Annotated in this window: 61 protein-coding genes, 1 other RNA gene and 3 pseudogenes (2 of these 65 cut by a window edge); 26 read left to right on the forward strand and 39 right to left on the reverse strand. The window is 62.7% G+C overall.

Features of this window, described 5'->3' with window-relative positions; translation table 11 throughout:
- The 6 genes and pseudogenes from ruvB to AC0L3D_RS12450 form a co-directional block, all read right to left on the reverse strand.
- Positions 1-131, reverse strand: partial view of a Holliday junction branch migration DNA helicase RuvB gene (ruvB, locus tag AC0L3D_RS12425; protein WP_027152903.1) — the 5' portion only. 907 nt of this gene lie to the left of the window's left edge; 131 of the gene's 1,038 nt are visible here — the first part of the coding sequence; it begins with the start codon at positions 129-131; its stop codon lies beyond the left edge, outside the window.
- Between the two features lie 58 nt (positions 132-189).
- Positions 190-594 carry a PIN domain-containing protein gene (locus AC0L3D_RS12430; RefSeq protein ID WP_473628545.1) on the reverse strand — a complete coding sequence of 135 codons (405 nt, stop codon included), beginning with the start codon at positions 592-594 and terminating at the stop codon, positions 190-192.
- Entirely contained in the window at positions 591-875 is a 285-nt protein-coding gene (locus AC0L3D_RS12435) for an AbrB/MazE/SpoVT family DNA-binding domain-containing protein (protein ID WP_473628547.1), read from the reverse strand. The genes AC0L3D_RS12430 and AC0L3D_RS12435 overlap by 4 nt, the downstream gene beginning before the upstream one ends.
- Before the next feature lie 69 nt (positions 876-944).
- Complete coding sequence (gene ruvA / locus AC0L3D_RS12440; protein ID WP_473628548.1) at positions 945-1,565, reverse strand: Holliday junction branch migration protein RuvA; 621 nt, start codon at positions 1,563-1,565, stop codon at positions 945-947.
- Between the two features lie 10 nt (positions 1,566-1,575).
- On the reverse strand, positions 1,576-2,085 hold the full coding sequence (gene ruvC, locus AC0L3D_RS12445) for a crossover junction endodeoxyribonuclease RuvC (protein ID WP_287319837.1): 510 nt from the start codon (positions 2,083-2,085) through the stop codon (positions 1,576-1,578).
- Between the two features lie 116 nt (positions 2,086-2,201).
- Positions 2,202-2,402, reverse strand: a pseudogene (locus AC0L3D_RS12450) (LysR substrate-binding domain-containing protein); the annotation flags it as partial.
- Positions 2,403-2,707: 305 nt separating this feature from the next.
- On the opposite strand from AC0L3D_RS12450, the gene AC0L3D_RS12455 reads away from it, so the two are divergent.
- Complete coding sequence (locus tag AC0L3D_RS12455) at positions 2,708-2,995, forward strand: hypothetical protein (RefSeq protein ID WP_473512272.1); 288 nt, start codon at positions 2,708-2,710, stop codon at positions 2,993-2,995.
- Between the two features lie 82 nt (positions 2,996-3,077).
- Here the strand turns inward: AC0L3D_RS12455 and AC0L3D_RS12460 are convergent, their stop codons facing one another.
- The 6 genes from AC0L3D_RS12460 to AC0L3D_RS12485 form a co-directional block, all read right to left on the reverse strand.
- A complete protein-coding gene (locus tag AC0L3D_RS12460; protein ID WP_473644502.1) occupies positions 3,078-3,245 on the reverse strand; it encodes a hypothetical protein in 168 nt (55 codons plus the stop codon).
- Positions 3,242-3,592, reverse strand: a complete 351-nt coding sequence (locus tag AC0L3D_RS12465) for a DUF2200 domain-containing protein (RefSeq protein ID WP_473628552.1) — start codon at positions 3,590-3,592, stop codon at positions 3,242-3,244. The genes AC0L3D_RS12460 and AC0L3D_RS12465 overlap by 4 nt, the downstream gene beginning before the upstream one ends.
- A 412-nt stretch (positions 3,593-4,004) precedes the next feature.
- Complete coding sequence (gene rcdA, locus AC0L3D_RS12470) at positions 4,005-4,535, reverse strand: protease adaptor protein RcdA (protein WP_091593429.1); 531 nt, start codon at positions 4,533-4,535, stop codon at positions 4,005-4,007.
- Between the two features lie 400 nt (positions 4,536-4,935).
- Positions 4,936-5,340, reverse strand: coding sequence for a hypothetical protein (locus tag AC0L3D_RS12475; protein WP_473628553.1), 405 nt, complete (start codon positions 5,338-5,340; stop codon positions 4,936-4,938).
- 308 nt (positions 5,341-5,648) lie between these two features.
- Complete coding sequence (locus AC0L3D_RS12480; protein WP_473628554.1) at positions 5,649-6,419, reverse strand: sulfite exporter TauE/SafE family protein; 771 nt, start codon at positions 6,417-6,419, stop codon at positions 5,649-5,651.
- Between the two features lie 111 nt (positions 6,420-6,530).
- Positions 6,531-6,989: an Lrp/AsnC family transcriptional regulator gene (locus AC0L3D_RS12485; RefSeq protein WP_128245948.1), complete on the reverse strand. Its 459-nt coding sequence runs from the start codon at positions 6,987-6,989 to the stop codon at positions 6,531-6,533.
- Between the two features lie 134 nt (positions 6,990-7,123).
- Between AC0L3D_RS12485 and AC0L3D_RS12490 the strand changes: the two genes are divergently transcribed.
- The 9 genes from AC0L3D_RS12490 to AC0L3D_RS12530 all read left to right on the forward strand — a co-directional run bounded on the left by AC0L3D_RS12490 (position 7,124) and on the right by AC0L3D_RS12530 (position 15,221).
- Positions 7,124-8,053 carry a DMT family transporter gene (locus AC0L3D_RS12490; protein WP_473644504.1) on the forward strand — a complete coding sequence of 310 codons (930 nt, stop codon included), beginning with the start codon at positions 7,124-7,126 and terminating at the stop codon, positions 8,051-8,053.
- Between the two features lie 133 nt (positions 8,054-8,186).
- On the forward strand, positions 8,187-8,834 hold the full coding sequence (locus AC0L3D_RS12495) for a thiamine phosphate synthase (RefSeq protein ID WP_473644506.1): 648 nt from the start codon (positions 8,187-8,189) through the stop codon (positions 8,832-8,834).
- A 1-nt stretch (position 8,835) separates the two neighbouring features.
- A complete protein-coding gene (locus tag AC0L3D_RS12500; RefSeq protein ID WP_023800000.1) occupies positions 8,836-9,867 on the forward strand; it encodes a tetratricopeptide repeat protein in 1,032 nt (343 codons plus the stop codon).
- 202 nt (positions 9,868-10,069) lie between these two features.
- Positions 10,070-10,636 (forward strand): elongation factor P, encoded by a 567-nt coding sequence (efp, locus tag AC0L3D_RS12505; protein WP_023800001.1) that lies wholly within the window; start codon positions 10,070-10,072, stop codon positions 10,634-10,636.
- Positions 10,637-10,774: 138 nt separating this feature from the next.
- Positions 10,775-11,575, forward strand: a complete 801-nt coding sequence (locus AC0L3D_RS12510; RefSeq protein WP_128173555.1) for an inositol monophosphatase family protein — start codon at positions 10,775-10,777, stop codon at positions 11,573-11,575.
- A 125-nt stretch (positions 11,576-11,700) separates the two neighbouring features.
- Positions 11,701-12,393, forward strand: a complete 693-nt coding sequence (trhA, locus tag AC0L3D_RS12515) for a PAQR family membrane homeostasis protein TrhA (protein ID WP_473644508.1) — start codon at positions 11,701-11,703, stop codon at positions 12,391-12,393.
- A 115-nt stretch (positions 12,394-12,508) separates the two neighbouring features.
- The gene (locus AC0L3D_RS12520) at positions 12,509-13,534 is read left to right on the forward strand and encodes a MotA/TolQ/ExbB proton channel family protein (RefSeq protein ID WP_473628564.1); all 1,026 of its coding nucleotides are present in this window, start codon (positions 12,509-12,511) and stop codon (positions 13,532-13,534) included.
- A gap of 1 nt (position 13,535) precedes the next feature.
- Entirely contained in the window at positions 13,536-14,567 is a 1,032-nt protein-coding gene (locus AC0L3D_RS12525) for a peptidoglycan -binding protein (protein WP_473628565.1), read from the forward strand.
- A 474-nt stretch (positions 14,568-15,041) separates the two neighbouring features.
- Positions 15,042-15,221, forward strand: coding sequence for a hypothetical protein (locus AC0L3D_RS12530; protein WP_473628567.1), 180 nt, complete (start codon positions 15,042-15,044; stop codon positions 15,219-15,221).
- 104 nt (positions 15,222-15,325) lie between these two features.
- Here AC0L3D_RS12530 and AC0L3D_RS12535 read toward each other — a convergent pair.
- Positions 15,326-15,679 (reverse strand): annotated as a pseudogene (locus tag AC0L3D_RS12535) (DUF1304 domain-containing protein).
- A 188-nt stretch (positions 15,680-15,867) separates the two neighbouring features.
- Between AC0L3D_RS12535 and AC0L3D_RS12540 the strand changes: the two are divergent.
- Positions 15,868-17,355 (forward strand): carboxypeptidase M32, encoded by a 1,488-nt coding sequence (locus tag AC0L3D_RS12540; protein WP_473628570.1) that lies wholly within the window; start codon positions 15,868-15,870, stop codon positions 17,353-17,355.
- A gap of 136 nt (positions 17,356-17,491) precedes the next feature.
- Here the strand turns inward: AC0L3D_RS12540 and AC0L3D_RS12545 are convergent, their stop codons facing one another.
- The gene (locus tag AC0L3D_RS12545) at positions 17,492-19,294 is read right to left on the reverse strand and encodes an ABC transporter transmembrane domain-containing protein (RefSeq protein ID WP_473644510.1); all 1,803 of its coding nucleotides are present in this window, start codon (positions 19,292-19,294) and stop codon (positions 17,492-17,494) included.
- A 206-nt stretch (positions 19,295-19,500) separates the two neighbouring features.
- Here AC0L3D_RS12545 and rpmE point away from each other — a divergent pair, with 206 nt between their 5' ends.
- Entirely contained in the window at positions 19,501-19,722 is a 222-nt protein-coding gene (gene rpmE / locus AC0L3D_RS12550) for a 50S ribosomal protein L31 (protein WP_473644512.1), read from the forward strand.
- Positions 19,723-19,788: 66 nt separating this feature from the next.
- On the opposite strand, the gene AC0L3D_RS12555 is transcribed toward rpmE, so the two are convergent.
- Positions 19,789-20,430 (reverse strand): TetR/AcrR family transcriptional regulator, encoded by a 642-nt coding sequence (locus AC0L3D_RS12555; protein ID WP_473644514.1) that lies wholly within the window; start codon positions 20,428-20,430, stop codon positions 19,789-19,791.
- Positions 20,431-20,542: 112 nt separating this feature from the next.
- On the opposite strand from AC0L3D_RS12555, the gene AC0L3D_RS12560 reads away from it, so the two are divergent.
- Complete coding sequence (locus AC0L3D_RS12560; RefSeq protein WP_473644516.1) at positions 20,543-21,376, forward strand: Rossmann-fold NAD(P)-binding domain-containing protein; 834 nt, start codon at positions 20,543-20,545, stop codon at positions 21,374-21,376.
- 1 nt (position 21,377) lies between these two features.
- Complete coding sequence (locus tag AC0L3D_RS12565; RefSeq protein WP_473644518.1) at positions 21,378-21,857, forward strand: anthrone oxygenase family protein; 480 nt, start codon at positions 21,378-21,380, stop codon at positions 21,855-21,857.
- A gap of 29 nt (positions 21,858-21,886) precedes the next feature.
- On the opposite strand, the gene AC0L3D_RS12570 is transcribed toward AC0L3D_RS12565, so the two are convergent.
- The 3 genes from AC0L3D_RS12570 to AC0L3D_RS12580 form a co-directional block, all read right to left on the reverse strand.
- Positions 21,887-22,213 carry an Rdx family protein gene (locus AC0L3D_RS12570; protein ID WP_023800013.1) on the reverse strand — a complete coding sequence of 109 codons (327 nt, stop codon included), beginning with the start codon at positions 22,211-22,213 and terminating at the stop codon, positions 21,887-21,889.
- 64 nt (positions 22,214-22,277) lie between these two features.
- Positions 22,278-23,027, reverse strand: coding sequence for a YebC/PmpR family DNA-binding transcriptional regulator (locus AC0L3D_RS12575; protein ID WP_023800014.1), 750 nt, complete (start codon positions 23,025-23,027; stop codon positions 22,278-22,280).
- Between the two features lie 225 nt (positions 23,028-23,252).
- Positions 23,253-23,576, reverse strand: coding sequence for an ArsR/SmtB family transcription factor (locus tag AC0L3D_RS12580; protein WP_023800015.1), 324 nt, complete (start codon positions 23,574-23,576; stop codon positions 23,253-23,255).
- Between the two features lie 51 nt (positions 23,577-23,627).
- On the opposite strand from AC0L3D_RS12580, the gene AC0L3D_RS12585 reads away from it, so the two are divergent.
- The 3 genes from AC0L3D_RS12585 to AC0L3D_RS12595 are packed head-to-tail and all read left to right on the forward strand — an operon-like array spanning position 23,628 to position 24,984.
- Complete coding sequence (locus AC0L3D_RS12585) at positions 23,628-24,110, forward strand: SRPBCC domain-containing protein (protein ID WP_287240334.1); 483 nt, start codon at positions 23,628-23,630, stop codon at positions 24,108-24,110.
- A gap of 16 nt (positions 24,111-24,126) precedes the next feature.
- Positions 24,127-24,489 carry a VOC family protein gene (locus tag AC0L3D_RS12590; RefSeq protein ID WP_473644520.1) on the forward strand — a complete coding sequence of 121 codons (363 nt, stop codon included), beginning with the start codon at positions 24,127-24,129 and terminating at the stop codon, positions 24,487-24,489.
- A gap of 27 nt (positions 24,490-24,516) precedes the next feature.
- On the forward strand, positions 24,517-24,984 hold the full coding sequence (locus tag AC0L3D_RS12595) for an SRPBCC family protein (RefSeq protein ID WP_473644522.1): 468 nt from the start codon (positions 24,517-24,519) through the stop codon (positions 24,982-24,984).
- Between the two features lie 275 nt (positions 24,985-25,259).
- Here the strand turns inward: AC0L3D_RS12595 and AC0L3D_RS12600 are convergent, their stop codons facing one another.
- The 4 genes from AC0L3D_RS12600 to ssrS form a co-directional block, all read right to left on the reverse strand.
- On the reverse strand, positions 25,260-26,027 hold the full coding sequence (locus AC0L3D_RS12600) for a TerC family protein (RefSeq protein ID WP_031255296.1): 768 nt from the start codon (positions 26,025-26,027) through the stop codon (positions 25,260-25,262).
- A gap of 72 nt (positions 26,028-26,099) precedes the next feature.
- Positions 26,100-26,924 carry a TIGR00282 family metallophosphoesterase gene (locus tag AC0L3D_RS12605; protein WP_473644524.1) on the reverse strand — a complete coding sequence of 275 codons (825 nt, stop codon included), beginning with the start codon at positions 26,922-26,924 and terminating at the stop codon, positions 26,100-26,102.
- A gap of 81 nt (positions 26,925-27,005) precedes the next feature.
- Positions 27,006-27,593 (reverse strand): 5-formyltetrahydrofolate cyclo-ligase, encoded by a 588-nt coding sequence (locus AC0L3D_RS12610; protein WP_023800021.1) that lies wholly within the window; start codon positions 27,591-27,593, stop codon positions 27,006-27,008.
- 94 nt (positions 27,594-27,687) lie between these two features.
- Positions 27,688-27,843: non-coding RNA, 6S RNA (gene ssrS, locus AC0L3D_RS12615), on the reverse strand.
- A 181-nt stretch (positions 27,844-28,024) separates the two neighbouring features.
- Here ssrS and AC0L3D_RS12620 point away from each other — a divergent pair.
- The 6 genes from AC0L3D_RS12620 (at position 28,025) to msrB (ending at position 32,466) form a co-directional block, all read left to right on the forward strand.
- Positions 28,025-28,864 (forward strand): AAA family ATPase, encoded by an 840-nt coding sequence (locus tag AC0L3D_RS12620; protein WP_023800022.1) that lies wholly within the window; start codon positions 28,025-28,027, stop codon positions 28,862-28,864.
- Between the two features lie 168 nt (positions 28,865-29,032).
- Complete coding sequence (locus AC0L3D_RS12625) at positions 29,033-29,479, forward strand: GNAT family N-acetyltransferase (protein WP_023800023.1); 447 nt, start codon at positions 29,033-29,035, stop codon at positions 29,477-29,479.
- A gap of 46 nt (positions 29,480-29,525) precedes the next feature.
- Positions 29,526-29,930, forward strand: a complete 405-nt coding sequence (locus tag AC0L3D_RS12630; RefSeq protein WP_473644526.1) for a type II toxin-antitoxin system HicB family antitoxin — start codon at positions 29,526-29,528, stop codon at positions 29,928-29,930.
- A 10-nt stretch (positions 29,931-29,940) separates the two neighbouring features.
- The gene (locus AC0L3D_RS12635; RefSeq protein ID WP_473644528.1) at positions 29,941-31,131 is read left to right on the forward strand and encodes a vWA domain-containing protein; all 1,191 of its coding nucleotides are present in this window, start codon (positions 29,941-29,943) and stop codon (positions 31,129-31,131) included.
- Positions 31,132-31,953 carry an MBL fold metallo-hydrolase gene (locus tag AC0L3D_RS12640; protein ID WP_023800026.1) on the forward strand — a complete coding sequence of 274 codons (822 nt, stop codon included), beginning with the start codon at positions 31,132-31,134 and terminating at the stop codon, positions 31,951-31,953.
- Positions 31,954-32,061: 108 nt separating this feature from the next.
- The gene (msrB, locus tag AC0L3D_RS12645) at positions 32,062-32,466 is read left to right on the forward strand and encodes a peptide-methionine (R)-S-oxide reductase MsrB (RefSeq protein WP_023800027.1); all 405 of its coding nucleotides are present in this window, start codon (positions 32,062-32,064) and stop codon (positions 32,464-32,466) included.
- 59 nt (positions 32,467-32,525) lie between these two features.
- Here msrB and AC0L3D_RS12650 read toward each other — a convergent pair whose 3' ends face one another.
- Positions 32,526-32,870, reverse strand: a complete 345-nt coding sequence (locus AC0L3D_RS12650) for a hypothetical protein (protein WP_473644530.1) — start codon at positions 32,868-32,870, stop codon at positions 32,526-32,528.
- A gap of 217 nt (positions 32,871-33,087) precedes the next feature.
- On the opposite strand from AC0L3D_RS12650, the gene AC0L3D_RS12655 reads away from it, so the two are divergent.
- Positions 33,088-33,597 carry an arsenate reductase ArsC gene (locus AC0L3D_RS12655; protein ID WP_473644532.1) on the forward strand — a complete coding sequence of 170 codons (510 nt, stop codon included), beginning with the start codon at positions 33,088-33,090 and terminating at the stop codon, positions 33,595-33,597.
- Between the two features lie 22 nt (positions 33,598-33,619).
- On the opposite strand, the gene AC0L3D_RS12660 is transcribed toward AC0L3D_RS12655, so the two are convergent.
- From AC0L3D_RS12660 to AC0L3D_RS12715, 12 genes and pseudogenes are all read right to left on the reverse strand, one after another.
- Positions 33,620-34,075 carry a hypothetical protein gene (locus tag AC0L3D_RS12660; protein WP_023800030.1) on the reverse strand — a complete coding sequence of 152 codons (456 nt, stop codon included), beginning with the start codon at positions 34,073-34,075 and terminating at the stop codon, positions 33,620-33,622.
- Between the two features lie 48 nt (positions 34,076-34,123).
- Complete coding sequence (locus AC0L3D_RS12665; RefSeq protein WP_023800031.1) at positions 34,124-34,384, reverse strand: DUF2312 domain-containing protein; 261 nt, start codon at positions 34,382-34,384, stop codon at positions 34,124-34,126.
- Positions 34,385-34,544: 160 nt separating this feature from the next.
- On the reverse strand, positions 34,545-38,003 hold the full coding sequence (pyc, locus tag AC0L3D_RS12670) for a pyruvate carboxylase (protein WP_473644534.1): 3,459 nt from the start codon (positions 38,001-38,003) through the stop codon (positions 34,545-34,547).
- Positions 38,004-38,242: 239 nt separating this feature from the next.
- Positions 38,243-39,361 (reverse strand): branched-chain amino acid ABC transporter substrate-binding protein, encoded by a 1,119-nt coding sequence (locus AC0L3D_RS12675; protein ID WP_023800033.1) that lies wholly within the window; start codon positions 39,359-39,361, stop codon positions 38,243-38,245.
- A 139-nt stretch (positions 39,362-39,500) separates the two neighbouring features.
- Positions 39,501-39,848, reverse strand: a complete 348-nt coding sequence (locus AC0L3D_RS12680; protein ID WP_023800034.1) for a DUF6867 family protein — start codon at positions 39,846-39,848, stop codon at positions 39,501-39,503.
- A gap of 17 nt (positions 39,849-39,865) precedes the next feature.
- A complete protein-coding gene (locus tag AC0L3D_RS12685) occupies positions 39,866-40,594 on the reverse strand; it encodes an ABC transporter ATP-binding protein (protein ID WP_023800035.1) in 729 nt (242 codons plus the stop codon).
- On the reverse strand, positions 40,594-41,742 hold the full coding sequence (locus tag AC0L3D_RS12690; protein ID WP_473644536.1) for an ABC transporter ATP-binding protein: 1,149 nt from the start codon (positions 41,740-41,742) through the stop codon (positions 40,594-40,596). The genes AC0L3D_RS12685 and AC0L3D_RS12690 overlap by 1 nt, the downstream gene beginning before the upstream one ends.
- Positions 41,742-43,235 (reverse strand): annotated as a pseudogene (gene livM, locus AC0L3D_RS12695) (high-affinity branched-chain amino acid ABC transporter permease LivM); the annotation flags it as partial. The pseudogene livM and the gene AC0L3D_RS12690, both read right to left, overlap by 1 nt.
- A gap of 106 nt (positions 43,236-43,341) precedes the next feature.
- Entirely contained in the window at positions 43,342-44,244 is a 903-nt protein-coding gene (locus AC0L3D_RS12700; protein WP_023800038.1) for a branched-chain amino acid ABC transporter permease, read from the reverse strand.
- Between the two features lie 337 nt (positions 44,245-44,581).
- Complete coding sequence (locus AC0L3D_RS12705; RefSeq protein WP_473644538.1) at positions 44,582-45,583, reverse strand: 4-hydroxyproline epimerase; 1,002 nt, start codon at positions 45,581-45,583, stop codon at positions 44,582-44,584.
- Between the two features lie 12 nt (positions 45,584-45,595).
- The gene (locus AC0L3D_RS12710; RefSeq protein WP_473644540.1) at positions 45,596-46,933 is read right to left on the reverse strand and encodes an NAD(P)/FAD-dependent oxidoreductase; all 1,338 of its coding nucleotides are present in this window, start codon (positions 46,931-46,933) and stop codon (positions 45,596-45,598) included.
- Positions 46,934-46,981: 48 nt separating this feature from the next.
- Positions 46,982-47,875, reverse strand: a complete 894-nt coding sequence (locus AC0L3D_RS12715; RefSeq protein ID WP_473644541.1) for a dihydrodipicolinate synthase family protein — start codon at positions 47,873-47,875, stop codon at positions 46,982-46,984.
- 68 nt (positions 47,876-47,943) lie between these two features.
- Between AC0L3D_RS12715 and AC0L3D_RS12720 the strand changes: the two genes are divergently transcribed.
- Positions 47,944-48,636: a GntR family transcriptional regulator gene (locus AC0L3D_RS12720; RefSeq protein WP_084833754.1), complete on the forward strand. Its 693-nt coding sequence runs from the start codon at positions 47,944-47,946 to the stop codon at positions 48,634-48,636.
- A 67-nt stretch (positions 48,637-48,703) separates the two neighbouring features.
- Here AC0L3D_RS12720 and AC0L3D_RS12725 read toward each other — a convergent pair whose 3' ends face one another.
- From AC0L3D_RS12725 to AC0L3D_RS12735, 3 genes are all read right to left on the reverse strand, one after another.
- Positions 48,704-49,018, reverse strand: a complete 315-nt coding sequence (locus tag AC0L3D_RS12725) for a hypothetical protein (protein ID WP_023800042.1) — start codon at positions 49,016-49,018, stop codon at positions 48,704-48,706.
- Positions 49,019-49,305: 287 nt separating this feature from the next.
- Entirely contained in the window at positions 49,306-49,605 is a 300-nt protein-coding gene (locus tag AC0L3D_RS12730; RefSeq protein ID WP_023800043.1) for a hypothetical protein, read from the reverse strand.
- A gap of 331 nt (positions 49,606-49,936) precedes the next feature.
- Positions 49,937-51,433: a CoA-acylating methylmalonate-semialdehyde dehydrogenase gene (locus tag AC0L3D_RS12735; protein ID WP_023800044.1), complete on the reverse strand. Its 1,497-nt coding sequence runs from the start codon at positions 51,431-51,433 to the stop codon at positions 49,937-49,939.
- Positions 51,434-51,663: 230 nt separating this feature from the next.
- On the opposite strand from AC0L3D_RS12735, the gene AC0L3D_RS12740 reads away from it, so the two are divergent.
- On the forward strand, positions 51,664-52,545 hold the full coding sequence (locus AC0L3D_RS12740) for a LysR family transcriptional regulator (protein ID WP_287224954.1): 882 nt from the start codon (positions 51,664-51,666) through the stop codon (positions 52,543-52,545).
- 99 nt (positions 52,546-52,644) lie between these two features.
- Here AC0L3D_RS12740 and AC0L3D_RS12745 read toward each other — a convergent pair whose 3' ends face one another.
- Positions 52,645-53,222, reverse strand: partial view of a D-amino acid dehydrogenase gene (locus AC0L3D_RS12745; RefSeq protein ID WP_473644544.1) — the final stretch only. 679 nt of this gene lie beyond the right edge of the window; the window shows 578 of its 1,257 coding nt (coding positions 680-1,257); the start codon falls outside the window, past its right edge — the gene reads right to left on this strand; its stop codon occupies positions 52,645-52,647.

Below are 53,222 nucleotides of genomic sequence, written 5' to 3' on the forward strand. Positions count from 1 at the left end.
TCGATGAACACTTTGAGATTGGCCCGCACCGCCGCCTGGCCGACAAAATCGCCGAGCGTCTGCGGACGCAAGGTCTGCTCGGCGTCCTCGCCGCGCTTGTCGGGAGCAATGAGGCGTGGCGAAAGGCTCATGCGGGCACCTCGAAGGAACATCGAATGATGGGAGAAACCCTCAAATGGTATGTGTCGCTCATGCGAGCAGTTCCATGCCGGGAATGGCCTTGGCAGCACGCTGATCGAAAGTGACTGTGTGCGAGCAACCCAATTTCCGATTGTGCTCGGAAATCAACGCGTCGGCAAAGTCGACCTGCACCGAATTCGATCGCTCGAGCGCGATGACGATAGCATCGAAATCTTCGAACTCCAGCGTCTTGATCTTGAGCAGCCGCTGGATCGCGGCCAACACCTGTTCCTTTGGCTGCCTGTAGCGCGAAGCCAACGACCAGCTGAATTCGACCAGCACGATCAAGCTTACGAAACCGGGCATTTCCGCACTGAGGCCGCCGCCGAACGCAAGCGCCTTCGCCCGCTGCTCCGGATCGTCGTTAAGAACCATGCGAAGCAAAACGTTTGTATCGATCCCGATCGACGTCAAGCGGCACCCTCTTGTCCGTCGTTTGACCGATCTCCGACAACATGCCGGCCGACCGCATCCCGCACTGCGGCGTCGATCTCCTCCAGCGTAGCAGGACCGCCAGGCGGATCTCCCAAGAATCCGGCGAGGTCGGCAAATCCGAGATTGCGCGGCGTTCCGATCAGAACACCATCCATGACCGTCCAGGCAATCGTATCGCCTGTCTTGAGTGACAAGGCGTCCCGGACGTCCTTCGGAATCGTGAGCTGCCCCTTGGAGGTCAGACTGGCATACGCACCCATATTCTTACTCCTGGAGAAAATTCTTACCAATTACATAGTAGTCGGAATTTTATTTTTCCAGCAACCATTTCACCGCGCCAGTTCCTTCAGCCCGAAGCGGATCAGCTTCGACGCATCCGCGTCCTCACCGGCGCTTTTCAGCGCCGCCGCCACCGCATTGGCGGCGGTATCGCGCGAATAGCCGAGATTGACCAGCGCCGAGACGGCGTCGGTGATCGGCGCCGGCGCGACGCCTTCGCCAAGCTCCTGCTTCAGGCCGATGGTGCCGGACGCAGCGCCTGCAAAGGCCGGCGCCTTGTTCTTCAGTTCGGTGACGATGCGCTCGGCCACCTTCTTGCCGACGCCGGGCGCGCGGCTGACCATGGCAATATCACGCAGCGCGATGGCATTGGCGAGATCGGCCGGCGCCAGCGTCGAGAGAATAGCCAGCGCCACCTTGGCGCCGACGCCCTGCACATTGCTCATCAGCAGCCGGAACCATTGGCGCTCCAGAACCGACTGGAAACCGTACAGCCTCAACATGTCTTCGCGGACATAGGTCTCGATGAACAGCACCACCGCCTCGCCGGGGGCCGGCAAGGCGGCCAGCGTGCGCGCCGAGCAGTGGGCGACATAGCCGACGCCGTGCACATCGATGATGCAGAAATCCTCGTCGATCTCGTCCAGCGTGCCTTTTAGCTTGCCGATCATGTGTGGTCCTTCATGCCAGCGCCGCCAACCTGTAGACAACACTCTGCCGATGATGCGCGTGGCAGATGGCAATGGCCAGCGCGTCGGCGGCATCGTCGGTGTCGAACGTCGCCTTCGGCATCAGCACCTTGACCATCATGTGGATCTGCTTCTTGTCGCCATGGCCGACGCCGATCACCGCCTTCTTGACGGCGTTGGGCGCATATTCGGCAACGACCAGGCCGGCCAGCGCCGGCACCAGCATGGCGATGCCGCGCGCCTGGCCGAGCTTCAGGGTCGCGGCCGCATCCTTGTTGACGAATGTCTGCTCGACCGCCGCCTCGTGCGGCATGGCGGCGTGCAGGATCTCGGCAAGCCCGTCATGCAACTGGCAAAGCCGTGTCGCCAGCGCCGCCTTGTCGTCTGAACGCACGGTGCCGGAGGCGACGAAGCGCAGCGAGTTGCCGAGGCTTTCGACGATGCCCCAGCCGGTGCGCCTCAGCCCCGGATCGATGCCGATGATGCGAATCGTTTCCCCCATCCGCCAAGTCTACCCGTGGCGGACAGCGATGCCAGCGAAATGTGAACAAACCAGAAACAGGTTCTGCTGCGTCCTAATAGGGCGTGAGCCAATCGCGCGGTTTAGATCCCCTCGCTTCAATTCCGATGTCGTAGCGCATCGACGATGACTTTGAACGCGGGAAGATTTTGACGACGGCTCGGATAGTAGAGGAAATAGCCTTCAAAAAACGGCGACCAATCGTCCAGAAGCTGAACCAGCTTGCCACGTGCGATGTGCTGCTCGACGATGTTCTCCGGGACGTAGGCGATGCCGTATCCACTGGCCGCCGCGCGGACAGTCTGGCCCGGCAGGCCAGATGCTTATCATCACGAGCGGTCAGGGCTGGGTGCAGGAAGAGGGCAGAACCAGCTAGCGCCGAGCAGCAGACGCGCTCGGCCGAAGAGTTTGGCACCTGTCGGTGATCGGTCGGGTCCCAAGCCAATTTCCCGCGCTCCACTTTACTGCAAGACGGTCAAATTTGAGCTTTCGCATTCATGTTTTGTCGAGCGTATCTCTTAGAGTCGCCTAAACCTTCTGGGCCGTAAGCTGTAACCGTGCTGAATCGCCGTCAGCGCCGATGACGACGAAATAGGAGAACGCAATGCCTCGCAATCACGTTGAACGTCTTGAAGAGTTCAGGGAAATCCTGGTCGCGACTCGACGCGAAGGAGTCCGTAACGTGCACCATACCCGCGACGCAATGCGGGCAAGCGGGTTTCAGATCGGGGACAGCGATGGCTCCAGCTACGGAGCCAAGCTAAAGGAGCTCCAAGAGGAAATCGAGGCAGTCGATCGCGCCCTCGAAGACGAGAAACGGCTGGCCTTGGCCCTTGAAAGTGCGGCTCAACCCCGCCGACCAATCAAGCCGAGAATCGTAAAGGGAACATAGAGCCGGCGACGGCCCTTGCTGCCCGTCGCGTGGATATGCCTGCGACATCGTGTCGGGCTCGTCGTCGCCGTGTTACAGAGCCCTAAACGTCATCCGTTGCCATCAAACGGGCCGGCCGAAGCCGCCCTGTGTCGATGTCGAATTCGCTGTGTCCATCATTGTCGATGCCGTCGCTACCCTCGCCAACGGCGTTCTTCAGGTATCCGATCTGAAACGGATCGCGGTCGATGCGATCGTGCGATCGCGTCATTTCCGCAAGATCTTCTCCATCGCCTTGCCCCTGGCAAGCTCATCAATCAGCTTGTCGAGGTAGCGGGTTTCCTTCATCAGCGGGTCTTCGATGTCTTCCACCCGGACACCACAGATCACCCCCGTGATCAAATTCCGAGAAGGATTCAGTTGAGGCGCCTGATCAAAGAAATCCTTCAGGCTGGTTTTCTTCCCCAGCTGGGCGTCCAGCCGCTTCTGGGTGTAGCCCGTCAGCCAGCGGATGATCTCATCAACCTCGGCTTTGGTGCGTCCTTTCTTTTCCGCTTTGGCGACATAGTGCGGATAGACGCTGGCAAAGCTCATGGAATAGATTCGATGCTCGGTCATTGCACCCCCTTATGCGGGCTGGACCAGAGGTTTGAAACAGCGCCGCAGATGTTCGATGCTGTCCGCGTCAATTCTACCCGTGCTCGTCGCCTCGGCAATGCTTTGATCGCGTCGATCGCATCCTGCGACGAGTCTATCCGGACTTCGTTATTGATCTTGCCTTCAACGGATGACCGGTCGCGCTACTCGGGCACAAGGTTTGGCTATCCTACCGGGCAATGCAAGATCTAGTGCCTGTCTAGGCTGCCACTGGGCAGTATGGGGACTAGTGAGCGCGTAAATGGCGCGTTTGCGCAATTATGCTCGAAACCAGCCCGGCGGCTTGCGGCCCCATTTCGGCCCAAACACGATTTGAGGATTGGCCCACAAAAGGACGCTCCTGGCGTTTAGCGGAGAATTATCGAGCAGTCTCTCAGCCGCGGGCGAAAGCCGTGTTGAGCAGCGTGATCTGATCGGAAACCGGATTGATGCGGCGGCCGGATGGAGCGGCCTCGGCCACGGCGCCGCCGTAGATTTCCTCGTCCATGCGACGCACCAGCGCCTGCAGGCGCAGCGAGCGGTCGATGAGGTCAAGAAAATCCTTGGGCAGCTCGACCCAGCCTGCGGCATCGTTGTTGGCGGAAGCGGTATCGAGACGCACCTTGGATTTTTCGGAAGCAACCTGATCGCGAGTCATCTCGCCGGAATTCGCGGCGCGCTGCAGAAGCAGCCATGAGGCGACCTGCATCAGCCTCGTGGTCAGTCGCATCGACTCGGCCGCATAGAGCGTCGCCGCCAGCCTGGACAGTTTCTTCGCCTCGGCCCGGCCCTTGCCGTCCAGATATTCGGCCGCCTGCTCGACCAGGCCCATGCCTTCCTGGTAGAGCGGCTTGAAGGATTGGGAGAAAACCCGGCGCTCCGCCAGCTTGATGGTTTTCGCGCTTCCCATCGAAGGATCGTTCATCGATACGCCCTGCACTTGCCTTACAGCCGGCCGAATCGGCGTCATCGCCGTCACGCCTGCACCCTATATGACCGAGGCTTGAAAATGCGCTTCGCCGCCGGTGAAGGCAAGCACATGTTTAACAAACGGTTAACGGCGGCGCAGCGGCACGGGCGACCGGCAATCCGGATCGCCGAAAAAAAAGAGCCGCGGATAAGGCGGCTCTCAGGAGTTTAACAGGGAGGCGTCAAACAAAGTGGCTCCAACCACTCGGTAAGAATCCAGATCACTGGATGCGCATAGTAAACGCCCGTAAAGCTTAATGAAGCCTTAACAGCGTGGATATTTTTTGAACAAGCGTCGCCCGCTGTGCCGTAACAGCACAACAACTCCAGGCTTTTTGGGGCCTAGACCTTTGGACTCAGGCCTTTTGCGTCTCAGCATGCCGCTCTGCCTTCCACGCCACCGGCAGCGCGATATAGGCGAACAGCAGCAGCCCCGCGTAAAAGCCCATCGAGGATGTTGCCACCAGCGGCTCGATCGCCGGGTTGCCGGCAAGCATGATGTAAAGGCCGATCAATAGGCCGGTGCCACTGATTGCCGTCAACCAGAAATGCACGGTGGCAAGCGTCTTTTCCGCGACTGCCGGAAACAGATGGTAGAAGAAGGCGAACACCGCCGACATCAGCCATCCGGCCACCATGATGTGGGCGTGGGTTGGCATCTGCGCATGATCTTTGCTGATCGCCATCTGCAGGCCGAGCGCCATTCCGACCAGTGCGTAGACAACGGCCAGCGTGAAGAAGTTTCGTGCTACCTTTTGCATTGTGTGCCCCGATTTGCCTTTTCCCGTCATGGGAATGGGTTGAGATCAGGCGGTCGCCCCGCCACCGGGTCCCCGGCATCGGCGCATTAGCATCGGCAATGTTTCTGGACGATGTCGCATCGCGCCCGACCCTTCCCCGGCGCTGCCACAATAGCCGAAAACGGCGGGACGCGCTTGCGCAATCCTCGAGCGGTTCCCTTCCGGCCGTGTCTCACAGGACGCCGAACAAAGCCGTCTCCCGCGCAACATCGTTCCGAAACAACGCTGCTGACGGCTCGGCTGCCGGCGGCTTCCAACCGGCTGGCAATCTAGAAAAGGCCGGCGGTCCCGTCCCACAGGAGCTTGACCGCGACGACCGCTACGGTCGCATAGGTGAAGGGGTAGAACAGCTCCGGTCGCATCCGCCGCACCAGCCAGGCGCCGGCGATGGTCGAGAGCGGCGCCAGCGGTACCAGAACCGCCGATGCGGTCAGGTTGGTGGTGTCGAACTGTCCGAGCGCAAAATAGGGGATGAGCTTCAACGCGTTGGTGGCGGCAAAGAAGATTGCGGCGGTGCCCGACAGCACTTTCGGATCGAGCCGGATCGGCAGCGCATAGACCTGAAAGGGCGGGCCGCCGACATGGGCGACGAAGCTGGTGAAGCCGGCGACCGTCCCCCAGAGTGCGGCAGCCGCGCGGTTGGGCTCGGCCGAGTGGCGCGCACCGTGCCGCACCTGTAGATAGACCCAGCGAAGCACGAAGATAATCGCCACGGCGCCGACGATCAGCCGCACCATTTCCGCTGTCACCAGCGCCGCGGTCAGCCAGCCGAGGCCGATGCCGATCACTGCCCCCGGCATCATGTCCGCAAGCATCTTGCGGTCGTAGACCCCCCACCATGTCCACACCGAGACGACGTCCATCAGGCACAGTATGGGCAGCAGGATGGCGGCTGCCTGCACCGGCGGCATGGCCAGCGCCATCAGCGGCACGCCGACGAAACCGACCGCGCCGCCAAAGCCGCCCTTGGACAGACCAACCAGGATGACGGCTGGAACGGCAGCGGCATAGAACCATGGATCGAATAGCAAGCCTGACATCGTCGGGGAGCAGTTGGAGGGAAAGCGTGTAGACGCTGGAATAGCCGATAAACTTTCGCGCCGCGACAGCAAATGCGCACACGACGCTGTGGTCGTTCGTGCTGAGGCCTGTCACGGTTTTGAGGAGGCAGTTGCGCCGAGTGGCGGCGGGCGCCTGCGGATCGGCTGCCCCTTGATGATGGCTGTGCTCGTTTCGGCCTTGTCGGCGATACGGTCGAGAAGCTTGTCGAGGTCGCCGATCGAGCGCACGAACAGCCGGGCAACAAAGCAGTCGTCGCCCGTCACCTTGTCGCATTCGCCAAACTCCGGAATCTCCTCGATCAGCTTCTGGACAATATGCAGCTTGCCCGGCAAGGGCCGGATGCGAACGATCGCCTGCAAGGTGTAGCCGAGCGCTTGGGGATCGATTTCGACGGTGAAGGCCCTGATAACGCCACGATCCTCCAGCCGACGCAGGCGTTCCGCGACACTCGGCGATGACAGTCCTACCTGCTGGGCCAGTTCCTTCAATGAGGTTCGCGAATCCTTGATCAGGCTTTCGAGAAGGCGTCGGTCCAGATCGTCCAGCATTTTACATTCCCAAGGAAAAGGCCGTCTTAACCTTATTTAATTAGGTGTAACGGGCATATCACCCGGCTCAAATTATTGAAAGCGCTGATGTGGCATGGGATTATCAACCATCAGCGTTTCGAGAGGCAATATTCATGGACAGCACGATGCGTGGCACGGTCGAAATGACGGCCGCAATGGTGATCCTCGGCACGATCGGATGGTTCGTCGTCATGTCGGGCGAGCCCATCATGGACGTCGTCTTCTGGCGCTGCGCCTTCGGCGCTATAACGCTGCTGATCATCTGCGCTGCCCTGGGGCTGCTGCGCGGCACGCTGTCACTGCGCATCGTGGCGATTGCGGCCCTTGGCGGCGCGGCCATCGTCATCAACTGGCTGCTGCTGTTCAGCTCGTTTTCCCGCGCCTCGATCTCGATCGCCACGGCTGTTTACAACACGCAGCCCTTCATGCTGGTCGGCTTTGGCGCGCTCTTCTTCTCAGAGCGGCTGACCCTGACAAAGCTGGCCTGGCTTGGCATCGCCTTCGCCGGCATGCTGCTGATCGTGCAAGGCTCGCCTGATGCCGGCTCCGATGCAGGCCCCAATACAGGTAATGTCGGCACGGATTATTTTATCGGCATCGCGATGGCGCTGGGTGCGGCTTTCTTCTGGGCCGTCGCCGCCATCGTCACCAAGAAGCTCAAAGGCACGTCGCCGCACCTGATCGCCCTCATCCAGGTCTGCGTCGGCGTCGTCATCCTGGCACCCTTCGCCAACCTTTCCCACCTTCCCGCCGACGTGTGGAGCTGGAGCATGCTGGCGACGCTTGGCGTCGTCCATACGGGCCTGATGTACATCCTGATGTACAGCGCCATTCAGAAACTGCCAACCTATCTGCAGGGGTCGCTGTCCTTCATCTACCCTGTGGTCGCGATCCTGGTCGATGTCGTCGCCTTCGGCCACAGCCTGCATCCGGCCCAGATGGTCGGCGGCGCCGCCATCCTGGTCGCCGCCGCCGGCATGAATCTTGGCTGGACGCTGTGGAAATCGAAGACCCCAGCCGAGAGCACCCAGGCAATCAAGTGAGGCAACAACGTCGCCGTGCGACAATCATGCGCCAACGGTCCTGGCCGCCCGCCTGTTCAAGGCCGGCACTTTGCTCTATGCCGCAATGCAACCATCTTCGCCCGGCATAGGCGAAAACCGGGGTCAAAAACCAATGAACGACGCAACGCCTCCAAATCGCTGCCGCATCGTGCTGATCGCGCCGCCCGGCGTGCCAGCTGAGCACATCGGCGCGGCGTTCGAGGGCGGCGACGTCGCCTCGCTGATCCTGCCCGAAAACGACATGGACGAAGCCTCCTTCCAGGCCTTCGCCGAACAGATCGTGCCGGCGGCGCAAGCGGCAGGCATCGCTGTCATCATTGCCGGCGACACCCGCATCGCCGGCCGCGTCCAGGCCGATGGCCTTCATGTCGAGGCCGGCAAGGCCGAACTCGCCGAGACGATCGAGCGTTTCCAGGCAAAAATGATGGTCGGCACCGGCGGCGCCAAGACCCGCGACGATGCGCTGGAACTCGGCGAACTCAGGCCCGACTACATCTTCTTCGGCCGCTTCGGCTACGACAACAAGCCGGAGCCGCACCCACGCAACCTGTCGCTGGGGCAATGGTGGGCGGATGTGATCCAGATCCCTTGCATCGTCATGGCCGGGTCCGACATCACTTCGGTGGAAGCGGTGGCTGCCACCGGCGCCGAATTCGTGGCGCTGTCCAGCGCCGTCTTTGCCGAGGGCATCGACCCAAAGATGGCAGTCGCCAGCGCCAACGCGCTGCTCGACGAGACCGCGCCGCGTTTCGAGGACTGACGTGCCCGCGCCGACAATCCTTTTCGGTGCTTTGCTTGCGCAGCTCACGGTGCAGGTCGCCGTGGCGGAAACCGTCCCATTGCCGCAACCGAAGCCCGACACCGCTGCAAGCACGGACAAGCCGATCGCCACGCCGCTGCCGCAGCCCGCCACCACGGCGCCGCTGCCGTCGGCCGACGCCATTAATCCCGACCGCTTCGGTGCAAAGCCGTCGGATTCTGCCTATGGCGCCTTCCAGCGCGGCCTTTACAAGACGGCCTACAACCTCGCTCTGGTTCGCGCCCAGAACGGCGATCCGGCGGCGCAGACGTTGATCGCCGAGATATTGTCGCGCGGCCTTGGCGTGCCGGTCGACGCGGCGGAGGCGGCCAAGTGGTACGCGCTTGCCGCCGAGCAGGGGATACCGGAATCGCAGTTCCAATATGCGCTGATGCTGCTCGACGGCCGCTACGTCAAGAAGGACGAGAAAGGGGCTTACGCGCTGATGCAGGCCGCCGCCGAGGCCGGCAACCGTCTGGCGCAGTTCAATTTCGCGCAGCTGCTGGTGCGGCAGGACCCCGGCGATGCCGGCATCGCAAAGGCCGTGTCCTATTATCAGCGCGCCGCCGCGACCGGCCTTGCCGACGCGCAATATGCGTTGGCGCAGGTCTATGCCAATGGCGTCGGCGGCAAGCTGCGCGACGATGCCCAGGCGCGCGGCCTGCTGGCGCAGGCAGCAAGGCAGAACTACGATACGGCGCAGATCGATCTCGCTGCCTGGATGATCGAGGGACGCGGTGGCGCCCGCGACCTGAAGTCCGGCTTCGGCTGGATGAAACAGGCCGCCGAGGGCGGCAATGTCGCCGCCCAGAACCGCCTCGCCAAGCTTTACATGGGCGGCATCGGCACCGATCCGGATCCGATCCTTGCCGGCGCCTGGTACGTCGTCGCACGGCGCGCCGGGCTGATCGATCCGGAGATGGACGATTTTCTGCAGGGCCTGACCGACGACCAGACCAAGCAGTTGCTGCAGAAGGCCAACCGCCTGCCGTAAAGCGTCGCGGACAGTGAATATCGGGCAGCGGATGCTGACGAGGGAATGGCTCCGCCCCCCACTCCTCTCATGCCACCCCTTGCTCGCTCCCCCCTCTTGCCCACTCCCCCTCGTGCCCAATCGCTTGCCTCTCCTGGCGATTTGTGGTCTTGGAGGCGCCAAATCGCTTTCGTCGCGAAATCTCATTCCGGATCACATCATCATGGCCAAGATCAATGGCAACGAAATCCGTCCCGGCAATGTCATCGAGCATGATGGCGGCCTGTGGGTGGCGGTCAGAACCAACGCCGTCAAGCCCGGCAAGGGTGGCGCCTACAACCAGGTCGAGCTGAAGAACCTGATCAACGGCACCAAGCTCAATGAGCGTTTCCGCTCGGCCGAGACAGTCGAGCAGATCCGACTGGAGATGAAGGATTTCTCCTTCCTCTACGAACAGGGCGAAGCGCTGGTGTTCATGGACACCGAAAGCTACGAGCAGCTTGAATTGCAAAAGGATTTCGTCGGCGATCGCGCTGCCTTCCTGCAGGACGGCATGATGGTGACGGTCCAGCTCTATGACGAAAGGCCGATCGGCATTTCGCTGCCCGACCAGGTGACGCTGACGATCACCGAGGCCGACCCGGTGGTGAAGGGCCAGACCGCCGCCTCGTCCTATAAGCCGGCGATGTTGGAAAACGGCATTCGCGTGCTAGTGCCGCCTTTCATCGGCTCGGGCGAGCGTATCATCGTCGACACCAACGAAATCACTTATGTGCGCCGCGCCGACTAAGGCATGATCCCAAAGAGTTGCAGACTTTTTTGGACAAGATCATGTCTCAAAGCAAATAGCATCATCCCAAAACGTTGCAGACTTTTTGGATAAGATCATGCCTCAAGGCAAATAGGCGCAGCGGCAGGAAGAAGAGCAATGGCGCGTTCCGCGATCCTCAATGTCATGGTCCAGGCCGCTATGAAGGCCGGCCGCTCGCTGTCGCGGGATTTCGGCGAAGTGCAGAACCTGCAGGTCTCGATGAAGGGGCCGGGCGACTATGTCAGCCAGGCCGACCGCAAGGCAGAAGAAATCCTCTTCACCGAGCTGTCGAAGGCGCGGCCGGGCTATGCCTTCCTGATGGAGGAGCGCGGCCTGATCGAAGGCGATGACAGCCAGCACCGCTGGATCGTCGACCCGCTCGACGGCACCACCAATTTCCTGCACGGCATTCCGCTCTTCGCCATCTCGATCGCGCTGGAGCGCCAGGGCCAGATCGTCGCCGGTGTCGTCTACAATCCGGCGATGGACGAACTCTACACCGCCGAGCGCGGTGGCGGCGCATTCATGAACGACCGCCGGCTGCGGGTTGCCGGCCGCACCAAGCTGATCGACACGGTGATCGGCTGCGGCGTGCCGCATCTCGGCCGCGGCCAACATGGCAATTTCCTGATCGAGCTGCGCAACGTGATGGCCGAAGTTTCGGGCGTGCGCCGCCTCGGCTCCGCCTCGCTCGATCTCGCCTACGTCGCTGCCGGCCGCATGGACGGGTTCTGGGAAACCGGCCTGTCGGCCTGGGACGTCGCCGCCGGCATCCTGCTGATCCGCGAGGCGGGCGGCTTCATCTCCGACTTCGCCGGCGGGCAGAACATGCTGGATGGCGGCTCGATCGTCGCCGGCAACGAGACCATCCAGCGTGCGCTGTTGAAGACCGTCAGGAAGCCGGTAGCGCCGCGCTAGACCGCTGATCCCCGAAAAAGCATGAACCCGGACTTGGCGCGCTGAACCGCCGCAGTCGCAAAACCGCAACGAAAGCTTGAAATGCTGTCCGGCATCCGCCCAAATAAGGGGATGCAGGATCATTCATGACGCATATCGGCCCGAAATCCCAGATCGAAATCCCCTTCATGGGACGCTGGCACTATTCGCGCGCCGAAATGATCGCTGACGGTATCGTCCATGCGGTGGGCATCGTGCTCGCCATTGCTGCTGGCTCGACGCTGCTGGCGCTGGCTGCCTTCCATACCGGTCCGGGCGAATATATCGCAGCCGCTTTCTACGTGATTTCGCTGCTCACCGTGCTGTCGGTGTCGCTGGCCTATAATCTGTGGCCGGTGTCGTCGCCTGCCAAGTGGATATTGCGGCGCTTCGACCATGCCGCGATCTACCTGCTCATCGCCGCGACCTACACGCCTTTCCTCGCCCAGCTCGACGGCTCGCCGCTGGCCATCTCGATGATCGTCCTGGTCTGGGTCGCGGCAGCGATCGGCATCGCCATCAAAGTGCTTCTTCCCGGTCGCTTCGACCGGCTGGCGATCGTCTTCTATCTCGCCATCGGCTGGAGCAGCATCGTTCTGGTCGAGCCGCTCGTCGACACATTGCCGACGGCATCGATCGCGCTGATCGTCGCCGGCGGCATCGTCTATTCCTGCGGCGTCATCTTCTTCGCCTGGAAGGGCCTGCGCTTCCACAATGCGCTGTGGCACGGCTTTGTCGTCACCGGCGCCGGCCTGCATCTTGCCGCCATGGTCGACTGCCTGGTCATCAACCGACCCTAACGCAATGGTCCGCTTGGCAATATTGCCAAGCGCCATTCAATTTGGTCACAATTGCGTTTAGAGTCGCCGTCAAACGTGAATTCGCGGCGGCGGCGGCATCGGAAACGGGGCACGGATGGCTTTACTCAAATCCTTCGGCATGAGCAGGCGCTCCGACGTGCTGATGTACGATCCGCACAAATTGTCGAGCCCGCAGGTCTTTCTCCTGACCATGGTCATCTTCCTGATGATCGTCGCTTTCATCGCCGCCATCCTGACCCGTCAGATCTCGACAGCCTTTGCCACCAATCCCGGTCTCAACGGCCTGATCGTCGGCGTGCTTGCGGTCGGCATCCTGCTGGCCTTCGCGCAGGTCGGCCGGCTGTTTCGCGAAGTGCGCTGGGTCAACTCTTTTCGGGCCGGCTCCGAAACCACCGAACCGGTGCTGCTGGCGCCGATGAAGGCGATGATCGGCCGCTCGCCGACGATCGCCTTCTCGACCAGCTCAATGCGCACCATGCTCGATTCGATCGCCACCCGCCTCGACGAAAGCCGCGACACCTCGCGCTATCTTGTCGGGCTGCTGGTGTTCCTTGGTCTGCTTGGCACCTTCTGGGGCCTGCTCAACACGATCGGCTCGATCCGCGAAACCATCGATTCGCTCGATCCCGGCACTGGCGATGCCGCCGCCGTGCTCGAATCTCTGAAGGCCGGGCTTTCCGCGCCGCTGGCCGGCATGGGCACCGCCTTCTCGTCCTCCCTGTTCGGCCTGTCCGGTTCCCTGGTGCTCGGCTTCCTCGACCTGCAGGCTGGCCGCGCCCAGACACGCTTTTACACCGAGCTCGAAAACTGGCTGTCCTCGGTCACCGACCTGTCCTCCGACATCGTTGTCGCCGAACCGTCCAGGGCCGAGTCCTCCGACGAGATCCGCGTCCTGTCGGAAAGACTGCGCAGCATGCAAGAGAGCGGCGGTGGCGCCAATCCGCGTGTCGCCACCGCCATGGCCAACCTTGCCGACGGCATTTCGGGTCTGGTCAAGAACATGCGCTCGGAGCAGCAGATCATGCGCGACTGGGTCGAGGCCCAGTCGGACGAGCAGAAGGCGATGCGCAACACTCTGGAGAAGATCGCCGACGCCTTGAAGAAGACTGGAGTCCATTAGCATGGCTCTCGCCAGGAGCCGGCGTGCCGATCGCCGTATCGATTACTGGCCGGGCTTCGTCGACGCGCTGTCGACGTTGCTGCTCGCGATCATGTTCCTGCTTACCGTCTTCGTGCTGGCGCAGTTCCTGCTCGGCCGCGAAATCTCTGGCAAGGACACGGTGCTCAACCGCCTCAATTCGCAGATCAACGAACTGACCCAGCTTCTGGCGCTGGAGCGTTCGACAACGCAGGACAAGGAAGATTCGCTCGCCAATTTGCAGGCGTCGCTGTCGGCGTCGGAGGCGGAAAAGAGCCGGCTCGAGCAATTGCTGGCGCAAGGCACCGGTGCCGGCGACGCCGCCAACCAGCGGGCCACGGCGCTGTCGGGCGAACTCGACAACCAGCGCCAGATCAGCCAGCAGGCGCTGAGCCAGGTTGAAATCCTCAACCAGCAGATCTCGGCGTTGCGCAGGCAGATCGGAGCGCTCGAAGAAGCGCTCAACGTGTCGGAAGCGCGCGATCGCGAGTCCAACACCAAGATCGCCGATCTCGGCCGCCGCCTGAACGTCGCGTTGGCGCAACGTGTGCAGGAACTGAACCGCTACCGGTCCGACTTCTTCGGGCGCCTGCGCGAAATCCTCGCCGACCGGGAGAACATCCGCATCGTCGGCGACCGCTTCGTCTTCCAGTCGGAAGTGCTTTTCCCGACAGGCTCCGAAGTGATCAACGATGCCGGCAAGGACGAGATGAAGAAGCTCGCCGACGCCATCATCGACCTGCAGAAGGAGATCCCGCCGGAGATCAACTGGGTGCTGCGCGTCGACGGCCACACCGACGACAAGCCGCTGTCGGGCACCGGCCGCTACCGCGACAATTGGGAATTGTCGACGGCGCGCTCGACCTCGGTGGTGAAGTTCCTGATCGAGAACGGCGTGCCGGCCAACCGCCTGGTTGCCGCCGGCTTCGGCGAATTCCAGCCGCTCGACCCCGCCGACACCGAAGACGCGCGCAACAAGAACCGCCGCATCGAGCTGAAACTGACCGAGCGCTGATCGCCCCGGCTCCAGGCGGCGGCCGCATTTAGGGCGGCGATGCAGGCCAGCAAGGCCTGAAAAGATTACCTTTTTTTGATTGCACTTTGCCGAGGATCGCTCCTAGCTATGTCACGGGGCCGAGAACCGCCGGCGGTGGAAGCGTCCATCGCGACCCGACGGAACCGAGGGCCCACGGCCGGAAGGTGGTCCTCCCAATCGCCGCCTCCCCTGTAAAAGGAGACGCAACATGCGCTCTTTCACTCCCAGGACCCTCAGGACTGCAACGCTCGCCGCACTTCTCGTCACCGTTCCGTTTGCCGGCGCCGACGCCGGCCCGCATGAGGCAGCTTTGATCAACCAGATAGAGAGCGTGGATACCGGTATCCGAGGCGCCATGCAGGCGAACAGGATCAAGCTGGACGAAGCGCGTGGCTTGCGCACGCAGGTCGCTCAACTTGATCGGCCGCGCAGAGGGCCGCGCGAGATGGAACGATGCCGGCCACGCAGTATCATAAAATGCTGGCGCAGATCGATCATGTGAGCCAAAGGCTGCGGGCTGCCACCGGCAGCGCCTTCCTCATCGGCAGCGGTGGCGATGCGGGTACTATCCGAACGGCTACGGCCCAAACTATCCAAAAGGCTGAAATCATCCATTACAGCGCCGCACCTTGATCTTGCGCATGATCTGTTGATTTTGCGCAAGATCCGTTCCGCACCGAAGCCCCGGGCAGCAATCCGCACAGGGATTTTTCCAAAAATCGAGTCCGATTTCGGGGTTATGCGCCCAGCCAAACTGCGGTCAGAGCAACTGCAGCGGGCACGGTTTGGACGTAGAGGATTTTCCTGCCGACCGTCGCCGCGCCGTAGAGGCCGGCGATGGCGACGCAGAGCAGGAAAAACACCTTGATCTGGAAACCGGCCTCGCCGAGGTAAAGCCCCCAGATCAACCCGGCGGCGAGAAAGCCGTTTTAGAGCCCCTGGTTGGCCGCAAGCACTTTCGATGCGCTGGCGAATTCCGGCGTCAGCTTGAACGCCTTGTGGCCGCGCGGCGTGTCCCACAGCACCATCTCCAGATAGACGATGTAAAGGTGGATCAGCGCCACCAACCCGACCAGCACATTGGCGATCATGCTTCGTCTCCCCGATGCGACGCGCCGCCGCCTCGCGACATTGATCACGCACGCCACCGCTCCTGCAAGACCCATTGCGCTGTGCATCCTGGCCAGCAACCATGTGCCCATCGCCAACGGCCTTTCGGGGTTGCCAATATCAGCACATTGGTATCTTTTCCCGCCGTTCAAATTCAGCGGAACCCGCCATGTCCGTTCAAAAACTCGACGACCTCGGCCACAAGCTCGAAGCACTGGAGCATGCGCTCGCCATTCTCGGCGCCGACGAGGCGACCCACATGGCTGTCGGCGGCGGCGAAAAGCGTGCTGAGGCGATGTCGGCGCTGGCCGGCATGCATCACGCCAGAGCGACAGCGCCGGAGATCGCCGACTGGATCGCAGCGGCCGAACAGGAAACGCTGAACGAAGAACAGCAGGCAGCGGTCAAGGAATTCCGGCGGCAATACACCAACCTGACCTGCTTGCCGGTCGAATTCGTCGAGCGCCAAACCACCGCCCGGATGCGCTCCGAGCAGCTGTGGCGCGACTTGCGTGCAAAGAACGACTGGGCCGGGTTCTTGCCGGCGCTCGAAGGCGTCGTCGCGCTGGTGCGCGAGGAAGCAGCCCTTCGCGCCGACGTGCTCGGCCTTGATCCCTATGACGCGCTGATGGAGCAGTACGACCCCGGCAACCGCGCCGCCGACATCACGCCGGTCTTCGCCGAGTTGAAGACCTTTCTCAGGGATTTCGTGCCGGAGGCACTGGCCGTGCAGGAAAAGCGGCTGGCGAAACATCCGCTGAAGCCGCTTTCGGGCAGCTATGCGATCGAAAAGCAGCGCGAGCTTGGCCTCGCCATGATGGCGGCGGTCGGCTTCGATCTCACCCACGGCTCGCTGTCGGTATCGCATCATCCGTTCTGCGGCGGCGTGCCGAGCGACGTGCGCATCACCACCCGCTACAAGACCTCCGATTTCCTGTCGGCGCTGATGGGCGTGCTGCACGAGACCGGCCACGCGCTTTACGAACAGAACCTGCCGCAGGCGTGGGCGCACTGGCCGCTCGGCAAGGCGCGCGGCATGGCTGTGCATGAAAGCCAGAGCCTGTTCGTCGAGAAGCAGATCGGCCGCAACCCCGAATTCTGGCGCTGGGCGCTGCCGGTGGTCGAAAAGCACCTCGGCGAGGCGTGGTCGATCGAAGACATCCTGCCGCACGTACACCGGGTCGAGCGCGGCCTGATCCGCGTCGACGCCGACGAGGTGACCTATCCGCTGCACGTCATCCTGCGCTACGAGCTGGAGCAGGAGCTTGTCTCGGGGCGGCTGGAGGCCGCCAACCTGCCGGAGGCCTGGGACGCCAAGATGCGCGACTATCTCGGCCTGTCGACCATCGACAACCCGGCCGACGGGCCGATGCAGGACGTGCACTGGCCGGGTGCTGCGTTCGGCTATTTCCCGTCTTATACGCTGGGCGCGATGATGGCGGCGCAGCAATGGGCCGCCCTGACCAGAGATCATCCCTCCGCCGACGAAGACCTCGCCAAGGGAAATTTCGCGGCGATCAACGACTGGCGCCGGCAAAGGATCTGGTCGCAAGGCTCGCACTGGTCGACGCCCGAGCTGCTCGAGCGCGCCACCGGCGAGAAGCTCAACGCCACGCATTTCACCGAGCATTTGCGCAAGCGCTATGGGAGGTGCTGAAGGGCGCCTGACATATCTTCAAGCGCATCGAACGCGGCGGCACTTTCGTTACTGCCGGCCAGCGCCATTTTTGCAAAGACGAAGCCGTTTGGCAGGGTCGTCCTTCTGGCGGACTGGCAGCCGACTGACGTTACGACTACTCCGCGGCGCCCCTGAAAGCGTTCGCCCCGGTTTCGAATTGCAGCTTGGCCAGCCGCGCATAGATGCCGCCCTTGGCGACGAGGCTCTGGTGGGTGCCTTCCTCGACGATGCAGCCGCCATCCATGACCAGGATCCGGTCCGCCTTCAGCACCGTCGCCAGCCGGTGGGCGATGACGATCGTGGTGCGGTCCTGCATCAGCCGCTCCAGCGCCGTCTGCACCAGCGTCTCGCTTTCGGCGTCCAGTGCCGAGGTTGCCTCGTCGAGCAGCAGGATCGGCGCATCGCGCAGTATCGCGCGGGCAATCGCCACGCGCTGGCGCTGGCCGCCGGACAAGGTCACGCCGCGCTCGCCGACCTGGCTGTCATAGCCTTTCTCGAGTTTTAGGATGAACTCGTCGGCAAGCGCATCCCTGGCCGCCGCCTCGATCTCGGCCTGGCTGGCGTCCGGACGGCCGAAGCCGATATTGTCGCGCGCGCTGGCCGCGAAGATGGTGACGTCCTGCGGCACGATGGCGATTCGCTCTCGGATGGCGACGGGGTCGGCCTCGCGCACATTGACGCCGTCGATCATGATCTTGCCGGTCTCGGGGTCGTAGAAGCGCAAAAGCAGCGAAAAGACGGTGCTCTTGCCGGCACCCGACGGGCCGACGATCGCCACCGTCTCGCCGGGCTTGACCTGGAAACTCAGGCCGTGGACGGCAGCGCGGTCGGGCCCGGCCGGATAGGAGAAGGACACATCGTCGAAACTGATTGCGCCTCTGGCCGTCGCCGGCAGCAGTTTCGGATGCGCGGGGGCCTGGATCGCGGGCTTCTCGGCCAGGATCTCGGTCAGCCGTTCGGCAGCACCGGCGGCTTGAGAAAGCTCGCCCCACACTTCCGACAGCGCGCCAAGCGCGCCGGCGGCGAACACCGAATAGAGCAGGAACTGTCCGAGTGTGCCCGGCGACAGCGTGCCGTCGAGCACGTCGCGCGAACCGAACCACAGCACCGCCACCACCGAGGAAAAGATCATGAAGATGGCGAAGAAGGTGAGGAAGGAGCGGGCAAAGATCGAGGCCCGGGCCGCCGTGAAAGCCGCTTCCACGGCAGCTGAAAAATGCCCGGTGACCAACTTCTCATTGGTGAAGGCCTGCAGCGTGCGCACCGCGCCGATCTGCTCGCTGGCGTAGGCCGTGGCGTCTGCCAGCGTGTCCTGCGCCAGCCGCGATTTTCGCCGCACCGAGCGGCCGAAGGCGACCAGCGGCAGCACGATCACCGGAATGGCGGCGATGACGAGGCCCGACAGTTTCGGGCTGGTGAAGACCATCATCGCCACGGCGCCAAGCCCAAGAATGACATTGCGTAGCGCCACCGACGCGGTGGCACCGACTGCTGACTTGACCTGCGTCGTGTCGGCGGCTAGCCGCGAGACGATCTCGCCCGACTGGGCGGTGTCGAAAAAGGATGGCGACAGCGTCGTGACATGGCGGAACACGTCGCTGCGGATGTCGGCGACGACAAGCTCGCCCAGCGTGATGACGAAATAATAGCGGCTGGCCGACGCCGCGGCGAGCAAGGCAGCCATCACCACGAGCATGGCGAAATACTCGGCGATGAAACTGGAATCGGAGGCGGAAAAGCCATGGTCAATCATGCGCCGCACGGCCAGCGGCAGCGCCAGCGTCGTCGCCGCAGCAACGGTCAGCGAGACGACCGCGCCAATGACCATTTTCCGGTAGCGGGTGATGTAGGGGAACAGGCGCCGCAGCGGCTTGAGCGAGCGCCTACGCTCGTCTGCATCGCCGCTGGTGTGCGCCATGACCGTTTCCTCTGGCCGCCTTCTGGGCATGCGCCTCAATATGCGCTTACCGCGGCCTTGTGATTCAATTCCGGCTGATGTATAGGCTCGCCGACCGTTTTCAAAAGCCGTGGCTCCTCAATAGCTGCGGCTTCGAGTTTTAAAAAGGGGCGCATCGACGCAGGCTTTATGCCCGTCAGCGGCGCCGGCGAACCAGGAATAGCACAATGAAGACCGATATCCATCCCGACTACCACACCATCAAGGTCGTCATGACCGACGGCACCGAATACATGACCCGTTCGACCTGGGGCAACGAAGGCGATACGATGAACCTCGACATCGACCCGACCACCCATCCGGCCTGGACCGGCGGCCAGCAGACCCTGCTCGACCGCGGCGGCCGTCTGTCGAAGTTCAAGAAGCGTTTCGAAGGTTTTGGGCTGTAGGCCGCAAGCTTTTTTCGGATCGAAGAAACCCGCCCTCGTGGCGGGTTTTTTGTTGGAAATGCGGCTCTATTGGTCGACCAGTTCGCGCAGCGCCATCCGCTTGTAGGCGGCGACCAGGTCGTCGCCTTCCTTTCGACCGACCGAGATCGCCAGCCGCATGGTGGCCTCGCCCATCTGCCAGATGAGAAACGCCGTCGTTTCCAGCTCCGCCGGATCGGCGGTAGGCCGCAGCCGCTTCAGCACCGCGGTGAGGAATTCGGCGTTGGCCCGGCTGTCGGCGAGCTCGAGTTCGCGCAGCGCCTTGTCGGCCTGTGTGCCTGACCAGATGTCGCGCATCACCGGCTCGGCCAGGAACAGCCCGTAATAGATATCCACCAGCTCGGAAAATGCCCGCCGCAGCCCTTCGGCGTCGCTGACCTGTGCAAGCGCTGCCGCGATGCAGGCCTGGCTTTCGGCGGTGTGGCGTTCGGCCAGCGCCCAGATGATCGCCCGCTTGTCCGGGAAGAACTGGTAGAGCGAACCGATCGACACGCCGGCCCGTTCCGCAACTTCGCCCATGCGCATGGCATCGCTGCCTTGCTCGGCGATCAGCGCAGAGGCGGCGGCCAGCATCCGCTCGACCCGCTCGCGGCTGCGCTGCTGGCTGGGCGCCCGGCGCGGCGATGCGATCTGGCCATCCTGTGAACCCGCTACGCTCGAGCCTTCCATCACTGTCTCCTGGCGAATGATCAACAAACTGGCTTGACTCACAAAATACGAGGGTTTATCACGTTTTGCAAATGTGAGGATTACTCATATTTGTGAGCAAAGGAAAATCGCCATGATCGATCAAGCAGCAAAACCGATTTTGATCCTCGGCGGCACCGGCAAAACCGGCCGTCGTCTCGCGGACAGGCTGACGGCGCAGGGCATGCCGGTACGGATCGGCTCGCGCTCGGGCACCCCGCCCTTCGACTGGGAAGACGATACGACCTGGGAACCCGCGCTCGATGGTGTCGGTGCCGTCTACATCAGCTACTATCCCGATCTTGCGGTGCCCGGTGCGGCCGAAGCGGTCGGCGCCTTCGCCAACCTTGCGGTGGCAAGCGGTGTGCGCCGGCTGGTGCTGCTGTCGGGGCGCGGCGAAACCGAAGCGCAACGTGCCGAAGAGATGCTGAAAGCCTCAGGCGCCGACTGGACGATCCTGCGCTGCGCCTGGTTTTCCCAGAATTTCAGCGAGAGTTTTTTGCTCGATCCGCTGCTGGCCGGTGAGGTGGCCTTGCCGGTCGGCACTGTCGGAGAGCCTTTCGTCGACGCCGACGACATTGCCGACGCCGCCGTGAAAGTGCTTACCCGGCAAGGCCATGTCGGCCAGCTTTACGAGCTGACCGGGCCGCGTCTGCTGAGCTTCGCCGACGCGGTCGCCGAGATCGGCAAGGCGGCCGGCCGCGACATTCGGTTCAAACGGATTTCGCATGCCGAGTTCACTGCCGCGGTGGCCGGATACGAGTTGCCTGCCGAGTTCGCCTGGCTGCTCAACGAGCTGTTCACCGAAGTGCTCGACGGCCGCAACGAGTCGCTGACCGACGGCGTCGAGCGCGTGCTCGGCCGCGCCCCAAAGGACTTTTCCGCCTATGCAACCGAAACCGCTGGTACGGGCATATGGAGTGACTGACATGATCATGAAACTGCTTCCCAGCCTCACCTTCATCGCCGCGCTCGGCTCGGGCGTTGTCGCTGGTGTCTTCTTCGCCTTTTCCAGCTTCGTCATGCCGGGCCTCGCCCGCATGCCTGCCGCGGGCGGCATCGCCGCCATGAATTCGATCAACGTCACTGCGGTGACGCCGCTGTTCATGACCGCGCTTTTCGGCACCGGGCTGATCTGCCTCGTCCTCGTCGTCGGCGCTGTCATCGGCTCGGGCCAACCGGGCTCGTTGTGGCTTTTCGCCGGCGCCCTGATCTACCTCGTCGGCAACCTGATCGTGACGATGATCTTCAACGTGCCGCTCAACAACGCGCTGGCCGCCGTCGATCCGGCAAGCGCCAACAGCGCCGCCGTTTGGGCCACCTATCTCAGGGACTGGGTGATGTGGAACCACGTCCGTACCATCACCGCCATCGTCGCGCTGGCCTGCTTCATCGTGGCGTGGCGGTGAACGAGGGCAGAAATCTAAAAGACCTTGCGTCAGGCAGGGTCTTTTGACGGGGTATCTTTTGACTTGTCGCTCTTGCGGTCGGCATGGCCGAGATCGCGGTCCGGATCGATCACGTCGCGAACCAGTTGCTTGAGCCTTGCGGCATCGGGAAAGCCGCCGTCGCGCTTGCGGTCCCAGACCAGTGTCTCGTTGCAGGAAATGGTGAAGATGCCGCCGGTGCCGGGCACCAGCGTGACCTCGCCCAGATCCGTTGCGAAGGTCGACAGCAGCTCCTGCGCCATCCAGCCGGCCCGCAGCAGCCAGTGGCACTGCGCGCAATAGGTGATGCGGACCTGGGGCAACGGCTTTTCGGTCATGTCAGATTGAGCTCCGCTCATATGTCAAGTTGAGCTCCGCTCATATTCTCGGACTGAGCTGTGCTCATGCCGCGCTGAGCTTCGCCATGGTCTCGTCGTCGACCTCGAAATTGGCGTAGACGCTCTGCACGTCGTCATCGTCCTCGAGCGTGGCGACCAGCTTCATCAGCGACTGTGCCCGCTCCTCGTCGACCGCAATGTTGGTCTGCGGCTTCCAGATCGGCTTCACTGATTCAGCCTCGCCGAGCGCGCCTTCCAGCGCCTTCGACACCTCACCAAGATTCTCGAAGGCGCAATAGATCGTGTGGCCTTCCTCGTCCGACTGGACGTCGTCGGCCCCGGCCTCGATCGCCGCGTCCATGACCTTCTCCGCGCTGCCTACCGATGCCGGATAGAAGATTTCGCCGACACGGTCCCACATGAACGACACCGAGCCGGTTTCCCCCATCGCCCCGCCGGCCTTGGTGAAGGCGGCACGCACATTCGACGCCGAGCGGTTGCGGTTGTCGGTCAGCGCCTCGACGATGAGCGCAACGCCGCCTGGCCCGTAGCCTTCGTAACGCACAGCTTCGTAAGTCTCGGCGTCGCCCATCGACGCCTTGTTGATGGCGCGCTGGATGTTGTCTTTCGGCATCGACACCGCCTTGGCGTTCTGCACGGCAAGACGCAGGCGCGGGTTCATCGACGGGTCCGGCGTGCCGCTCTTGGCGGCGACGGTTATTTCGCGCGCCAGCTTGGAAAACATTTTCGACCGCACCGCGTCCTGGCGGCCCTTGCGGTGCATGATGTTCTTGAACTGTGAATGGCCAGCCATGGCACCCCTGTCGTCTTCTTGGCAGAGCATCCTGCAGCGAGGTAGTCACCTCGCCTTTGCCAAAATGCTCGAAGTCAAAATTTCAGAACGTCCCTGCTGCGTCCGGGTGGACGTACGGCGCTCTATCTCGGAATGGCCGGCTTATAGATAAATCGGCTCAATTCGTCCAGCCGCGCCGTAAGGATGGTGCGGCAAGGTAACCGCCAGCTGCTTTCCTGCGAACGCTCACTCCTCCAGATCGGATCTCAGCCGGTCGAGAATGCTGATCGCATGCGTGGCGTACTGGCTGATCCAGCGGTCGTGGATCTGCTTGATTGGCAGCGCATTGAGATGGTTCCAGCGTTCGCGCCCCTCGCGCCGCGCCACCACCAGGTCGGCTTCCTCCAGCACTTTCAGATGCAGCATGACGGTGCAGCGGTCCATGTCGGGAAAGGCATCGCACAGCATGCCGGTGGTCCGCGGCGCGTCCTTTAGCTCGTCGAGCAGCGCGCGCCGGCGCGGATGCGCCAGCGCCTTGAAAACATTGTCATCCTGCGCCTTGCTTGACATGTTATATTTTTATAACATAATATCGATCCGATCAAGGAAGGAGCTGTGGATATGTCTCTTGGATTCAGAGTTTCGGGCCGCATCGGCAAACCGGTTGCCGAAGTCTTCGATGCGATCGTCAATCCGAACAAGCTCAGCGGCTATTTCACTACCATCGGCGGCGCCAGTGCCCCGCTGGTGGCCGGCGCCAGGGTCATCTGGTGGGGCAAGGTCCCGGTCGAGGTCGACGAGGTGGAGAAAGACAACCGCATCGTGCTGCGCTGGGACGCCACCGACGCCGACGGCAAGCCGGCCTACAAGACGCGCATCGAGATGAATTTCGAGCCGCTGGACGACGGCGGCACCTTCGTCACCATCGCCGAGGCCGGCTGGCACGAGGACGCGGTCGGCCTGAAGAAGTCCTACCTCAATTGCGAGGGCTGGTCGCAGATGCTGGCCTGCATGAAGGCCTATGTCGAATACGGCATCAATTTGCGCGACGGCTACTATCGCAGCGAGATGAAGGGCGAGCCCGCCAATGAAGACAATATCTGAGAAGACGGAGGAAAGAATGGCTGCGAAAATCACCGGCGGCATCAACATCGCCATGAAAGTGCCGTCCCACCAACACCAGGCGACGATCGCTTTCTACCGTGATGTCGTCGGCCTAAAACCGTTTACGGCCAAGGCGCCGGCCATCGGTTTCGAGCTCGGCCCCAATCGCCTGTGGATCGACGAAGCGCCGATGCTGAGCCAGGCCGAGATCTGGCTGGAACTGTTCACCGACGATTTTCCGGCCGCCGCCGATCATCTCGCCAAAGCCGGTGTTGTGCGCTGCGACGCCATCGAGACGCTCGGCGAAGGTTTTCGTGGCGGCTGGATCACCAGTCCGGCCAACATCATTCACCTGGTGCGCGAACCCGACGCCTGGTGACGGAGACCGGTTCGGAAGGAGGACGAAATGGACATCCGTGAGACACCGACCGCCGAAGCCGGCATGCTGATCCGGCGGCCGGTCGCAGAAGTGTTCGAAGCCATCGTCGATCCGGCGATCACGACGAAGTTCTGGTTCACCCATGGCAGCGACAGGCTCGACAGCGGCAACGAGGTTCGCTGGGAATGGCGCATGTATGGCGTTTCGACGCCGGTCACGGTCAGCGAGATCGTCAGGAACGAAAAGATCGTCATGCAATGGAGCGATCCGCCGACCACGGTGGTCTGGACTTTTACCGAGATGCCGGGCGGCGCGACCTTTGTCGAGGTTCGCAATTTCGGTTTTGCCGGCAGCCCCGATGAGCAGGTCAAGCAGGTGATCGGCTCGACCGAGGGCTTCGCGCTGGTGCTCGCCGGCGCCAAGGCCTGGTTGGAGCAAGGCTTGACGCTTGGCCTGATCAGCGACCGTCATCCGAAGGGCGTGCCGACCGCTTAAGTCGCCGGGTGCCAAAAGCCATTCTGCAGCGATCCTTCCCACCCCCTCTGTCCTGCCGGACATCTCCCCCGCAAGGGGGAGATCGGATGTCGCTGAGGCTTTTCGCCAATCTCCAACGCTGCAGGACGAGCGGAGCGCTAAAGCTGCCAATCTCCCTCCTTGCGGGGTCGGCAGGACAGAGGGGGTGCTGTCCCTCCGACGTCTCAAGGTTCTGCATGGCCGCGACAATTGAGGCAGAGCTCAGGCCTTCGCGCCGTCGCTTCGCTCCGCCAACCTCAGTGCCCCGCGCCGGCCTTTGCCTTCCTCCGACGTCGCGCCAGCATGTTGAGGCCCTCGACAAGAGCGGAAAAGCCCATGGCGGCGTAGATGTAGCCCTTCGGCACATGGAAGCCCATGCCGTCGGCGATCAGCGTCATGCCGATCATCAGCAGGAAGCTCAGCGCCAGCATGACGATGCTGGGGTTCTTGGCGATGAAATTGGCGAGCGGTCCAGCCGCCAGCATCATCACGCTGACTGCCACGATCACGGCGATATACATGATGGCGATCTCGTCGGTCATGCCGACCGCGGTGATGATCGAATCGATCGAAAAGACGAGGTCGAGCAGCAGGATCTGGAAGATGGCGCCGGCCAGCGAAAGCTGCAGCGTCTCACCCATCATCGTGTCCTGGTGATCCTCGAGATCGACCGTGTGGTGGATCTCCTTGGTCGCCTTCCAGACGAGGAACAGGCCGCCGGCGATCAGGATCAGATCGCGCCAGGAAAACCCGTGGCCGAACGCGGTGAATACTGGCGCCGTCAACTGGACGATGATCGAGATGGTGGCAAGCAGCACCAGCCGCATGATCAGCGCCGCCGAAATACCAATTCGCCGGGCGCGGGCCCTCTGCGCCTCCGGCAATTTGTTGGTCAGGATCGAGATGAAAATCAGATTGTCGATGCCGAGCACCACCTCCAGCACAATCAGCGTCAGCAACGCTACCCATGCAGTCGGATCGGAGACAAAGGCGAAATGCGGCGCCAGGAATTCGATGAGCTGCATGGAGGTCGTCCCCTCTTACGATCTGAAGCAGGCGTGGCCGGCAATTAGGTACTACAATCGCTTACATCAATGTCATGACCAGAACGAGGGCGCGGTTTCTTCGAGCCGCGGCCCGCGGCGAAACGGCGCAATCCGCTCGGTCAGGCCGCTGCGATCCGAAATGTCGACGCCGACGCCGCACAATGTCGCCGGGCCGCTCGCCGCCTCGAAGCGCCCTTTCGGCACCTTCGACAGAAAGCGGTTGAGCGGCTCCTCCTTGTCCATGCCAAGCGAAGAATCATAGTCGCCGCACATGCCGGCGTCTGAGATATAGCCGGTGCCGCCGTTGAGGATATGGTGGTCGCCGGTCGGCTGATGCGTGTGAGTGCCGACAACCAGGCTGGCGCGGCCGTCGACGAAGTGCGCAAAGCACATTTTTTCAGAGGTCGCCTCGGCATGGAAATCGATGACCACCGCATCGACCTGTTCGCCAAGCGGGCAGGCGGCAAGCTCGCGCTCGCCGGCCTGAAACGGATCGTCGAGTTCAGGATGCATGAACACCCGGCCCATGATGTTGGCGACCAGAACGCGCGCGCCGTTCCTGGCGATGTAGACGCCCGAGCCCCGCCCCGGCGTGCCCTTGGGGAAATTGGACGGACGCAGAAAGCGTTCCTCGCGCGGCGCGAAAGCCAGCGCATCGCGCTGGTCCCAGACATGATTGCCGGTTGTGACGACGTCGGCGCCCGCCGAGATCGTCTCGCGAAAGATCTCTTCGGTAATGCCGAAGCCGCCGGCGGCGTTCTCGCCATTGACGATGACGAAGTCGAGTTTGAAATCCGAGATCAGGCCGGGCAGTTGTTCCCACACCGCCGTGCGTCCCGTCTTGCCGACCATATCGCCGAGGAAGAGAAGTCTCATCTAAACATGATCCCGAACCGAAGGTCAGCGAAGCAAAAAGCTGCATGACTTCCGGAAAAGACCATGCGTCCAGGAACTTATCTACAATTTCGGCGCGAACCGGCGCAACCCGCTCTCGGTGAGTATTTCCGGAATGGTCACGTCATGCGGCTCGTCCGGCACCAGCGCCACCTGCTGGCAGTCGAAAGCAATGCCGATCAGCCGCGGCGGCTGCCCCTTGTCGACCAGCCGCGCGATGGCACGGTCGTAATAGCCGGCGCCATAGCCGATGCGGTGGCCGCGCGCGTCGAAAGCCGCGAGCGGCACCAGCATCACCTGGGGATCGAGCACCTCGGCCTCCTCATGCGGCCCGACGGTGCCGAACCCCATGTCGATCATCGGCGCGCCGCGCACCAGTTCGCGAAAGACGATGGTGGTCTTGTCGAGAATCGCCGGCAGGCAAAGCCGTGCCCCTTTTTCGCGCAAGGCGAACATCAGCGGCCGGACGTCGACTTCCGAGCGCATCGGCCAGAAGCCGGAGACGATCTGGCCCGGCTCCATCGCAATGCTGTCCCGCGCCGTCTCGGCCATTTCGAGCGCTGCCTCCACCCGCCAGAACGGATCGAGCGCGTCGCGGCGCCCGAGTGCTTCGCGTCGCAACTGTCTTTTCAGGTCTTTCGAGGATGTCATGCGCCGACGATAGAAAAGGTCAGATTTGGATGGAGTTTTAGGAGCGACGTTTTCCACCGCATGATCCACCGAAGCGTGGATCCTTTGCGTCGAGTGACGATCCACACAACCGGTGGAGAGAGCGATCCCGGGAACCTACAAAGTAGGTGGGCGCCGTATGAGAAAACCCACGGGTCTTCCCAGGGACAGCTCCCTAGGGATCATTAAGGCCCCGGGGAAAATGTTCTCCTGCCGGGAAGCGCAGACCGTCACGCCCAATATAGGCCGATGGCCGGCGAAGCGCCAGAGAGACGGCCATGCTCCGTGGCTTAATTCGTCACAAACCCCTGCCTGGGAGTTTCCTGGCACAAGGCTTCACCGCGCCCTCGCCGCTGCGCCTTGCATGGGCCGGGCTGCCTCCTTACGGTTGCCATGAAAACCGAGGAGCAAAAATGCGTTTCGAAGGCACGGCGGCCTATGTCGCCGACAAGGATCTGATGGTGGCGGTCAATGCGGCGATCGCGCTGGAGCGGCCATTGCTGGTCAAGGGCGAGCCCGGCACCGGCAAGACGGAACTGGCCAGACAAGTGGCGGCCGCGCTCGGCCTCGAGCTGATCGAATGGCACGTCAAGTCGACGACGAGGGCGCAGCAGGGGCTCTACGAGTATGACGCCGTGTCGCGGCTGCGCGACAGCCAACTCGGCGACGAGCGCTTCAACGACATCAGCAATTATATCAAGCGTGGCAAGCTGTGGGATGCCTTCGCGACGGCCAAGAAGGTCGTGCTTCTGATCGATGAGATCGACAAGGCCGACATCGAATTCCCCAACGATTTGCTGCAGGAACTCGATCGAATGGAGTTCTTCGTCTACGAGACCGGCGAAACGATCCGCGCTGCCGTGCGCCCGATCGTCATCATCACCTCCAACAACGAGAAGGAACTGCCGGACGCCTTCCTGCGCCGCTGCTTCTTCCACTATATCCGCTTTCCCGATTTCGAGACGCTGCATCGGATCGTCGACGTGCACTATCCCGGCATCAAGCAGAACCTGGTGCGCGCCGCGCTCACCCAGTTCTACGAGATCCGCGACGTGCCGGGCCTGAAGAAGAAGCCGTCGACCTCCGAGGCACTGGACTGGATCCGCCTGCTCGTGACCGACGATATCGCGCCCGAGGATTTGCGCGCCGACCCGAAAAACGCACTGCCCAAGCTGCACGGCGCGCTGTTGAAGAACGAACAGGACGTGCATCTGTTCGAGCGGCTGGCCTTCATGGCGAGAAGGCAGGGGTGAGGAGCGGTCGGCCGACGAAAAGCCGACGATTTGGCTTTTCGAGCGACGAACGCCCGAAGCCATAGCGGATGGCCGGGCATGCGGCGGACAGCGCTTTCCCGTTGCTGGACCGTTGCCGCCGTCCGGGCACCGGGGCAGCCTAGGCCCGAAGCTTCAGAAGGAAATGAAATGACCGAGATCACCGTCCGCCCACTGGCACAATCCGACCACGCCGACTGGCAGCGTCTGTGGACTGCCTACCTCACCTTCTACAAAACCGAGCTGCCGGAAGACGTCTACGCCGTCACCTGGAAGCGGCTGTTCACGGCGGGTGAGTTTGAACCAAAAGGGTTCATCGCCACGCTCGGCGGTAAGGCGGTCGGCCTGACGCACTATCTCTACCATCGCTCCTGCTGGTCCGAAAAAAACAACTGCTATCTGCAGGACCTTTTCGCCGACCCGGACGTGCGCGGCAAAGGCGTCGGCGCCGCCCTGATCGAAGCAGTCAAGCAGGAAGCCGGCAAGATCGGCGTCAAGAACGTCTACTGGATGACGCACGAGACCAACACCACCGCGCGCAAGCTCTACGACCACGTGGCGCGCAGGACCGGCTTCATCGAATATGATCTGATGTGATGAACGGTCGATCGCCCGGCTTGCCGGATGGATTTAAGGAGGAATGATGACGCACTATGTCGGAATTCTTGACGGCGCACATGATGTCTGGGGAGTGCGGGTCCCCGATCTTCCCGGATGTCACGGCGGTGGCGCAAGTCCCGAGGAGGCGATAGCCGACGCGACCTCCGCCGTTCGCGAATGGGCTGAGGCACGAAGGGCGAAGCACTTGCCCTTGCCCGACACACGCACGGTGGCAGATCTGCTCCGACTGGGCGAAATCGATAGCGCCGCCGGAGAATCTGCCGTGATGATCCCCGTGCTGATCGATTCCGGACGGCCTGTCCGAGCCAATCTGTCGCTCGACGCAGGTCTCTTGGCGGCAATCGATGCCGAAGCGAGCCGACGCGGCCTCACGCGTTCCGCCTTCATCGCCAGCGCCGCTCGCGAGAAGATCGAAGGGCACAGATAGAAGTCGGACGATGTTCATCCCCTTCTTCCTCGAACTGAAGGCTGCGCGGGTTCCGGTTTCGCTCCGGGAATATCTGTCGCTGCTGGAAGGGCTGGAGGCGGGGCTGGTCGACTATGACGTCGAGGGTTTTTACTATCTCGCCCGCTCGGCACTGGTGAAGGACGAGCGCCACATCGACCGTTTTGACCAGGTCTTTTCGCACATCTTTATGGGTGTCGAAGCGCTGGCTGGCGAAAATCCGGTCGACGTCGAGAACATTCCGGAGGAATGGCTGCGGCGGCTTGCCGAAAAGCACCTGACCGATGAGGAGAAAAAGCTGGTCGAGGCGCTGGGCGGTTTCGAAAAGCTGATGGAAACGCTCAAAAAGCGGCTGGAGGAACAGAAGGGCCGCCACCAGGGCGGGTCGAAATGGATCGGCACCGGCGGCACCTCACCCTTCGGCGCCTATGGCTACAATCCCGAAGGCGTTCGCATCGGCCAGCATGAGAGCCGCAACCGCCGTGCGGTGAAAGTCTGGGACAAGCGTGAGTTCAGGAATTTCGACGATGCCGTCGAGCTCGGCACCCGCAACATCAAGATCGCGCTGAAGCGCTTGCGTCGCTGGGTGCGCGAAGGCGCCGAGGAAGAGTTCGACCTGCCCGGCACCATCCACGCCACGGCCGAGCACGGCTATCTCGACGTGCAGACACGGCCCGAGCGGCGCAACGCCGTGAAGCTGCTGATGTTCTTCGATGTCGGCGGCTCGATGGACGATCACATCAGAAGCGTCGAGGAGCTGTTTTCGGCCGCCCGCGCCGAATTCCGCCAGCTCGAATATTTTTACTTCCACAACTGCCTCTACGAAGGTGTGTGGAAGGACAATCGGCGCCGCCATGCGGAGGTGATTCCGACCTTCGATCTCCTCCACAAATACGGTCCGGACTACAAGGTGATCGTCGTCGGCGATGCCTCGATGAGCCCCTATGAGATCGCGCATCCCGGCGGCTCGGTCGAGCACTGGAATCCGGAGGCCGGCGTCGTCTGGCTCAGCCGTCTGCTGCAGCAATGGCCGAACGCGGTATGGCTCAACCCCGAAAGCGAAAAGCACTGGGGTTTTACCCCTTCGATCGCCATGATCCGCGACATCTTCGGCGGCCGCATGTTTCCGCTGACGCTCGCCGGACTCGAGGCCGCGACGAAGCAGCTTTCAAGGAAGCACTGAATGGATTTACGCAAAACAGGACGTCCGACCTGTTTCCTCTGCCTGCAATGTGGCGTCCAGTTCGCGGCGGCAGCCGCGCCGCCGCAACGTTGCCCGATCTGCGAGGACGAGCGGCAATATGTGCGCTGGGAGGGCCAGGCCTGGATCACGCCGCAAGAGCTCGCCGCCGGGCATCGGATCGTGATGAAGGACGACGCCGGCGTGCTCGCCTTCGGCATCGAGCCGCGCTTCGCCATCGGTCAGCGGGCGCTGCTGGCACAGACGCCGCACGGCAATGTGCTGTGGGACTGCATCTCTATGGTCAGCGACGAGGCGGTGGCCGAAATCAACCGCCGCGGCGGCCTCATCGCGATCGCCATTTCGCACTGCCATTATTATTCGGCGATGGTCGAGTGGAGCGAGGCGTTTGGCGGCGTGCCGATTTATCTGCATGCCGATGACCGCAAGTGGATCATGCGGCCGCATCCGGCTGTTGTCAGTTGGCAGGGCGAGACGCGCGCCCTGAACCCCTCGCTGACACTTATCCGTTGCGGCGGTCACTTTGCCGGCGGCCAGGTGCTGCACTGGAAGCGCGACGGCGGCGACGCCATCCTGGCCGGCGACATCCTGCAGGTGACGCCAACCCGCCGCCATGTCAGCTTCATGTACAGCTACCCGAACTACATCCCGCTCAATGCGGCGAAGGTACTCCGCATCGCGTCGGCACTGGAGCCTTTCGCGTTCGACCATATCTATGGCGCATGGTGGAACCAGAACGTCATCGGCGATGCAAAGACGGGATTTGCAAGGTCTGTTGCGCGGTATCTCGCAGCGATCGCCTAAGGAATTCTTCGCGGCAGGACTGGAAATATCGGCAAACGCCGTAACAAAAGCCTATTTTAGGCGAACTTGGGAAGCAGCCCAATAGCGGCATGAGCTAAGAGGCATAAAATGGATAGTCACATCTACCCTGTCACCCGCACTGATGCCGAATGGCGCGCCCGGCTGACGCCGGAGCAATATGCGGTGATGCGCAACCACAGCACCGAGCGGCCGGGCAGCTGCGCCCTGCTCCACGAGAAGCGCGCCGGCACATTTTTCTGCGCCGGCTGCGACCAGCCCTTGTTCGAATCCAAGCTGAAGTTCGAGAGTGGCACCGGCTGGCCAAGCTTCAACGATCCGGTGCCCGGTTCGGTCGAGACGACCGTCGACCGCAGCTACGGCATGGTCCGCACCGAATGCCACTGCGCCCGCTGCGGCAGCCATCTCGGCCACGTCTTCGAGGACGGCCCGCCGCCGACCGGCCTACGCTATTGCATCAACGGGGTCGCGCTGAAATTCGAGCCGGCCGCCTGACTGGAATTCAACGTTGTCAAAGGACGGCTTCCGCCGGCCTTTGACGGCAGCACTGCCCGTCAGATCACCACCACCAGTAACAGCCACAGCACGGCCCCCAGCGTCATCAGCGAAGCCTTGACGCCGCCGGTTTTCTCGGCGGTCCGCCACACCGCAAAAGTCAGGAAGAAATTGTACGGCACCGGCGCGAAATGCACCGCCAGAACGAGAGCGAGCGGCAGCTTCAGCCCGAGCAGGATCAGCGCCAGCACCGACACGGCGATGTTGATCGCCGTGCCGACAAGGACAAGATCGCGCCAGAACAGCCGGTCTAGCGGGGCCGTGCCTTGCCAGCGCGAGCGGAAGAAACCCGCCGCACGGCCTGACTTGCCGTCTTCGCCTTCGAAAGTCTCCGGCGCACTCATCGATACGGCTTTCTCTCATTCGACAGCCGCAGAGATTTCCAAAGCAGCAAGCCTGTCAACGCAAATCGATCATCGGCACGCAAGCGTATGATTTGACAAATTGTCATCAAACGGTCGTGAAACCTTTCTACGTCGCCCTTGTCGGCGTCTCGGCAAAGACACCTTGCCGGACTCTGCCGCCCCCATCATCCAGTCGCCTGCCAGGGGAGGTCTTGAGATGAGCGATAATGTCTACAACGTGCTGTTTCTTTGCAACGCCAATTCGGCGCGATCGATCATGGCGGAAGCCATCCTCAGCCGGATCGGTGGCGGCAGGTTCAAGGCCTTTTCCGCCGGTTCGCAGCCGAGGGGCGAGGTCAATCCCTACGCATTGCATCTGCTCGAAAGCCTTAGCTACGACACGAGCTTCGCCCGTTCGAAAGGCTGGGACGAGTTTGCCGAGCCCGACGCGCCGGAAATGAATTTCATCTTCACGCTTTGCGACAGCACCGCGAATCAATCCTGTCCGATCTGGCCGGGTCATCCGATGACCGCGCTCTGGTCGATACCGGACCCAGCCATGGCAGACGGCACCGAAGCCGAACTGCATCTTGCCTTTGCCGATGCCTATCGCATGCTCAACAACCGCATCTCGCTGTTCACCAATCTGCGGGTGGATGCGCTCGACCATTTGGCGCTGCAACAGCATCTCGATCGGATTGGCCGCGACACGGCGAAACCGAACTAACTCAAGCCACTGCGACGCGAATTCACGGTCCGGCTTCGCCACCCCCGCCCAGCACCTCGGCAACGGCGCGCTCGAAACGCGATGCTTCCGTCACCAGCCAGTCGGCCATGGCCGGCCAATTGTCCTCGGCAAAACAGTTCACGCGCCACAGCGAATTGATGCCGAGGCCCTCGCAGCTCTGTTCCGGCCTGAGTTTCAACCTGTCTTCGATCGCCGGCTGGAACGGCTTCAACCGCGACCAGGCTTCCGTGGCACCGAACTTCTCGTTGCGGCCGAAGAAGACGCCGACATGGTTCTGCGCCGGCGCGACATACATGGAAAGGACCAATGCGAAGTCGGGCAGCCCGCGCTGCCAGAACCAGGGTCCGCGCCGTGCCATCAGAGGCCTTTCTTCCGGATGCCGTTCCGCGAACAGCGTCCAGAAGCCGCGTTGGCGGAACTCAGAGGCGCGGCGGCCGCCAAAGTCGAATTCGCTCATGGTTCGACCCGTTGCGGGCGCAACCGGCGCCCAGGGCTGTTACCAGCCTTACACCATGCCGAGTGCGGCTTTGTAGAGGTCGAGGATGGTTTCCTCCTCTTGCCGCTCAGCCTGGTCCTTCTTGCGCAGCCGGATGATCGACCGCATCGCCTTGGTGTCGAAGCCGGTGCCCTTGGCCTCGGCGAACACTTCCTTGATGTCGTCGGCGATCGTCTTCTTCTCTTCCTCGAGCCGCTCGATGCGCTCGATGAAGGCTCGCAGCTGGCCGGCGGCAACAGTCTGGCTGGTCTCGGTGATGTCGTCGGCCATTTTCTCTCCGCGTCGTTTTCCATGCCGCGACTCACGAACCGTCGCGGCGAATTTGCAGCGGTTCGATGCCCGACCGGAGCCGACCGGTCAAGCTGTTATCGATGCGGCATGAAGGGCTGCCGCCAGACGCAGACAACTCTGCCTGGGCAACATTTCTGTCTCATCCGAATGCGATCAGCAGATCCTTGGCGTCGATCTGATCGCCGGTCTTGACCAGCACTTCGGCGACAACCCCATCACGCTCGGCATGCAATGCCGTCTCCATCTTCATCGCCTCGATCGACAAAAGCACGTCGCCGGCCTTGACCGCTTGGCCCGCGGCAACGGCGAGCGCCGAGACGACGCCCGGCATCGGTGCGCCAACATGCGCCTCGTTGCCGGGCTCGGCCTTGCGCCGCGCCTTGGCGGCGGAAGCGCCGTGCGCCCGATCCGGCACTTTGACCCGGCGCGGCTGGCCGTTGAGCTCGAAGAACACGGTGACCATGCCCTTCTCGTCGACATCGCCGATGGCCAGGCAGCGCACCACCAGCGTCTTGCCCTTCTCGATGTCGACAAAGATCTCGTCCTCCGGCTTCATGCCGTAGAAATAGGTCGGCGTCGGCAGCACGCTGACCGGCCCATAGGTTTCCTGCGCTGCGGTAAAGTCGGAGAAGACCTTCGGGTACATCAGCCACGAGGCGAATTCGAATTCGCTGAGCTTGCGCTCGAGCTTGTCTTCGATCTCCTTGCGGCTGGCCTTGAGATTGGCTGCTTTCAGCAGCGAACCGGGCCGCACGGTGATCGGTTTGTCGCCTTTCAGCACCTTCTTCTGCAGTGCCTCCGGCCAGCCGCCGGGCGACTGGCCGAGGTCGCCGCGCAGCATCGACACGACCGAGTCGGGGAAGGCGATATCCCTGGCCGGATTTTCGACATCGGCAACCGTCAGGTCCTGGCTCACCATCATCAGCGCCATGTCGCCGACGACCTTGGACGACGGCGTCACCTTGACGATGTCACCGAACATCAGATTGACGTCGTGATAGGTCTGCGCCACTTCGTGCCAGCGCGTCTCCAGCCCGAGCGAGCGCGCCTGCTCCTTGAGGTTGGTGAACTGCCCACCCGGCATTTCGTGCAGGTAGACTTCCGAGGCCGGCCCCTTCAGGTCGCTTTCGAAGGCAGCATACTGGTTGCGCACCGCCTCCCAGTAGAACGAGATGTTCCTGATCCATTGCGGGTCGAGGCCCGGATCCCGCTCGGTGCCCTTCAGCGCCTCGACGATCGAGCCTAGGCAAGGCTGCGAGGTGTTGCCGGACAGGGCATCCATCGCCGCGTCGATGGCGTCGACACCGCTGTCCACCGCCGCCAGCACCGTCGCCGCCGACAGGCCCGACGTGTCGTGCGTGTGAAAGTGGATCGGCAGGTCGGTCGCCTCGCGCAGCGCCTTGAACAGTGCGCGGGCGGCATTCGGCTTCAAGAGCCCGGCCATGTCCTTGACCGCGACGATATGGGCGCCGGCCGTCTGCAACTCCCTGGCCAGCGCGACGTAGTATTTGAGGTCGTACTTGGCTCGGGCCGGGTCGAGTATGTCGCCGGTGTAGCAGATCGCTGCTTCGATCAGCTTGCCTTCGGCGCCGACCGCGTCCATGGCGACGCGCATGTTGTCGACCCAGTTCAAACAGTCGAAGACGCGGAACAGGTCGACGCCGCCGCTTGCTGCCTGTTTGACGAAATGCTGGACGACATTGTCCGGATAATTGGTGTAGCCGACGCCGTTGGCGCCGCGCAAAAGCATCTGCAGCAACAGATTGGGCGCTGCCTCGCGCACCAGCGACAGCCGCTCCCACGGGTCTTCGGTGAGAAAGCGCATGGCGACGTCGAAGGTCGCCCCGCCCCAGCATTCGAGCGACAAAAGCTGCGGCAGCGCGCGTGCATAGGTGCCGGCAATGCCGGCGATGTCATAAGTGCGCACGCGCGTCGCGAGCAGGGATTGGTGTCCGTCGCGCATCGTCGTGTCGGTGACCAGCACTTCTTTGCATGCGCGCATCCAGGCCGCGAATTTCTCCGTCCCAAGCGCGTCGAGCTTCTGCTTGCTGCCATCGGGCACGTTGCCGTTGAGGTAGGGCACCATGGGTGCCGCCGCATCGGCCTTAGGCTGCGGCCGGCCACGGGTTTCGGGATGGCCGTTGACGCTGACATCGGCCAGGTAGTTGAGCAGCTTGGTCGCGCGATCCTGCCGCTTCACGCTCGCGAACAGTTCCGGTGTCGTATCGATGAACTTGGTCGTATAGGAATTTTCGGCGAAACTTGGGTGATTGATGATCGCCTCGAGGAAGGTGAGGTTGGTCGCCACCCCGCGAATACGGAATTCGCGCAGCGCCCGGTTCATGCGGGCGATGGTCTCGGCCGGCGTCGGCGCCCAGGCCGTCACCTTCTCCAGCAGCGGATCGTAAAAGCGGGTGATGACCGCGCCGGAATAGGCGGTGCCGCCATCGAGGCGGATGCCGAAACCGGTGGCGCCGCGATAGGCGGTGATGCGGCCATAGTCGGGGATGAAATTATGCTCGGGATCTTCCGTGGTGATGCGGCACTGCAGCGCGTGGCCGTTGAGCCTGATATCCTTCTGCGCCGGCACGCCCGATTCCGGCGTGCCGATGGCAAAGCCATCGAGGATGTGGATCTGCGCCTTGACGATGTCGATGCCGGTCACCTGTTCGGTGACCGTGTGCTCGACCTGGATGCGCGGATTCACCTCGATGAAGTAGAATTTGCCACTGTCGGCATCCTGCAGGAATTCGACCGTGCCGGCGCCGATATAGCTCGTCTCGCGCGCGATCTTGAGCGCGTAGCCGCAAAGCTCTTCGCGCTGCGACATTTCGAGATAGGGCGCCGGCGCGCGCTCGACCACCTTCTGGTTGCGGCGCTGGATCGAGCAATCGCGCTCGAACAGGTGCACGGCGTTGCCGTGTGTGTCGCCCAGCACCTGCACCTCGACATGGCGGGCGCGCTCGATCAGCTTTTCGAGATAGACCTCGTCCTTGCCGAAGGCAGCTTTCGCTTCGCGCTTGCCCTCCGTCACCTCGCGGGCGAGATCGGCTTCCGAGCGGATGGCGCGCATGCCGCGGCCGCCGCCGCCCCACGACGCCTTCAGCATCACCGGATAGCCGATCGTCCTGGCGAGCGCCTTCACCGTCTCGATGTCGTCCGGCAAGGGATCGGTGGCGGGAATTACCGGCACGCCGACCTCGATCGCCAGGTTGCGTGCGGCGACCTTGTTGCCGAGCCTGCGCATCGTATCCGGCTTGGGTCCAATGAAAATAATGCCGGCCTTGACACAGGCTTCGGCGAATTCAGGGCTTTCCGACAACAGCCCATAGCCCGGATGGATGGCATCGGCGCCGGAAAGCCTGGCGACGCGGATCACTTCCTCGATCGACAGATAGCTTTCGATCGGCCCCATATCCCTGGTCAGATGCGGCCCGCGCCCGACCTGATAGCTTTCATCCGCCTTGAAGCGGTGCAGCGAGTACTTGTCCTCCTCGGCCCAGATCGCCACGGTTTTGAGGCCGAGTTCGTTGGCCGCGCGGAAGACGCGGATGGCGATTTCGGACCGGTTGGCGACAAGGATCTTCGTGATTGCCAAGGACAAGGCTCCGGACGCTGACGGAAGGGGGACTGCGCCATGATTAACGCGAAAATGCTGCAGCGCAAACAAAATCGGGCGGCGACGATTAAACCGATTTAAATCCACTCATTGGGTAGAGCGCCGCGCGTCCCCTCGAATGCGCAAAGGGTGCTCCGACGAAAGGTAAAACGGCACACACGAAAAATGCCCGGCGCGAGGCGCCGGGCATTCCGGAATTGTCGTCGTCGTCGACAGGCTTACATCTTCTGGACGTAGGTGTATTTGCCGTCGTCGCCCTTCTTCCATTCGTACATGACGTAGCCAGGCAGCGTCGGATCGCCCTTCTCGTCGTAGGAAAGATCGCCCAGCACGGTCTTGAACGGGCCGTTGGCCTTGAGAGCTTTGGCAACTTCCATCGGATCGTTCGACTTGGCGGCTGTGGCGGCTCCCACGATCGCCTGCATGGCGGCGTAGGAATAAAGCGTGTAGGCCTCCGGCTCGAAGCCCTGCGCGCGGAACTTCTCGACCAGTTCCTTGTTCGCCGGGATCAGACGCGGATCCGGGCCGAACGTGTTCAGCGTGCCCGCAACCGCGTCACCGGCGATTGAGGCCAGTTCGTTCGACACGATGCCGTCGCCGGAAACCAGCGTGGCCTCGAGGCCCTGGTCAGCCACCTGGCGGATGATCAGTCCGGCTTCGGTGTGCAGACCACCCCAATAGATGATGGAAACGCCGGCTTGTTTCATCTTGGCGATCAACGCCGAGAAGTCCTTGTCGCCGATATTTACGCCTTCATACATGACTTCCGTCACGCCGGCAGCGTTCATCGCCTTCTTGGTCTCGTCGGCAAGGCCCTGACCATAGGTCGTCTTGTCGTGGACGACCGCGATCTTGGCATCCTTGAAGTTCTCCGCGAGATAGGCGCCGGCGATGCTGCCCTGCTGGTCGTCGCGTCCGCAGGTACGGAACGTGTTCCACAGGCCGCGCTCGGTGAACTGCGGGTTGGTCGCGGCCGGCGTGATCTCGAGGATGCCGTTCTCCGCGTAGACTTCCGATGCCGGGATCGAAACGCCCGAGTTAAAGTGGCCGACCACGAACTTGACGCCGTCGCCGACGAACTTGTTGGCGACCGAAATGCCCTGCTTCGGATCGGAGACGTCGTCACCGACCGTGAGCTTGACCTGCTCGCCGTTGATGCCGCCGGCCGCATTGATGTCTGCGACAGCCTGTTCGGCGCCCTTCTGCAACTGCGCGCCGAAGGCGGCATTCGGGCCGGTGATCGGACCGGCAACTCCGATCAGGACGTCAGCCCACGCGCTTCCGCTGAACGCGACGAGCGCGGTCAGGGCGACGGCGGACAAAAGTGATTTTCTCATGTAAAACGCTCCCATTTACAGAGTGGGCGTGGATGATGCTTTCATGCGATGCCCACCTTTACTCGCAGAAAGCGTACTTTGCCGATTTTCAGGCACTTGTCACGCCGATTCATCCCCGAAACGGCGTTAATAATGAACGTCAACCTTTTGGTTTCCAACTCAAAAGCGATGCTCTTTCGTAGAGCCAGCTATACTGTGTCACCATCTGGTTGGTGCGCGTGTATTGATAGCCGATGAAGCCCAATATCATCAGGACGATGGTGTCGACGATGTAGTAGTGCAGCGAGAACATCGTGCCGCCGAACAGCGCGTGATGGATGAACCTCACGGCGATGCCGAGGCCGAGCATATAGGCGAACAAGTGGACGAAGCTGCGCCATGTCTGGGCGCAGGCCTTGCCCGTCATCCACGCCGCCCAGCCGCCAAGCAGGCAGGTGACGAAGAAGAACTGCCAGACCGAGGGTTCCTCATAGAGAATGCCCTGCATGATGAAGACTCCTGAACTCAGTGATGGCCGCCTTCGAGATAGGCGGCGCGCACGTCCGGATCGGCGAGCAGTTCCTTGCCGGTGCCACTCATCGTCACGTTGCCGTTGACCATGACATAGCCGCGCGTGGCGAGCTTCAGCGCGCCGAAGGCGTTCTGCTCGACCAGGAACACGGTCAGCCCCTGCGTGCGGTTCAACTCGCGGATGGCGTCGAAGATCTGCTTGACGATCAGCGGCGCCAGGCCCAGCGACGGCTCGTCGAGCAAGAGCAGTTTCGGCCGCGCCATCAGCGCACGTCCGATCGAAAGCATCTGCTGCTCGCCGCCCGACAGCGTGCCGCCACGCTGGGCAATGCGTTCCTTCAGGCGTGGAAACAGCGAGAACACCTTCTCGACGTCCTCGTCGTAGTGCTTGAGGTCGTCGAGGCTGGCGCCCATCTGCAGGTTTTCCATCACCGTCATGCGCGGAAAGATGCGCCGGCCCTCCGGCGACTGGGCGATGCGCATGCGCGCGATCTCATGGGTCGGCAACTGGGTGATGTCGGTGCCGGCGAAGGTGATAGTGCCCGCCCGCGCCCGTGGTGCACCAAAAATGGTCATCATCAGCGTCGACTTTCCGGCGCCATTGGCGCCGATCAGCGCCACGATCTCGCCCTGCTTGACGGTGACATCGACGCCGTTCAGCGCCCTGATGTTGCCGTAATAGGTCTGGACACCCTTGATGTCGAGCAGCGTTGTGCCGGCCATCATTCATTCCCTCCGCCCCGGTTGGAGTCGCCCGGTGTCTTGGGCTTTGCCGGAGCCTTGGCGTCCGGCTTTGCCGCGGAGGATTTCGCGTCGGCTTCGGCCGGCGATGCGGGCCTTGCCGCCGCGCCCGACCTTGCATCGACCTGCCCGGCTTTCGACGCGCGCTTCGACACCGTGACGCGTTCGCCCTCACTGTGTCCGACCGTGTCGGTCACCGGTCCGGCGAAATACGAGGACGACGAGCCCGGACCGTGCGTCGAATCCGGGCCGGTGTCGAGTTGCTCGATGACGTCTTCGTCGCCGACCTCGATCAGCACCGTCTCGACGTCCTCGTCTTCAACGCCGAGATAGGCGGCGATGACACGCGGGTCGGTGCGCACCGCATGCGGACTGCCGTCCGAGATCTTGCGCCCGTATTCGAGCACCACGACATGGTCGGAAATCTGCATGACCACCGCCATGTCGTGCTCGATCAGCAGGATCGAGGTGCCGGTGTTGTCCTTGATGTCCATAAGGAGCGCGTTGAGCGCCATTGATTCCTTCGGATTGAGCCCTGCCGCCGGTTCGTCGAGGCAGAGCAGTTCCGGACCCGTGCACATCGCCCGCGCGATCTCCAGGCGCCGCTGCGCGCCGTAGGGCAAGTCGCCGGCCGGATCGTCGGCTCGATCGACGAGGTCGGCCTTTTCCAGCCAGTGCCTGGCGAGATCGATCGACTCGGCCGACGCCGTCCGGTAGCCGCTGAAGCCAAACAGGCCGAGGACAGTGTAGCCGGACGCCTTCATCAGCTTGTTGTGCTGCGCCACCAGCAGGTTCTCCAGCAGCGTCATGCCGGAAAACAGGCGGATGTTCTGGAAGGTGCGCGCCACCTTGGCTCGCGCCGGAATCTCATGGTTCGGCAGCCGTTCGAGCAGATAGCTCGAGCCGTCGCGCCGGTTGAGCGTGAGCATGCCCTCAGACGGCTTGTAGAAGCCGGTGATGCAGTTGAACACGGTGGTCTTGCCGGCGCCGTTCGGCCCGATCAGCGCGGTGATCTCGCCGCGCCTGACCTGGAAGGACAGGTCGCCGATGGCGACCAGACCGCCGAACTTCATCGACAGATGTTCGACCTGCAGGATGGCATCGTTCACGGATGGGTTCGCATCGCTCATCAGCCGTGGCCCTCCTTGGTGAAGGAGCCGGATACAGCCCTCCTCTCCTTGAGAAAGGCTGTCGGTTCACGACTGCCGACGAAGCCGCGCGGCTTCCACAGCATGACGATGACCATGGCCATGCCGAACAGCAGCATGCGGTAGAGTTCCGGCGTGAAGTCGGGACCGAAGACCTGCTTCAGGAAATCGAGTTCGCGCAGCACCTCGGTGCCACCGATCATCACCATGGCGGCGACGGCGATGCCAACCAGCGAACCCATCCCGCCGAGCACGACGATGGCGAGGATGATGGCCGATTCCAGGAAGATGAAGGATTCGGGGCTGACGAAACCTTGCCGCGCGGCGAAGAACGAGCCGGCGAAGCCGCCGAACATGGCGCCGGTGGCAAAGGCGGTGAGCTTGGTGGTGGTGGTGTTGATGCCGAGCGAGCGGCAGGCGATCTCGTCCTCGCGCAGCGCTTCCCAGGCGCGGCCGACGGGCATGCGCCTAAGCCTTATGGTGACGAAGGCGGTGAGCAGGCAGAGCCCGAGGATCAGGTAGTAGAGGAAGATCTTGTAATAGGCGCTCGACGTGGCGATGTCCAAGACCTTGGCGATATAGTTCGGATCAGAGACGTTGAACGACATCAGCCCGAAAAACGTGACCTTGGGAATGCCGGAGATACCGGCCGAGCCGTTGGTAACCTCACGCCAGTTGATCAGCACGAGACGAATGATCTCGCCGAAGGCCAGCGTCACGATCGCCAGGTAGTCGCCGCGCAGGCGCAGCACCGGAAAGCCGAGCAGCACCCCCCAGAAGGCGGCCATGGCGCCGGCGGCAGGCAGCAGGATCCAGAACGACAGGCCGTATTGCGTACCGAGCAGCGCATAGGCATAGGCGCCGACGGCATAGAAGGCGACATAACCAAGGTCGAGCAGGCCGGCGAGGCCAACGACAATGTTCAGCCCCCAGGCCAGCATGACATAGATCAGGATCTGAATGCCGTAATTGTCGACCCATTTCAGAGAACCCTGGAACCCGGCGGCCACCGATCCTCCATACACAGCAAGCACCAGCACAACGATGATCGGGTAGAGCGCCAGTGCGGTTATGCCCAACGCCGAGAAATGGGCATGAATGAAGGTTCGGAAATAAAACATCACCGAGGCGAGGGCGTAGATGGTCGCCAGCGCTCTCAGGAACCGTGCATAACCGGCCAGGCCGGGCCCCAGCAATCCGTCAAGGGAGCCGGCAAGGAAAACCAGCACGGCCACTGTGACGATGGCAGCGATGAAATACGGCAGGCGGAAGAACCGCGCCGCCATGCTCTGCGGCAGCAGGCCGGTGGCGACGTCGACGATCTTCTGATTTGCCAGGAAAGGCTGTCCGTAGGCGACATAGAGAAAACGGCCGGCCATGGTCAGCACGACCACGACTGCAAGAAGCCACCAGCGCTGTACAAGGATCAGCTCGTTGGAGATGTTCTGATCGGTCCTCAGGCCGATGAACAGCACGAACAGGCCGAGCGCGATGGCGCCGGCATAAAGCGCTTCGCGCGTAGCGCGCTGCATGGGAGTGGCGACGATGTCGCGCTCCGGAGACGTGGTGACCGCCATGAACTCAGACCTTTTCGACTTCTGGCCGGCCGAGAATGCCGGAAGGCAGGAAGATCAGCACGATCGCCAGGATGGAAAAGGCCGCGACGTCCTTGTAGTCGATCGAGAAATAAGCCGACCACATGCTTTCGATGAAGCCGATCATGAGCCCGCCGAGCACGGCGCCGGGCAACGAGCCGATGCCGCCGAGCACGGCCGCAGTGAACGCCTTCACGCCCGGCGTGAAACCGTCGGAGAAGGCGATAACGCCATAATACATCAGGAACAGCGTGCCGGCGACGGCGGCGAGGGCCGCACCCATGACGAAGGTGATCGAGATGGTGCGGTCGACGTCGATGCCGAGCAACGCCGCCATCTTGCGGTCCTGCTCGCAAGCCCTTTGGGCTCGACCCAGCGAGGTCTTGTTGACCAGGTACCAGAACAGCGCCAACAGCAGCGCGGTGACGATGACGATGACGATTTGCTTCAGCGACACGCTGACGCCCTCGATATTATAGACCTTGGACACCATCGGCGGGATCGGCTTGTTGCGCGGCCCCTGCGTCACCTGGACGAAGTTCGACAGCGCGATCGACATGCCGATCGCGGTGATCAGCGGCGCCAGCCGGAACGACCCGCGCAACGGCCGGTAGGCTACCTTTTCGATCGTCCAGTTGTACAGGCTGGTCAACAGCATCGCGACGATCATCATGACCAGCAGCGCGATCACCACCGGCACCGAATAGAACATCGCGCCGAGGATGAGGAAAACGATGAGGGCGGCGAAGGCGCCGACCATGAAGATGTCGCCATGGGCGAAATTGATCATGCCGATGATGCCGTAGACCATCGTGTAGCCGATCGCGATCAGTCCATAGATCGATCCCAGCGTCAGCCCATTGATAAGCTGCTGGACAAAATACTGCATGCTGTCGTGGCTCCCCTGGAATGTCGCCCATGCAGACGCATTCCTTTTCGTATTTCCCCTAGTCGTAAAGTTTCGAGCCCGGATTGCAACGTCATTCTTTAATCGGCATGCGTGATTTTGAAGCACGCAATCGGATTGCCCGTTCTTCCCTTCCCGGCCTCTGGACTATCGCCGACCCTATCATTGGCCTAACGCAATGTCTTTGGCGATTCGTCGTCAAAATGCACGCTGCTTCGAAAGAATCGCCGTAAAAATAAGTTGATGAGCGGGATCGTTGCGCCGTCTGGGCAATCGATCCTTGCATTCTGTTCGATTCCCCTGCGTCAGGATTCTCTCTCTATTTGACGACGAATCCGTGCGCGAACGGATCGCGATCGTCGATGAAGATCGTGTTCAATCCGGTCATGCGCGCCCAGCCGCCGATCGAGGGGACGATCGCCGGCTTGCCCGCCACCGTGACTTCCTTCTCGACCCTGCCCTTGAACAGCGAGCCGATGATCGATTCGTTGACGAATTCGTCGCCGGTCCCAAGCTTGCCCTTGGCGTGAAGCTGCGCCATCCGCGCCGAGGTGCCGGTGCCGCAAGGCGAGCGGTCGATCGCCTTGTCGCCGTAGAAGACGGCGTTGCGTGCATCCGCCTGGCTGTCGGTCGGCGCACCCGTCCACAGTATGTGCGACAGGCGGCCGATGCCGGGATTCTCGGGATGCACGAAGGCGTATTTTTCGTTGAGCCGCTGCCGCACCACCGGGCTCCAGGCGATGAGGTCGCCGGCAGAGTGGTCGGCCATGTCGCGATAGGTCTTCTGCGGCTCGACGATGGCGTAGAAATTGCCGCCATAGGCGACATCGACGCTGATCTCGCCGAGCTGCGGACATTCGACAGTCAGACCCTCCGCATGGACGAAGGACGGCACGTTGGTGATGCGCACCTCCTCGACATAGTCGCCGACCTGCCTGTACTCGGCGGTGACCAGGCCGGCCGGCGTGTCCAGCCTGAGCAAGCCCGGTGTCTTCGGCTTGACCAGCCCGTGCTCGATGGCCATCGTCACCGTGCCGATGGTGCCGTGACCGCACATTGGCAGGCAGCCCGAGGTTTCGATGAACAGGATGGCGATATCGCAATCGGGCCGCGTCGGCGGATAGAGGATCGAGCCGGACATCACGTCATGGCCGCGCGGCTCGAACATCAGCCCTGTTCGGATCCAGTCATATTCGGCCAGGAAATGCGCGCGCCGCTCCATCATCGTCGCGCCGTTGAGCAGCGGTCCGCCCCCGGCGACCAGCCGCACCGGATTGCCGCAGGTGTGACCGTCGATGCAGAAGAAGGAGTGGCGCGCCATTTCTAGATCCCGTCAGAAGCGGTTCGGAGAAAACGGAGACAGATCAAACACCGGATTTTGGCCGAGAATGAGATCGCGAACCAGGCGTCCGGTGGCAGCCGCCTGGGTGAGGCCGAGATGGCCGTGGCCGAAGGCATAGACTATCGTGCCGGCCCGCCTGGCGCCACCGATCACCGGCAGCGAATCCGGCAGCGATGGCCGCAATCCCATCCATTCGCGGCCGCCGGCCGGGTCAAGCCCCGGCAGGAATTTCTGTGCCTTGTCGAGCAGCGCTTTCGAGCGGGCGTAGTTGGGCGGCCGCTCAATGCCGCCGAGCTCGACCGCGCCGCCGACGCGCACGCCGGTTTCAAGCGGCGTGACGACGAAGCCGTGGCCGGAGAAGATCAGTTGCCGCTTCACGTCGAAGGCGGTCTTCGGCAGCGTCGTGTTGTAGCCGCGCTCGGTCTCGAGCGGGATGCGGTCGCCGATATGTTTCGCCAGGAGATGCGACCAGGCGCCGGCGGCGATGACGAGGCATTGTGCCTGCCGCACCGTGCCGTCGGCCAGCGTCAATGTCGCGCCGTCCTGTCCCGTCCCGACGTGGTCGATCCGAGCCTTTTCGAAACGCGCGCCCTTGGTTTCGGCATAGGCCCAGATCGCTTTGCCCAATAATTTCGGATCCGTAACGGTCTTCCATCCCGGCACGAAAGTGCCCTTGACGAAACGCGGCGACAGGCCCGGCTGCAAGGCGGCGAGCGCATCGCCCTCGACATGGCTGAAGCCGATGCCGAACCGTTGCCTCGCCGCCCAGCCGCGCAGCGACGCCTTGAACTCGGTCTCGCTCTCGTAAAGTTCGAGCGAGCCGTCCTCGCGCAGCATATTTCCGGTGCCCGAGCGCGCCATCAGCCCGGCCCATTCGGCCTCGGCGAGCCGCATCATCCCGGCCTGCGCCGCGAGGCTGCCCGCGTAGCGGTCGCTTCGTCCGGCGCGCCAGAAGCGGATAAGCCAGGGCAGCAGCTTCGGCAGATAGGCCGGCGGGATGCTGAGCGGGCCGAGCGGATCGGCAAGCCATTTCGGCAAGTGCCTGATCATGCCCTTGTGGGCCAGCGGCAGCACATCGGAAAAGGCCAGGGCGGCGGCATTGCCGGAACTCGTTTCCTCGCAGATCCCCGTCCGATCGAAGATCGTGACGTTTCGCCCCGCCTCGGCCAGATAGGCGGCGACACAGATGCCGATGATGCCGGCGCCGATAATGGCGATGTCCTCACCTTCTCCCCGTTCACGGGGAGAAGGTGCCCGAAGGGCGGATGAGGGGCGGCGCCCCGCTTTTGCCGACTTGGAAATTCCTTGCACGTGGGCGCTGCCCCTCATCTGGCTGCCGCCATCTTCTCCCCGTAAACGGGGAGAAGAGAGCCTGCCTCAAAACCTCGGCAGCTCCGGCCGCGCCGCCAGCGCATCCCGGACGATCTTCTCGACCATCTTGCGGCGCTCGCCCGACAGCGGCTGGCGCGGCATGCGCACGCGGTCGTTGGTGTTGATCGCCAGGACTTCGGCGAGCTTGATGTTCTGCACCAGATAGGTCGACACGTCGAGGTCGAGCAGCGGCCGGAACCAGCGGTAGATTGTCAGCGCCTCCTCGCGGCGGCCCTGCTTCATCAATTGGTAGATCGCGACCGTCTCGCGCGGGAACGCGGTGACCAGCCCCGCCACCCAGCCGATGGCGCCGACCGACAGCGCCTCGAACGCCAGATTGTCGACGCCGGTGAACAAATCGTAGCGGTCGCCGAAGCGATTGATGATTTCGGTCGAGCGGCGGATGTCGTCGGAGGATTCCTTGATGGCGACGAAGCGCTTGTCCTTCGCCAGTTCCTCCATCTGATCGACGGTGACGTCGACGCGGTAGGCAAGCCGGTTGGAGTAGATCATCACCGGCAGGTCGCCGGCCTCGGCGACGGCGCGCAGTGCGGCAACCGTCTCCTCCGCATTGGTGTGATAGATCGGGCTCGGCACCAGCATCAGCCCGTTGGCGCCCTGTCTGGCGGCGCGGCGCGCGATCGCCGCCGCCTCGCGGGTGCCAGGTTCGTTGACAGTCAGCAGAACCGGCTTGCCGCCGGCGATCTTTTGCGCGGTCTTCAGCACATCGATCTTCTCGTCATGCGAGAGCATCGGCCCCTCGCCGAGCGAGCCGCAGACGATGATGCCGTCGCAGCCAGCCTCCATCTGCAGCGCAAAGCAGCGTTCCATCTCGGCATGGTCGAGGCGGTCGTCCTCAGTGAATTTGGTCGTGACGGCGGGGAAAACTCCGGTCCACATAGCGGTGCTCCATCTGATATATCAGTCGTATATTTATTAGGAAACGGGCTGTCAACACGGATTTCGCTATGATATACCAAAAATATATCAGGAGCTCGCCTTTGATATTCAATGAAACAAGCCCGGCATTCGAGCCAGTGGCGGCGAAAGCCTACCGCGTGCTCGAGCACATGATCGTGACGCTCGAACTGGCGCCTGCAAGCTTCATCACCGAAGGCGCGCTGATCGACAGGCTGGGGCTCGGCCGCACGCCGGTGCGCGAGGCGATCCAGCGGCTGGCGTGGGAGGGACTGCTGGATGTCCGGCCGCGTGCCGGCATCGCCATTGCCCCGCTGCATCCCGGCGACTGGTTGCGCGTTCTCGATGCACGACGTGGCGTCGAGGTGGTTCTTGCCCGCTCGGCCGCCCGCTTCGTCACCCGCGAGGCGGCCGACCTGTTTCACGACGCGGCACTGGCCATGCAGAGGGCGGTGATATCGGGCAATGTGCTGGCCTTCATTCAGGCCGACAAGGCGCTCGACGAGGCGCTGGCGCTGGCGGCCGACAATCCCTTCGCCGCGCGGCTGGCGGCCCCGTTGCAGACCCACAGCCGCCGCTTCTGGTTCCGCTACAAGGCCGACACCGGGCTTGCCGAATCGGCCGAGCACCATGTCGCGCTGATCCGCTCGATCCTCGACGGCGACGAGGACGCCGCCGCCAAGGATGCCAAGCGTCTGATGGCGCTGCTGCGCGGCCATGCCGCGGCGGCCGCTACGCGATAGAGATCGGCAGCAAGCTTCGGCAGGCTCTTTGAGTTCCGCCCACAGGCGCTGAGCATCGCTCAATTCGTCAGGCGTCCTGGTCGGTCGGGATCACCACGTTTTCCCAATGTTCGCCGGCCGCGACAATGCAGCTTCTGCCGGCGACGTCGGTGACGATGATCGTCCAGCTTCCGCTGTCGGCGACATAGACTTCCATAATCGCCATCTGACCGATCAGCCCGAAAGCAAACTGTCTTTCCTGGAACTGCTCGCTCAGGTGGGCGACGAGATCGCGATGTTCAACGCAGTATTGATATTGGGCGCTTGCGGCGTTCGTACCCACCGCCGATGCGCCAGCAAGAATGAGGGTTTTCAACCCAACCAACAGCGATTTGCGCGCCATAGGGCATCTCCTTTGCCATCACGTCCGGCAAAGGAAGAGCCCTCATTTTGCCGGAACGATCCAGGCCGGTCCCGACGTCATCATCATCGCGTCGTTCCTTTCCGTGTTCCGGTCTGTCATCAGCGGGGACGAATCAAAATGTTCCCACTATGTTCCATATATGGTGTCGGCAACAAAAAAGCGCAAGCAGGCGCCCGCTGGGGCGCCTGTGGATCGTTTCATGGTCGTCGCCGAGAACCGCGGCCTGCGCGCGGCTATGCTAAGGCGGCTGCCACCCGCTAGGCGGCTCAGGTCCCTGGCAGCGCCGCTGTCTTCACCGCGCTCTCCCAGCCTTCACCCACCGAAACCACGCAGCTTTGACCGCGTGTGTCACTGGCGAGGATGGTCCACGTGCCCTGATCGGAAACGAAGACTTCAACAATCACATTCGGATTGACGACGCCGATCGCGGTTGGATTTTCCCGGAACTTCTCGCCGAGCGCCTTGATCATGTCGGCTCGTGGCGCGCATTGTTCGGCCGCTGTTGCCGGGGCCGCGGAAAACGCGGCAGCCGCCGCGCCAAGTATCGACACCATGAGACGTGTCATCTCACACCTCCTTGCGCCGGCCGTACCCCCCGAAGCTGTCGTCAACGCCGTTGGTCGATCTGCCGCATCTCCTTTGCGGCAGGATTGCAAGTTAAGGCTTCTGCAGTCCGCCTGGTTCCATCACATTAGCGTTCAGGCATACACGCGGCCGCGACCGGTCAGCAAAAAGGCCCGGTTTCTGGCCGGGCCCTTTTCGTCTTCAATCATAAAATCTGGAGCTGTTTGTCGACTGGCTAATTCATCGTCGGGATGACGAACTTGGCCCCGTCCTTCACGCCTGCCCGTGCGCCCGCAGCCGAAGGCGAGGACGCGCAGACAAGCAACCGTCCGGCTAATTCATCGTCGGGATGACGAATTCGGCGCCGTCCTTCACACCTGACGGCCAGCGCGAGGTCACCGTCTTGGTCTTGGTGTAGAACCGGAATGCGTCCGGTCCGTGCTGGTTGAGGTCGCCGAAGGAAGACGCTTTCCAGCCGCCGAACGTATAGTAGGCGATCGGCACCGGGATCGGCACGTTGATACCGACCATGCCGACCTGGACCCTCGAGGCGAAATCGCGGGCGGCATCGCCGTCGCGGGTGAAGATGGCGACGCCGTTGCCCATTTCGTGATCGTTGGCGAGCTTGATCGCGTTCTCGTAGGTCGGCGCACGCACTACCGAGAGCACCGGCCCAAAAATCTCTTCCTTGTAGATGCGCATATCGGCGGTCACGTTGTCGAACAGGCAGCCGCCCATATAGTAGCCGTTCTCATAGCCCTGCATGGAAAAGCCGCGCCCGTCGACGACCAGCTTGGCGCCTTCCCTGACGCCGGTATCGACATAGCCCTTGACCCGCTCCAGCGCCTGCGCCGTCACCAGCGGGCCGAAATCGGCGGACGAATCCGTCGATGGGCCGACCTTCAGGCTTTCGACGCGCGGCACCAGCTTTTCCATCAGCCGATTGGCGGTATCGTTGCCGACCGGGACAGCCACCGAGATCGCCATGCAGCGCTCGCCGGCCGAGCCGTAGCCGGCGCCGATCAGCGCGTCGACGGTCTGGTCCATGTCGGCGTCGGGCATGATGATCATGTGGTTCTTGGCGCCGCCGAAGCACTGCACGCGCTTGCCGGCCGCGCAGCCGCGCGAATAGATGTACTGGGCGATCGGCGTCGAGCCGACAAAGCCGATGGCCTTGATATCGGGATCGTCGAGGATGGCGTCGACCGCCTCCTTGTCGCCGTTGACGACATTGAGAATGCCCGCTGGCAGGCCGGCCTCGATGAACAGTTCGGCGATGCGCATCGGCACGCCCGGGTCGCGCTCCGAAGGCTTCAGGATGAAGGCGTTGCCGCAAGCGATAGCCGGCGCGATCTTCCACAACGGGATCATCGCCGGAAAATTGAACGGCGTGATGCCGGCAACGACGCCGAGCGGCTGGCGCATCGAATAGACGTCGATGCCGGGGCCGGCGCCGTCGGTGAACTCGCCCTTCATCATGTGCGGCGCGCCGATGCAGACCTCGACCACTTCCAGGCCGCGCTGGATGTCGCCCTTGGCGTCAGCGATGGTCTTGCCGTGCTCGCGCGCCAGAATGTCGGCCAGCGCATCATATTCCCGGGCGACCAGTTCGAGGAATTTCATCAGGACGCGCACGCGCCGCTGCGGATTGGTCGCCGCCCAGCCAGGCTGCGCCGCCTTGGCGTTCTCCACGGCTGCGCGCAGCTCCGCCTGCGAAGCCAGCGCCACGGTGCCGCGCACCGTGCCGTCCATCGGCTGCATGACGTCCTGCTTGCGGCCGCTGGTCCCGGCGACACGCTTGCCGCCGATGAAATGACCGTAGTCGATCATGGTTTTCTCTCCCTGTATTTGTGATGCGGCATTGTCCGCCTTTGCGCCGCCGATGGCAACGTGAGCGGAAACGCAACCGTTGTGCAGAAAATAGAGTGCGAGCGACGCCTGTGCATCAATTGCCGCAAGTGATAGGGACGCAGGTCCCTTAGCGGCAAGGATAGAGAAATTGAGTTCCTTCGCGCCCCCCACGGAACGCAACGTCGACGATTGTCATCCGGACCCTCCTCATGAACTGGGATGACGTCCGCATCTTTCTTGCGGTGGCGCGTGCCGGCCAGATACTTGGCGCGGCCAAGCGGCTGGAGCTGAACCACGCCACTGTCTCGCGCCGCGTAGCCGCGCTCGAGGATGCGCTGCGCACAAAACTCTTTCGCCGGCTGACCACCGGCAGCGAGTTGACGCCGGCGGGCGAGCGTTTCCTCGACATCGCCGAGCGCATGGAAGGCGACATGATCGCCGCGCGCGCGACCGTGGCGGGCGAAGGCGACGACGTCTCCGGCACCGTGCGCATCGGCGCCCCTGATGGTTTCGGCGTTGCCTTCCTGGCCAAACGACTCGGCGCACTGACGGCGCTTCACCGCGAACTCACCATCCAGTTGGTGCCGGTGCCGCGTTCCTTCTCGTTGTCCAGGCGCGAGGCCGACATCGCCATCACCGTGGAGCGACCGACCGAAGGCAGGCTGGTGGCGGGAAAGCTGGTCGATTACACGCTCGGCCTGTTCGCGTCCCGCGCCTATGCCGACGCGCATGGCTTGCCGCAGACGCCGGCCGAGCTTGGCCGGCACACGCTGATCGGCTATGTGCCGGACCTCATCGTCAGCCCCTCGCTCGACTATGCGGCCGAGTTCAGTGCCGACTGGCGCACGAGCTTCGCCATCTCCTCGGCGCTCGGCCAAGCCGAAGCGGTGCGCTCCGGCGCCGGCATCGGCATCCTGCACACTTTTGTCGCCCACTCGATGCCGGAACTGGTGGCCGTCGACATCGTCGCGCCCATTCGCCGCGCCTACTGGCTGGTCTATCACGAATCGGTCAGGCCGCTGCGCCGCGTCCAGATCGTCGCGAGCTTCATCACCAGGGCGGTGGAACGGGAGCGAAGCCTGTTCGTCTGACGATATTTTCTCTGACGCGGCGAGGTGTGTTGGACCCTGATCCCGAGTCACGCGGCAAGTTTCTCACCCCGCTCAAATGCGTGAAGGATCCTTCCGATCCTACCGGTGGTATCGCTCCGGTCCAAGATCGCGGACATCGATGTCCGGCACCCGGCTGGAAATGATGTCGGCCAGGACCTTGGCCGAGCCGCAGGCCATGGTCCAGCCGAGCGTGCCGTGGCCGGTGTTGAGATAGAGGTTGGAAAACTCGGTGCGGCCGATCAGCGGCGGCCCGTCCGGCGTCATCGGCCGCAACCCGCACCAGAAAGTCGCCGACCGCATGTCGCCGCTGCCTGGAAAAAGGTCGCCGAGCGAATGTTCGAGCGTGCGCCGCCGCGATTCATGCAGCGTCAGGTCAAAGCCGGAAATCTCCGCGGTGCCACCGACGCGGATGCGATCGCCGAGCCTGGTGATCGCCACCTTGTAAGTCTCGTCCATCACCGTCGAGACCGGTGCTGCGGCAGCATCCTTGATCGGCACGGTGATCGAATAACCCTTGACCGGATAGACCGGGATAGGTCGTTTCAGATAGCGCATGAACTTTGCCGAATAGCTGCCCATCGCCATCACATAGGCGTCGGCGGCCTTCCATCCCTTGCTCGTATTGATGTTGGCGATCTGGTTGCGCTTGCGCACGA

This window comes from Mesorhizobium sp. WSM4837 (assembly GCF_055811435.1).

What these genes read in the sequence shown, in the direction of transcription:
- AC0L3D_RS12495 (WP_473644506.1), top strand. Translation starts at nt 8,187, where the DNA reads ATGAACGACGCAACGCCTCCAAATCGCTGCCGCATCGTGCTGATCGCG.
- rcdA (WP_091593429.1), bottom strand. Translation starts at nt 4,535, where the DNA reads ATGAACGATCCTTCGATGGGAAGCGCGAAAACCATCAAGCTGGCGGAG.
- ruvA (WP_473628548.1), bottom strand. Translation starts at nt 1,565, where the DNA reads ATGATCGGCAAGCTAAAAGGCACGCTGGACGAGATCGACGAGGATTTC.
- AC0L3D_RS12465 (WP_473628552.1), bottom strand. Translation starts at nt 3,592, where the DNA reads ATGACCGAGCATCGAATCTATTCCATGAGCTTTGCCAGCGTCTATCCG.
- AC0L3D_RS12700 (WP_023800038.1), bottom strand. Translation starts at nt 44,244, where the DNA reads ATGCAGTATTTTGTCCAGCAGCTTATCAATGGGCTGACGCTGGGATCG.
- AC0L3D_RS12540 (WP_473628570.1), top strand. Translation starts at nt 15,868, where the DNA reads ATGTCCGTTCAAAAACTCGACGACCTCGGCCACAAGCTCGAAGCACTG.
- AC0L3D_RS12585 (WP_287240334.1), top strand. Translation starts at nt 23,628, where the DNA reads ATGTCTCTTGGATTCAGAGTTTCGGGCCGCATCGGCAAACCGGTTGCC.
- efp (WP_023800001.1), top strand. Translation starts at nt 10,070, where the DNA reads ATGGCCAAGATCAATGGCAACGAAATCCGTCCCGGCAATGTCATCGAG.
- AC0L3D_RS12520 (WP_473628564.1), top strand. Translation starts at nt 12,509, where the DNA reads ATGGCTTTACTCAAATCCTTCGGCATGAGCAGGCGCTCCGACGTGCTG.
- AC0L3D_RS12480 (WP_473628554.1), bottom strand. Translation starts at nt 6,419, where the DNA reads ATGTCAGGCTTGCTATTCGATCCATGGTTCTATGCCGCTGCCGTTCCA.
- AC0L3D_RS12685 (WP_023800035.1), bottom strand. Translation starts at nt 40,594, where the DNA reads ATGGCCGGCACAACGCTGCTCGACATCAAGGGTGTCCAGACCTATTAC.
- AC0L3D_RS12460 (WP_473644502.1), bottom strand. Translation starts at nt 3,245, where the DNA reads ATGACGCGATCGCACGATCGCATCGACCGCGATCCGTTTCAGATCGGA.
- AC0L3D_RS12600 (WP_031255296.1), bottom strand. Translation starts at nt 26,027, where the DNA reads ATGCAGCTCATCGAATTCCTGGCGCCGCATTTCGCCTTTGTCTCCGAT.
- AC0L3D_RS12720 (WP_084833754.1), top strand. Translation starts at nt 47,944, where the DNA reads ATGATATACCAAAAATATATCAGGAGCTCGCCTTTGATATTCAATGAA.
- AC0L3D_RS12715 (WP_473644541.1), bottom strand. Translation starts at nt 47,875, where the DNA reads ATGTGGACCGGAGTTTTCCCCGCCGTCACGACCAAATTCACTGAGGAC.
- AC0L3D_RS12525 (WP_473628565.1), top strand. Translation starts at nt 13,536, where the DNA reads ATGGCTCTCGCCAGGAGCCGGCGTGCCGATCGCCGTATCGATTACTGG.
- AC0L3D_RS12510 (WP_128173555.1), top strand. Translation starts at nt 10,775, where the DNA reads ATGGCGCGTTCCGCGATCCTCAATGTCATGGTCCAGGCCGCTATGAAG.
- AC0L3D_RS12570 (WP_023800013.1), bottom strand. Translation starts at nt 22,213, where the DNA reads ATGACCGAAAAGCCGTTGCCCCAGGTCCGCATCACCTATTGCGCGCAG.
- AC0L3D_RS12665 (WP_023800031.1), bottom strand. Translation starts at nt 34,384, where the DNA reads ATGGCCGACGACATCACCGAGACCAGCCAGACTGTTGCCGCCGGCCAG.
- trhA (WP_473644508.1), top strand. Translation starts at nt 11,701, where the DNA reads ATGACGCATATCGGCCCGAAATCCCAGATCGAAATCCCCTTCATGGGA.
- AC0L3D_RS12675 (WP_023800033.1), bottom strand. Translation starts at nt 39,361, where the DNA reads ATGAGAAAATCACTTTTGTCCGCCGTCGCCCTGACCGCGCTCGTCGCG.
- AC0L3D_RS12625 (WP_023800023.1), top strand. Translation starts at nt 29,033, where the DNA reads ATGACCGAGATCACCGTCCGCCCACTGGCACAATCCGACCACGCCGAC.
- AC0L3D_RS12475 (WP_473628553.1), bottom strand. Translation starts at nt 5,340, where the DNA reads ATGCAAAAGGTAGCACGAAACTTCTTCACGCTGGCCGTTGTCTACGCA.
- rpmE (WP_473644512.1), top strand. Translation starts at nt 19,501, where the DNA reads ATGAAGACCGATATCCATCCCGACTACCACACCATCAAGGTCGTCATG.
- AC0L3D_RS12655 (WP_473644532.1), top strand. Translation starts at nt 33,088, where the DNA reads ATGAGCGATAATGTCTACAACGTGCTGTTTCTTTGCAACGCCAATTCG.
- AC0L3D_RS12660 (WP_023800030.1), bottom strand. Translation starts at nt 34,075, where the DNA reads ATGAGCGAATTCGACTTTGGCGGCCGCCGCGCCTCTGAGTTCCGCCAA.
- AC0L3D_RS12710 (WP_473644540.1), bottom strand. Translation starts at nt 46,933, where the DNA reads ATGAGGGGCAGCGCCCACGTGCAAGGAATTTCCAAGTCGGCAAAAGCG.
- AC0L3D_RS12485 (WP_128245948.1), bottom strand. Translation starts at nt 6,989, where the DNA reads ATGCTGGACGATCTGGACCGACGCCTTCTCGAAAGCCTGATCAAGGAT.
- AC0L3D_RS12650 (WP_473644530.1), bottom strand. Translation starts at nt 32,870, where the DNA reads ATGAGTGCGCCGGAGACTTTCGAAGGCGAAGACGGCAAGTCAGGCCGT.
- AC0L3D_RS12690 (WP_473644536.1), bottom strand. Translation starts at nt 41,742, where the DNA reads ATGAGCGATGCGAACCCATCCGTGAACGATGCCATCCTGCAGGTCGAA.
- AC0L3D_RS12455 (WP_473512272.1), top strand. Translation starts at nt 2,708, where the DNA reads ATGCCTCGCAATCACGTTGAACGTCTTGAAGAGTTCAGGGAAATCCTG.
- AC0L3D_RS12555 (WP_473644514.1), bottom strand. Translation starts at nt 20,430, where the DNA reads ATGGAAGGCTCGAGCGTAGCGGGTTCACAGGATGGCCAGATCGCATCG.
- AC0L3D_RS12635 (WP_473644528.1), top strand. Translation starts at nt 29,941, where the DNA reads ATGTTCATCCCCTTCTTCCTCGAACTGAAGGCTGCGCGGGTTCCGGTT.
- AC0L3D_RS12435 (WP_473628547.1), bottom strand. Translation starts at nt 875, where the DNA reads ATGGGTGCGTATGCCAGTCTGACCTCCAAGGGGCAGCTCACGATTCCG.
- AC0L3D_RS12580 (WP_023800015.1), bottom strand. Translation starts at nt 23,576, where the DNA reads ATGTCAAGCAAGGCGCAGGATGACAATGTTTTCAAGGCGCTGGCGCAT.
- AC0L3D_RS12595 (WP_473644522.1), top strand. Translation starts at nt 24,517, where the DNA reads ATGGACATCCGTGAGACACCGACCGCCGAAGCCGGCATGCTGATCCGG.
- AC0L3D_RS12565 (WP_473644518.1), top strand. Translation starts at nt 21,378, where the DNA reads ATGATCATGAAACTGCTTCCCAGCCTCACCTTCATCGCCGCGCTCGGC.
- ruvC (WP_287319837.1), bottom strand. Translation starts at nt 2,085, where the DNA reads ATGGGGGAAACGATTCGCATCATCGGCATCGATCCGGGGCTGAGGCGC.
- AC0L3D_RS12620 (WP_023800022.1), top strand. Translation starts at nt 28,025, where the DNA reads ATGCGTTTCGAAGGCACGGCGGCCTATGTCGCCGACAAGGATCTGATG.
- AC0L3D_RS12725 (WP_023800042.1), bottom strand. Translation starts at nt 49,018, where the DNA reads ATGGCGCGCAAATCGCTGTTGGTTGGGTTGAAAACCCTCATTCTTGCT.
- AC0L3D_RS12680 (WP_023800034.1), bottom strand. Translation starts at nt 39,848, where the DNA reads ATGCAGGGCATTCTCTATGAGGAACCCTCGGTCTGGCAGTTCTTCTTC.
- AC0L3D_RS12705 (WP_473644538.1), bottom strand. Translation starts at nt 45,583, where the DNA reads ATGGCGCGCCACTCCTTCTTCTGCATCGACGGTCACACCTGCGGCAAT.
- AC0L3D_RS12490 (WP_473644504.1), top strand. Translation starts at nt 7,124, where the DNA reads ATGGACAGCACGATGCGTGGCACGGTCGAAATGACGGCCGCAATGGTG.
- AC0L3D_RS12730 (WP_023800043.1), bottom strand. Translation starts at nt 49,605, where the DNA reads ATGACACGTCTCATGGTGTCGATACTTGGCGCGGCGGCTGCCGCGTTT.
- AC0L3D_RS12530 (WP_473628567.1), top strand. Translation starts at nt 15,042, where the DNA reads ATGCCGGCCACGCAGTATCATAAAATGCTGGCGCAGATCGATCATGTG.
- AC0L3D_RS12735 (WP_023800044.1), bottom strand. Translation starts at nt 51,433, where the DNA reads ATGATCGACTACGGTCATTTCATCGGCGGCAAGCGTGTCGCCGGGACC.
- AC0L3D_RS12605 (WP_473644524.1), bottom strand. Translation starts at nt 26,924, where the DNA reads ATGAGACTTCTCTTCCTCGGCGATATGGTCGGCAAGACGGGACGCACG.
- AC0L3D_RS12640 (WP_023800026.1), top strand. Translation starts at nt 31,132, where the DNA reads ATGGATTTACGCAAAACAGGACGTCCGACCTGTTTCCTCTGCCTGCAA.
- AC0L3D_RS12590 (WP_473644520.1), top strand. Translation starts at nt 24,127, where the DNA reads ATGGCTGCGAAAATCACCGGCGGCATCAACATCGCCATGAAAGTGCCG.
- msrB (WP_023800027.1), top strand. Translation starts at nt 32,062, where the DNA reads ATGGATAGTCACATCTACCCTGTCACCCGCACTGATGCCGAATGGCGC.
- AC0L3D_RS12630 (WP_473644526.1), top strand. Translation starts at nt 29,526, where the DNA reads ATGACGCACTATGTCGGAATTCTTGACGGCGCACATGATGTCTGGGGA.
- AC0L3D_RS12740 (WP_287224954.1), top strand. Translation starts at nt 51,664, where the DNA reads ATGAACTGGGATGACGTCCGCATCTTTCTTGCGGTGGCGCGTGCCGGC.
- AC0L3D_RS12575 (WP_023800014.1), bottom strand. Translation starts at nt 23,027, where the DNA reads ATGGCTGGCCATTCACAGTTCAAGAACATCATGCACCGCAAGGGCCGC.
- AC0L3D_RS12545 (WP_473644510.1), bottom strand. Translation starts at nt 19,294, where the DNA reads ATGGCGCACACCAGCGGCGATGCAGACGAGCGTAGGCGCTCGCTCAAG.
- AC0L3D_RS12610 (WP_023800021.1), bottom strand. Translation starts at nt 27,593, where the DNA reads ATGACATCCTCGAAAGACCTGAAAAGACAGTTGCGACGCGAAGCACTC.
- AC0L3D_RS12560 (WP_473644516.1), top strand. Translation starts at nt 20,543, where the DNA reads ATGATCGATCAAGCAGCAAAACCGATTTTGATCCTCGGCGGCACCGGC.